Origin of the sequence: Xanthomonas sp. CFBP 8151 (genome assembly GCF_011761885.1) — a bacterium.
Lineage (GTDB): Bacteria > Pseudomonadota > Gammaproteobacteria > Xanthomonadales > Xanthomonadaceae > Xanthomonas > Xanthomonas arboricola_B.
Map to the genome: position 1 here is coordinate 515,777 of NZ_JAASQZ010000003.1, position 57,671 is coordinate 573,447.

General features: G+C 65.5%; 44 protein-coding genes, 4 tRNA genes and 2 pseudogenes. 32 read left to right on the plus strand and 18 right to left on the minus strand.

The window, feature by feature from the left end; translation table 11 throughout:
* Positions 1 to 23: 23 nt before the first annotated feature.
* From recX to FHT08_RS16510, 5 genes are all read left to right on the plus strand, one after another.
* Entirely contained in the window at positions 24 to 512 is a 489-nt protein-coding gene (gene recX, locus FHT08_RS16490; protein ID WP_016904266.1) for a recombination regulator RecX, read from the plus strand.
* 101 nt (positions 513 to 613) lie between these two features.
* On the plus strand, positions 614 to 3,262 hold the full coding sequence (alaS, locus tag FHT08_RS16495) for an alanine--tRNA ligase (protein ID WP_166775812.1): 2,649 nt from the start codon (positions 614 to 616) through the stop codon (positions 3,260 to 3,262).
* Between the two features lie 138 nt (positions 3,263 to 3,400).
* A complete protein-coding gene (gene csrA, locus FHT08_RS16500; protein WP_003481884.1) occupies positions 3,401 to 3,613 on the plus strand; it encodes a carbon storage regulator CsrA in 213 nt (70 codons plus the stop codon).
* An 84-nt stretch (positions 3,614 to 3,697) separates the two neighbouring features.
* Positions 3,698 to 3,790, plus strand: a tRNA-Ser gene (locus FHT08_RS16505).
* 235 nt (positions 3,791 to 4,025) lie between these two features.
* Positions 4,026 to 5,993 (plus strand): methyl-accepting chemotaxis protein, encoded by a 1,968-nt coding sequence (locus tag FHT08_RS16510; RefSeq protein ID WP_208409096.1) that lies wholly within the window; start codon positions 4,026 to 4,028, stop codon positions 5,991 to 5,993.
* 315 nt (positions 5,994 to 6,308) lie between these two features.
* Here FHT08_RS16510 and FHT08_RS16515 read toward each other — a convergent pair whose 3' ends face one another.
* Entirely contained in the window at positions 6,309 to 7,010 is a 702-nt protein-coding gene (locus FHT08_RS16515; RefSeq protein WP_166775817.1) for a pirin family protein, read from the minus strand.
* A 133-nt stretch (positions 7,011 to 7,143) separates the two neighbouring features.
* Between FHT08_RS16515 and FHT08_RS16520 the strand changes: the two genes are divergently transcribed.
* Together FHT08_RS16520 and FHT08_RS16525 are read left to right on the plus strand one after the other, a co-directional pair.
* The gene (locus tag FHT08_RS16520; protein ID WP_166775819.1) at positions 7,144 to 8,088 is read left to right on the plus strand and encodes a LysR family transcriptional regulator; all 945 of its coding nucleotides are present in this window, start codon (positions 7,144 to 7,146) and stop codon (positions 8,086 to 8,088) included.
* 44 nt (positions 8,089 to 8,132) lie between these two features.
* On the plus strand, positions 8,133 to 9,125 hold the full coding sequence (locus tag FHT08_RS16525) for a DedA family protein/thiosulfate sulfurtransferase GlpE (RefSeq protein WP_166775821.1): 993 nt from the start codon (positions 8,133 to 8,135) through the stop codon (positions 9,123 to 9,125).
* A 142-nt stretch (positions 9,126 to 9,267) separates the two neighbouring features.
* Here the strand turns inward: FHT08_RS16525 and FHT08_RS16530 are convergent.
* Positions 9,268 to 9,344: transfer RNA gene (locus FHT08_RS16530), tRNA-Arg, on the minus strand.
* Positions 9,345 to 9,454: 110 nt separating this feature from the next.
* Positions 9,455 to 9,531, minus strand: a tRNA-Arg gene (locus FHT08_RS16535).
* 24 nt (positions 9,532 to 9,555) lie between these two features.
* Between FHT08_RS16535 and FHT08_RS20090 the strand changes: the two genes are divergently transcribed.
* Positions 9,556 to 10,503 carry a hypothetical protein gene (locus tag FHT08_RS20090; protein WP_243849064.1) on the plus strand — a complete coding sequence of 316 codons (948 nt, stop codon included), beginning with the start codon at positions 9,556 to 9,558 and terminating at the stop codon, positions 10,501 to 10,503.
* On the opposite strand, the gene thiD is transcribed toward FHT08_RS20090, so the two are convergent.
* From thiD to FHT08_RS16575, 7 genes are all read right to left on the minus strand, one after another.
* Complete coding sequence (thiD, locus tag FHT08_RS16545) at positions 10,452 to 11,261, minus strand: bifunctional hydroxymethylpyrimidine kinase/phosphomethylpyrimidine kinase (protein WP_166775823.1); 810 nt, start codon at positions 11,259 to 11,261, stop codon at positions 10,452 to 10,454. The genes FHT08_RS20090 and thiD overlap by 52 nt on opposite strands.
* A gap of 37 nt (positions 11,262 to 11,298) precedes the next feature.
* On the minus strand, positions 11,299 to 11,970 hold the full coding sequence (locus FHT08_RS16550; RefSeq protein ID WP_104537802.1) for a YoaK family protein: 672 nt from the start codon (positions 11,968 to 11,970) through the stop codon (positions 11,299 to 11,301).
* Positions 11,971 to 11,976: 6 nt separating this feature from the next.
* On the minus strand, positions 11,977 to 12,459 hold the full coding sequence (locus FHT08_RS16555) for a hypothetical protein (RefSeq protein ID WP_104606734.1): 483 nt from the start codon (positions 12,457 to 12,459) through the stop codon (positions 11,977 to 11,979).
* Positions 12,459 to 13,856 (minus strand): PhoH family protein, encoded by a 1,398-nt coding sequence (locus tag FHT08_RS16560; RefSeq protein ID WP_104537800.1) that lies wholly within the window; start codon positions 13,854 to 13,856, stop codon positions 12,459 to 12,461. Before FHT08_RS16560 ends, FHT08_RS16555 begins: the two co-directional genes overlap by 1 nt.
* Positions 13,857 to 13,938: 82 nt before the next feature.
* Positions 13,939 to 14,421, minus strand: coding sequence for a peroxiredoxin (locus FHT08_RS16565; RefSeq protein WP_104537799.1), 483 nt, complete (start codon positions 14,419 to 14,421; stop codon positions 13,939 to 13,941).
* Between the two features lie 37 nt (positions 14,422 to 14,458).
* Positions 14,459 to 14,809 (minus strand): ribonuclease E inhibitor RraB, encoded by a 351-nt coding sequence (locus FHT08_RS16570; RefSeq protein WP_047130307.1) that lies wholly within the window; start codon positions 14,807 to 14,809, stop codon positions 14,459 to 14,461.
* 13 nt (positions 14,810 to 14,822) lie between these two features.
* Entirely contained in the window at positions 14,823 to 15,449 is a 627-nt protein-coding gene (locus FHT08_RS16575; protein WP_104606736.1) for a glycine cleavage system protein R, read from the minus strand.
* Between the two features lie 93 nt (positions 15,450 to 15,542).
* On the opposite strand from FHT08_RS16575, the gene dapA reads away from it, so the two are divergent.
* Both dapA and FHT08_RS16585 read left to right on the plus strand, forming a co-directional pair.
* Positions 15,543 to 16,451: a 4-hydroxy-tetrahydrodipicolinate synthase gene (gene dapA, locus FHT08_RS16580; protein ID WP_047130367.1), complete on the plus strand. Its 909-nt coding sequence runs from the start codon at positions 15,543 to 15,545 to the stop codon at positions 16,449 to 16,451.
* 16 nt (positions 16,452 to 16,467) lie between these two features.
* Positions 16,468 to 16,986 carry a hypothetical protein gene (locus tag FHT08_RS16585; protein ID WP_047130309.1) on the plus strand — a complete coding sequence of 173 codons (519 nt, stop codon included), beginning with the start codon at positions 16,468 to 16,470 and terminating at the stop codon, positions 16,984 to 16,986.
* A gap of 99 nt (positions 16,987 to 17,085) precedes the next feature.
* Here the strand turns inward: FHT08_RS16585 and fdxA are convergent, their stop codons facing one another.
* The 5 genes from fdxA to FHT08_RS16610 form a co-directional block, all read right to left on the minus strand.
* Positions 17,086 to 17,409 carry a ferredoxin FdxA gene (fdxA, locus tag FHT08_RS16590; RefSeq protein ID WP_006453280.1) on the minus strand — a complete coding sequence of 108 codons (324 nt, stop codon included), beginning with the start codon at positions 17,407 to 17,409 and terminating at the stop codon, positions 17,086 to 17,088.
* Between the two features lie 117 nt (positions 17,410 to 17,526).
* A complete protein-coding gene (locus FHT08_RS16595) occupies positions 17,527 to 18,405 on the minus strand; it encodes a 2-dehydro-3-deoxygalactonokinase (RefSeq protein ID WP_047130310.1) in 879 nt (292 codons plus the stop codon).
* On the minus strand, positions 18,402 to 19,313 hold the full coding sequence (locus tag FHT08_RS16600; RefSeq protein WP_047130311.1) for an SMP-30/gluconolactonase/LRE family protein: 912 nt from the start codon (positions 19,311 to 19,313) through the stop codon (positions 18,402 to 18,404). Before FHT08_RS16600 ends, FHT08_RS16595 begins: the two co-directional genes overlap by 4 nt.
* Positions 19,307 to 20,455, minus strand: coding sequence for a galactonate dehydratase (gene dgoD, locus FHT08_RS16605; protein WP_047130312.1), 1,149 nt, complete (start codon positions 20,453 to 20,455; stop codon positions 19,307 to 19,309). The genes FHT08_RS16600 and dgoD overlap by 7 nt, the downstream gene beginning before the upstream one ends.
* Positions 20,452 to 21,084 carry a 2-dehydro-3-deoxy-6-phosphogalactonate aldolase gene (locus FHT08_RS16610; protein WP_047130313.1) on the minus strand — a complete coding sequence of 211 codons (633 nt, stop codon included), beginning with the start codon at positions 21,082 to 21,084 and terminating at the stop codon, positions 20,452 to 20,454. The genes dgoD and FHT08_RS16610 overlap by 4 nt, the downstream gene beginning before the upstream one ends.
* A gap of 373 nt (positions 21,085 to 21,457) precedes the next feature.
* On the opposite strand from FHT08_RS16610, the gene FHT08_RS16615 reads away from it, so the two are divergent.
* The 12 genes from FHT08_RS16615 to FHT08_RS16670 all read left to right on the plus strand — a co-directional run bounded on the left by FHT08_RS16615 (position 21,458) and on the right by FHT08_RS16670 (position 46,656).
* Complete coding sequence (locus FHT08_RS16615) at positions 21,458 to 22,429, plus strand: LysR family transcriptional regulator (protein WP_047130314.1); 972 nt, start codon at positions 21,458 to 21,460, stop codon at positions 22,427 to 22,429.
* A gap of 262 nt (positions 22,430 to 22,691) precedes the next feature.
* Positions 22,692 to 25,622 (plus strand): TonB-dependent receptor, encoded by a 2,931-nt coding sequence (locus FHT08_RS16620; protein ID WP_047130315.1) that lies wholly within the window; start codon positions 22,692 to 22,694, stop codon positions 25,620 to 25,622.
* A gap of 340 nt (positions 25,623 to 25,962) precedes the next feature.
* A complete protein-coding gene (locus FHT08_RS16625) occupies positions 25,963 to 28,686 on the plus strand; it encodes a TonB-dependent receptor (RefSeq protein WP_047130316.1) in 2,724 nt (907 codons plus the stop codon).
* 110 nt (positions 28,687 to 28,796) lie between these two features.
* Positions 28,797 to 31,058: a sialidase family protein gene (locus tag FHT08_RS16630; RefSeq protein ID WP_166775825.1), complete on the plus strand. Its 2,262-nt coding sequence runs from the start codon at positions 28,797 to 28,799 to the stop codon at positions 31,056 to 31,058.
* 103 nt (positions 31,059 to 31,161) lie between these two features.
* Positions 31,162 to 33,078, plus strand: a complete 1,917-nt coding sequence (locus FHT08_RS16635) for a sialate O-acetylesterase (RefSeq protein ID WP_166775827.1) — start codon at positions 31,162 to 31,164, stop codon at positions 33,076 to 33,078.
* An 83-nt stretch (positions 33,079 to 33,161) separates the two neighbouring features.
* On the plus strand, positions 33,162 to 34,832 hold the full coding sequence (galD, locus tag FHT08_RS16640) for a GH35 family beta-galactosidase GalD (RefSeq protein WP_276568210.1): 1,671 nt from the start codon (positions 33,162 to 33,164) through the stop codon (positions 34,830 to 34,832).
* 123 nt (positions 34,833 to 34,955) lie between these two features.
* The gene (locus FHT08_RS16645) at positions 34,956 to 37,859 is read left to right on the plus strand and encodes a TIM-barrel domain-containing protein (protein ID WP_166775831.1); all 2,904 of its coding nucleotides are present in this window, start codon (positions 34,956 to 34,958) and stop codon (positions 37,857 to 37,859) included.
* Between the two features lie 91 nt (positions 37,860 to 37,950).
* Positions 37,951 to 40,332 (plus strand): glycoside hydrolase family 95 protein, encoded by a 2,382-nt coding sequence (locus FHT08_RS16650; RefSeq protein ID WP_166775833.1) that lies wholly within the window; start codon positions 37,951 to 37,953, stop codon positions 40,330 to 40,332.
* Positions 40,329 to 41,822, plus strand: a complete 1,494-nt coding sequence (xylB, locus tag FHT08_RS16655) for a xylulokinase (RefSeq protein ID WP_166775835.1) — start codon at positions 40,329 to 40,331, stop codon at positions 41,820 to 41,822. Before FHT08_RS16650 ends, xylB begins: the two co-directional genes overlap by 4 nt.
* A gap of 47 nt (positions 41,823 to 41,869) precedes the next feature.
* Entirely contained in the window at positions 41,870 to 43,207 is a 1,338-nt protein-coding gene (xylA, locus tag FHT08_RS16660; protein ID WP_166775837.1) for a xylose isomerase, read from the plus strand.
* A gap of 87 nt (positions 43,208 to 43,294) precedes the next feature.
* Positions 43,295 to 44,722, plus strand: coding sequence for a sugar porter family MFS transporter (locus tag FHT08_RS16665; RefSeq protein ID WP_166775839.1), 1,428 nt, complete (start codon positions 43,295 to 43,297; stop codon positions 44,720 to 44,722).
* A gap of 383 nt (positions 44,723 to 45,105) precedes the next feature.
* Positions 45,106 to 46,656: an MASE1 domain-containing protein gene (locus FHT08_RS16670; protein WP_166775841.1), complete on the plus strand. Its 1,551-nt coding sequence runs from the start codon at positions 45,106 to 45,108 to the stop codon at positions 46,654 to 46,656.
* On the opposite strand, the gene FHT08_RS20225 is transcribed toward FHT08_RS16670, so the two are convergent.
* Positions 46,595 to 47,011: a hypothetical protein gene (locus FHT08_RS20225; protein WP_308686689.1), complete on the minus strand. Its 417-nt coding sequence runs from the start codon at positions 47,009 to 47,011 to the stop codon at positions 46,595 to 46,597. The two genes, FHT08_RS16670 and FHT08_RS20225, sit on opposite strands and share 62 nt — an antisense overlap.
* A gap of 512 nt (positions 47,012 to 47,523) precedes the next feature.
* Between FHT08_RS20225 and FHT08_RS16675 the strand changes: the two are divergent.
* Both FHT08_RS16675 and FHT08_RS16680 read left to right on the plus strand, forming a co-directional pair.
* A pseudogene (locus FHT08_RS16675) lies at positions 47,524 to 47,885 on the plus strand (N-acetylmuramoyl-L-alanine amidase); the annotation flags it as partial.
* A gap of 36 nt (positions 47,886 to 47,921) precedes the next feature.
* Positions 47,922 to 48,017: pseudogene (locus FHT08_RS16680) on the plus strand (GTP cyclohydrolase I FolE2); the annotation flags it as partial.
* 359 nt (positions 48,018 to 48,376) lie between these two features.
* On the opposite strand, the gene FHT08_RS16685 reads toward FHT08_RS16680, so the two are convergent.
* Positions 48,377 to 48,451: transfer RNA gene (locus FHT08_RS16685), tRNA-Glu, on the minus strand.
* Between the two features lie 47 nt (positions 48,452 to 48,498).
* On the opposite strand from FHT08_RS16685, the gene pcnB reads away from it, so the two are divergent.
* From pcnB to FHT08_RS16725, 8 genes are all read left to right on the plus strand, one after another.
* Complete coding sequence (pcnB, locus tag FHT08_RS16690) at positions 48,499 to 49,866, plus strand: polynucleotide adenylyltransferase PcnB (RefSeq protein WP_166775843.1); 1,368 nt, start codon at positions 48,499 to 48,501, stop codon at positions 49,864 to 49,866.
* A gap of 2 nt (positions 49,867 to 49,868) precedes the next feature.
* Positions 49,869 to 50,354, plus strand: a complete 486-nt coding sequence (folK, locus tag FHT08_RS16695) for a 2-amino-4-hydroxy-6-hydroxymethyldihydropteridine diphosphokinase (RefSeq protein ID WP_166775845.1) — start codon at positions 49,869 to 49,871, stop codon at positions 50,352 to 50,354.
* 35 nt (positions 50,355 to 50,389) lie between these two features.
* Positions 50,390 to 51,205 carry a 3-methyl-2-oxobutanoate hydroxymethyltransferase gene (gene panB / locus FHT08_RS16700; protein ID WP_016904383.1) on the plus strand — a complete coding sequence of 272 codons (816 nt, stop codon included), beginning with the start codon at positions 50,390 to 50,392 and terminating at the stop codon, positions 51,203 to 51,205.
* Entirely contained in the window at positions 51,202 to 52,044 is an 843-nt protein-coding gene (gene panC, locus FHT08_RS16705; protein ID WP_047124974.1) for a pantoate--beta-alanine ligase, read from the plus strand. The genes panB and panC overlap by 4 nt, the downstream gene beginning before the upstream one ends.
* A 176-nt stretch (positions 52,045 to 52,220) precedes the next feature.
* Entirely contained in the window at positions 52,221 to 52,601 is a 381-nt protein-coding gene (gene panD / locus FHT08_RS16710; RefSeq protein WP_016905039.1) for an aspartate 1-decarboxylase, read from the plus strand.
* Positions 52,598 to 54,112: a glucose-6-phosphate isomerase gene (gene pgi, locus FHT08_RS16715; protein ID WP_166775847.1), complete on the plus strand. Its 1,515-nt coding sequence runs from the start codon at positions 52,598 to 52,600 to the stop codon at positions 54,110 to 54,112. The genes panD and pgi overlap by 4 nt, the downstream gene beginning before the upstream one ends.
* Positions 54,113 to 54,265: 153 nt before the next feature.
* On the plus strand, positions 54,266 to 54,610 hold the full coding sequence (locus tag FHT08_RS16720; RefSeq protein WP_104607265.1) for a type II toxin-antitoxin system prevent-host-death family antitoxin: 345 nt from the start codon (positions 54,266 to 54,268) through the stop codon (positions 54,608 to 54,610).
* A gap of 3 nt (positions 54,611 to 54,613) precedes the next feature.
* A complete protein-coding gene (locus tag FHT08_RS16725; RefSeq protein ID WP_166775849.1) occupies positions 54,614 to 55,237 on the plus strand; it encodes an AAA family ATPase in 624 nt (207 codons plus the stop codon).
* Positions 55,238 to 55,456: 219 nt separating this feature from the next.
* Here the strand turns inward: FHT08_RS16725 and FHT08_RS16730 are convergent, their stop codons facing one another.
* Complete coding sequence (locus FHT08_RS16730; protein ID WP_166775851.1) at positions 55,457 to 57,412, minus strand: alkaline phosphatase PhoX; 1,956 nt, start codon at positions 57,410 to 57,412, stop codon at positions 55,457 to 55,459.
* Positions 57,413 to 57,671 lie beyond the last annotated feature (259 nt).

Sequence of the window (57,671 nt, forward strand, 5' to 3'; positions counted from 1 at the left end):
TTTTGGTACTCGGGGCACCCACGATGGACGAGCAACAGCCCGCGCCAAAGCGGGGACGCCGGTTCAAGGAACAGACGCCGGTCCAACGTGCACTGGGATTACTGGTGCGGCGCGAGCATTCGCGCAAAGAATTGAATCGCAAGCTGCTGGCGCGCGGTATCGAGCCGGACGCTGCCCAGGCGGCCGTGGAGCGCCTGGCGGACGAGGGTTGGCAGGACGACACCCGTTTTGCGGCCTCGGTCGTACGCAATCGTGCAGGCTCGGGCTACGGCCCACTGCATATCCGCGCCGAACTCGGCACCCATGGCCTGGACAGCGATGCCATCAGCGCCGCAATGGCGACATTTGAAGGCGACTGGACCGAAAACGCACGTGATCTAATCCGCCGTCGCTTTGGCGACCAGGGTCCAACCGATCTGCCGCAACGGCGCAAGGCCGCCGATCTGCTGGCCCGGCGTGGTTTTGATGGCAACAGCATTCGGAGCGCCACGCGCTTCGACCTTGAGGACTGAGGGCGTCAGGCCTGCTACCCTTCGTGGTTTCAGGTTGTTCCGCTCATCTGCGCCCACATCTCATTGGGTGACCGGGACTACCGCCCGCCCAATGCCAGCACATGAACGCACCCGCCAAATTCAGCACTTCCCAGATCCGTAGTGACTTCCTCGCGTTTTTCGAGGGCAAAGGCCACACCATCGTGCCATCCGCACCGCTGGTGCCGGGCAACGACCCGACCTTGCTGTTCACCAATTCCGGCATGGTCCAGTTCAAGGACGTCTTCCTCGGTGCGGAGAAGCGCAGCTACGTGCGCGCGGCCGACGTGCAGCGCTGCCTGCGTGCCGGCGGCAAGCACAACGATCTGGACTCGGTCGGCTACACCGCGCGCCATCACACCTTCTTCGAGATGCTGGGCAACTGGTCGTTCGGCGACTATTTCAAGAAGCACGCCATCAGCTGGGCCTGGGAGTTGCTGACCCATGTCTGGAAGTTGCCGGCCGAGCGGCTGCTGGTCACGGTCTACCACACCGACGAAGAAGCCTTCGCGTTGTGGCGCGACATGATCGGCATTCCGGAAAGCCGCATCGTGCGTATCGGCGACAACAAGGGCGCGCCATACGCGTCGGATAACTTCTGGCAGATGGCAGATACCGGCCCGTGCGGCCCGTGCACCGAGATCTTCTTCGACCATGGCGACCATATCGCCGGTGGTCCACCCGGTTCGCCGGACGAGGATGGCGATCGCTTCATCGAGATCTGGAACCTGGTCTTCATGCAGTTCGACCGCCAGCCCGACGGCACCCTGGTGCCGTTGCCGGCGCCGTGCGTGGACACCGGCATGGGCCTGGAGCGTCTGGCTGCGATCCTGCAGCAGGTGCATACCAACTACGAGATCGATCTGTTCCAGGCCTTGATCGGCAAGGCCAGTGCGCTGACCGGCGTCGCCGATCTGGAGAACAAGTCGCTGCGGGTGATCGCCGATCACATCCGCGCCTGTTCGTTCCTGATCGTCGATGGTGTGCTGCCGTCCAATGAAGGCCGCGGTTATGTGCTGCGCCGGATCATCCGGCGTGCGCTGCGCCACGGCTGGATGTTGGGAGTACGCCAGCCGTTCTTCAGCAAGATGGTGCCGACCCTGGTCGAGCTGATGGGCGAGGCCTATCCGGAACTGGTGGTCGCGCGGGAGACCGTTGCGCGCGCGTTGCTGGCCGAAGAAGAGCGTTTTGCCGAGACGCTGGACGCCGGCATGAAGATCTTCGACGACGTCGCCGCACGCGCGCAGGAAGTGATCCCCGGTGCCGATGCGTTTCGCCTCTTCGACACCTACGGATTTCCGGTCGATCTGACCTCCGATATCGCACGCGAGCGCGGCTTGCGCGTGGACATGGAGGGCTTCGAGTTCGCCATGGAGCGTCAGCGCGAGACCGCGCGTGCCGCCGGCAAGTTCGGTGGCGGCGTCGCATTGCCGGCCGATCTGGTCGCCACCATGTCGCCGACGGTGTTTCTGGGCTACGAGGCCTACGACGCCGATGCGCTCAAGGTCGTTGCGTTGCTCAAGCAGGGCCGCCCGGTCGAGCGGGCGGAAGCAGGCGACGAGGTCATCGTGTTCACCGATCGCACGCCGTTCTACGCCGAGTCCGGTGGTCAGGTCGGCGATAGCGGCCAGTTGAGCGGCAGCGATGTCTCCATCGAGATCGCCGACACCCAGAAGTTTGCCGGTCAGTTTCATGGCCATGTGGGGCGCATCGCCGAAGGTGCGCTCGCATTGGGCGATGTGCTGGCGGGCGGGATCGACGTGCAGCGTCGCGGCAAGACCATCCTCAACCACTCGGCCACGCATCTGCTGCATGCGGCCTTGCGCGAGGTGCTGGGCACCCACGTGCAGCAGAAGGGTTCGTTGGTCGCGCCGGACCGGTTGCGGTTCGACTTCTCGCACTTCCAGCCGATCACGTCAGAAGAGCTCGCTGTGATCGAACGCAAGGTCAATGCCGAGGTGCGCACCAACCACAGCGTCGAAGTGCACAACATGGCTATGCAGGAGGCGCTGGATTTCGGCGCGATGGCTCTGTTCGGCGAAAAGTACGGCGAGAACGTGCGCGTGCTGAAGATGGGCGGCTATTCCACCGAGCTCTGTGGGGGCACCCATGTCACCCGCACCGGCGACATCGGCTTGTTCAAGATCACCTCCGAAGGCGGTGTGTCCTCGGGCGTGCGTCGTATCGAGGCGGTGACCGGGCAGGGTGCGCTGGACCATGTTGCCGATGAAGAGCGACGTCTGCACGAGGCGGCCAGCCTGCTCGGCGGCAATGCCACCGAGGTAGTCGACAAGGTTCGCGCGCTCACCGAGCGTCAGAAGCGGCTTGAGCGTGAGCTGGAGTCGCTCAAGGCCAAGTTGGCCTCCGGCGCGACTGCAGACCTGGGTTCCAACGCTGTCGATGTGGCGGGAGTCAAGGTGATCGCCGTGCGTCTAGAGGGCTTCGACGCCAAGGCCTTGCGCGATGCAATGGATCGTCTCAAGCAGCAGTTGGGCGATTCGGTCGTCGTGTTGGCAGGCGCTGCTGCCGGCAAGGTTGCGCTCGTAGCCGGCGTGAACGGAAGCCCAACCGGCAAGGTCAAGGCGGGGGAACTCCTCGCCCATATCGCCAGTCAGATCGGTGGCAAGGGCGGTGGTCGTCCGGATCTCGCCCAGGGTGGTGGCGAGGATGGTCCCGCCCTTACGACCGCGCTGGAAGGCGTGCCCTCCTGGGTCAAGCAACACTTGGGCTGAACACCTGTCCTGGTATGCCTTGCTGGTTGGCAGGGTGTCCCGCTACCATTTCCGGTCTATTCCCTTTACCTAGGGCGCGCCTTGTCCGCAGGCCGCCGATGCTGGTGGGAAACCCACCGGTTCCAGGAGATTTGCACAATGTTGATCCTCACTCGCCGGGTAGGCGAAACCTTGATGATCGGCGACTCGGTCACTGTGACCGTGCTCGGCGTCAAGGGTAATCAGGTGCGTATCGGCATCACCGCACCGAAAGATGTTGCCGTACACCGCGAAGAAATCTATCAGCGGATCCAGCGTGGAGATGAGCCGGTCGCGTCCGGTGCGCATCACGGCGACGATTCTTCGAATTGATCGTCATAAAGGGTTTACGTTAGCCCCTCTTACCCGGTATTCTTCGCGGCCTGCAACGGACAACGCGGCAGGACGCAAAAAACTGGAGCGATGCCCGAGCGGCTGAAGGGGCTCCCCTGCTAAGGGAGTATAGGGTCAAAAACTCTATCGAGGGTTCGAATCCCTCTCGCTCCGCCAGTGTTCTAAACGCCCGCAAATCGCTGATTTGCGGGCGTTTTCATTTGTGTCGACGGATAGGTGAGGGGTGTGCTGACGGCAACCGTGCACGACCGGCAGCAACACCGGCGGCACCGTCTGAATTGCCACAAACGCGCGGCAGGCAGCGATTCAAGTAACCCTGGCGTGGGTCGCTAAGGCTGTGACACCTCTCTCGGATCTCAACCCAATGCGCCTACCGCCGCTGCTTGGACGCCTGTTTTCTTTCCGGAGCCGTGGGCTGCAGCACAAGGCCGATGCGGTGGACCGGGTGATGGCGGTGATCGAGTTCGATCTTGATGGCCGCATCCTGCATGCGAACCAGAACTTCCTGTCCCTAATGGGTTATCAGCTGGACGAGGTCGTCGGTCAGCATCACCGCATGTTCGTGACCTCCGGGGATCGAGACAGCGAAAGCTATCGACAGTTCTGGCAGGCGCTGCGCCACGGCGACTTCAATGCCGGGCGATTCTGCCGCCTGGACAAGAACGGGCGCGAAGTATGGATCAACGCCTCGTACAACCCGTTGCTGGATCGCGCGGGCAAGGCCTATCGGGTGATCAAATACGCCACCGACATCACCGCGCAGGTGCGTCAGACCGCCGATTTCGAAGGCCGCATCGAGGCGATCGACAAGGTCATGGCGGTCATCGAGTTCTCGCTGGATGGCACGGTGCTCGATGCCAACGAGAATTTCCTTGCCGTCATGGGCTACCGGCTCGACGAGATCCGCGGCAAGCATCACGGCATGTTCGTGGACACGCAAACGCGTCAGTCCGCGGCCTATCGTGCGTTCTGGGAGTCGCTCGGGCGTGGCGCGTTCGATGCCGGCCGCTACAAGCGCATTGGCAAGGACGGCAGCGAGGTGTGGATCCAGGCGTCCTACAACCCGGTACTCGACGAGCACGGGCGGCCGTACAAGGTGGTCAAGTACGCGACCGACGTGACCCGTCAGGTGATCGATTCGGCCGATGCCGATGGACGCATCCAGGCCATCGACAAGGTGATGGGCGTGATCGAGTTCGATCTGGAGGGGCGTGTACTCAGTGCCAACGAGAACTTCCTGGCCATTTTGGGGTACTCCGCCGAGGAGGCGATCGGCCAGCATCACCGCGTCTTCGTGGACGCAAGCTACGGCGCCTCCGAAGACTATCGGAATTTCTGGGCGAAGCTGGCGCGCGGGCAGTTCGACGCGGGCCGCTACCGGCGGCTGCGCAAGGACGGGAGTTCGGTATGGATCCAGGCGTCCTACAACCCGATCCTGGATGTATCCGGGCGCGCGTACAAAGTGGTCAAGTACGCCACCGATGTCACCGGTCAGGTGCGCTCGGCCGAGCGCATGCGTCGGTTGATGCAGCAGACCATGAGCGTCGCGCAGAACGTACAACGCGAGTCGCACCATATTTCGGTCAGCAATCAGGAGCTGGTGAGCCGGTCGTCCACGCAGTCGGCGGCCGTGGCGCAGACCTCGTTCACCATCGATCAACTGGCAGAAACCGTACGCACCAATTCCGACAGCGCAGGTTCGGCGCAGCGCATGGCCGAGGCATCGGCCGATGTTGCGCGACGCGGCGCCACCGTCATCGCCGACATGGTCAAGACCACTGCCGGCATTCGCTTGGCCACCGATCGCATCGGCCAGATCATCGAGGTGATCGACGGCATTGCGTTCCAGACCAATATCCTGGCCCTGAATGCAGCCGTGGAAGCGGCGCGCGCTGGCGAGCAGGGGCGTGGATTTGCCGTGGTAGCGACCGAAGTGCGTAGCCTGGCGCAGCGCTGTAGCGTCTCGGCGAAGGAAATCCGTGGCTTGATCGACAACGCGACCGACCAGGCGGGCGATGGTTCGCGCCTGGCCGAGCAGGCCGGGATGGTGATGCAGGACATGGTCAGCTCGGTGCTGCGGGTCACTGAGACCGTGGAGCAGATTGCCGCTGCCAGTCAGGAGCAGGCGCGGGATATTTCCACCGCCAACACCGCGCTGCAATCGATCGGTGTGCAGGCGCGCGATCAGGCGCAGATGGTCGACAATCTGGCACGCTCGGCGCGTGTACTGGAAGCAGATGCCGATGCGCTGTTTGCCTTGGTCAATGGCGATGGCGATGACGGCACAGAGGCCGCTGCCGTACAGAGTGAGTCCCCGGTCCAACCGCTTGCCAGGCCTGCCCGGCCACAGGCTGCGTGATCCCCGCGCAGTGATGCAGTGCTGTGCGGCGGTGTGGACGCGACTGCGTCATGCGTAGCATGCGTCATCGCCCGCGCCTTGCTTGCAACTTTGATCGAGCACAAAGAGCCCGCCGGAAGCGGGCTTCTTGATGTGGGCAAAGTCCCAGCCCGCAGCGTGTGGGCTTGTCTGCAGCACGCTGCACGTTGGGCGGGGGACGCTTGGAGCGGTTAGCAAAACGTAGCGAGCAGTCGTCAGGCGGTGCGGACGGCGCGCAGCAATCCGAGTACCGGCCGCGCCCGCCTGGTGGCTGCGCAGTCGTTCTGTCAGTCGCTCTTACTTCGGCAGATCGAACACCACTACTTCTGCATCGCGTGCATCGGCCAGCACGATCTCCGGCTCGTCGGTGATCTGCAGCGCATCACCGGCCGACAACGCCTGGCCGTTGACGCGCAAACTGCCGCGCGCCACCTGCACGTAGCCGATGCGGCCTTCGGCCAGTGGCTGCTGCAGACGCACCTGACCATCGAGGATCGAGGCATACAGGCGCGCATCCTGGTGCAGGCGCAGCGAGCCGTCCTCGCCACCGGGTGAGGCGATCAGGCGCAGCTGGTTACGCTTGCTGTCGGTATCGAAATGCTTTTCCTCGTAGCTGGGCTCGATGCCGTTGCGTTCGGGCATCACCCAGATCTGCAGGAAGTGCACCGGTTCGCTGGCGGAGTGATTGAACTCGCTGTGGGTGACGCCGCTGCCGGCGCTCATGCGCTGCACATCGCCGTAGTGCAGGACCGAGCCGGTGCCCATGCTGTCCTTGTGCTCCAGTGCGCCGCCCAGGACGTAGGAGATGATCTCCATGTCGCGGTGGGCGTGGGTGCCGAAGCCTTCGCCTGGAGACACCTTGTCTTCGTTGATCACCCGCAGCGGGCCGACGCCCATGTGGCGCGGGTCGTGGTAACTGGCGAAGGAGAAGGTGTGACGCGAGGACAGCCAGCCATGTTCGGCGCGGCCACGGGTTTCGCTCTTGCGGACATTCAGCATGCTGCTTCTCCTTGAAAGGGTCGGTGTTGCCGGGAGTGAGTCGGTGTTTCGGCCACTTGATGGGTAGTCTCTACTTCCGCATCGGCGTCAAAAAGCGAGTAGATTTGGTCGTTATCATCGAAAAAATCGAATAATGAAGATCAGCCTGGAAGCGTTGCAGATCCTGGATGCGATCGACCGCCGCGGCTCGTTCACGGCCGCGGCCAAGGTGTTGTTCAAGGTGCCGTCGACGATTTCCTACACGGTCTCCAAGCTGGAGGACGATCTGGGCGTGCAGCTGTTCGCACGGGTCGGTCCGAAGGCGACACCGACCCAGGCCGGGCGTGAGCTGCTGCGTGAAGGGCGGCAGCTGCTGCGGGCCGCGCAGGAGCTGGAGGTGCGGGTACGGCGGGTGGCCTCGGGTTGGGAGTCGGACTTTGCGATCGGGCTGGATGCGATCCTGCCGGTGGCCTTGCTGCAGGCGCAGATCCTGGACTTCTACACGGTGGCCGATAGCACACGTCTGCGCGCGTTGAGCGAATCGTTGTCCGGCAGCTGGGAGGCGCTGCTGGATCGGCGCGTGGATCTGATCGTCGCGGCAGGCGAGGGGCCGAGCGGTGGCGGCTATGTCGCCGAGGCGATCGGCACGCTGCGATTCGTGTTCGCGGTGGCCTCCACGCATCCGCTGGCGGGCGCCGGCACCCTGGGCGCGGCCGAGCTGGCCGAACACCGTGCGATCGCGGTGGCGGATTCGGCGCGGCGTCTGCTGCCACGCACGGTGGGCCTGCTCTCCGCGCGCGATGTGCTCACCGTGCCGGACATGCAGGCCAAGCTGCAACTGCAGCTGGCCGGTGCCGGCTACGGCTTTCTGCCCGAGCCGTATGCGCGCGGCGCGCTGCAGGACGGCAGGCTGTGCGAGCTGCAGGTGGAAACCCGCAAACCCGACGAAACCTTCTACCTGGCATGGCGGCCGGGCGAGGAGGGCGAGGCACTGGGCTGGTGGCGGCGCGCACTACGTCGGGAGGGACTGTTCGATGGCTGGCTGCAGTCGCTTGCCGAAACGTATCGTTCCGCCGCCGCCGGGCAGTCGCGCGCGTGAGGAAGGGCGGATAATGGGCCCTCGCCGTCGCGCAGGGTCGCCGCATGCAAGGCTTGATCGAACAGTACGGATTGGCGCTGGTGTTTGCCAACGTGCTGGCGTTGTCACTGGGCCTGCCGGTGCCGGCGCTGCCGACCCTGGTGCTGGTCGGTGCTAGCTACGCGCTGCAGGGCGGGAGCGATGCATGGCTGGCCGGATTGACGGCATTGGCAGTATCGGTGCTGGCGAGTCTGCTCGGCGACCTGGCCTGGTATCTGGCCGGCCGCCGTTTCGGCAATCGCACCTTGCAGTCGCTGTGCCGGCTGTCGCTGTCACGCGATACCTGCATGAAAAAGACCGAGCGGTTCTTCTCGCGCTGGGGTGTGCGGGTATTGACGGTGGCCAAGTTCGTGCCCGGTTTGTCGATGGTCTCGGTGCCGATGGCCGGTGCGATGCGGGTGCGCCCGGCGGCGTTCCTGCGCTACGACGCCCTGGGTGCGTCGCTGTGGGCGTTGGTCGGGCTGAGCCTGGGCGCGCTGTTTGCGCACCAGGTGCAGGGCGTGCTCGCAGTGCTGTCCGATCTGGGGTCCGGGGCGGTTGTCGTGCTGGCCATGTCGCTGGCTTGCTATGTCGGCTGGCGTTGGTGGCGGCGGCATGTCTTGCTGCGCTCGCTGGAGCATGCGCGTATCGCGGTGGAGGAACTGGTGCCGCTGCTCGATGGCGACCAAGCGCTACGGCCGACGGTGCTGGATATCCGGGCGCCGGGCCATCGCGATCTGCAGCCGTACACGATTCCCGGCGCGGTGTTCGCCGACGAGCGTCAGCTCGCGCAGATCCTGGCCAGCGTGCCGCGCGATCGCAGCGTGGTGATCTACTGCGCGTGTCCGGACGAGGTGTCGGCGGCGTGGTTGGCCGGTCGGATGCGCGAGCGCGGATATCGCGACGTGCGGCCGTTGCTGGGTGGGCTGGATGCGTGGCGCGACGCCGGGCATCCGGTGACCTCGCTGCTGCCGGTGGCGGTGGTTGCCCGGACCGATGCGCTGGGTGCGATGGCCTGACCGCAGTGACGCGGTGTTTGCGGCGCACATGCTGGTCTTTGACAGTTGCTGCGTCATGTTCGCTGCGTACCAGCGCAGCCACGCCGTGCACTCGAACGACAGGCAAAAAAAAGACCAGCAAGCTGGTCGTTTTCTTAAAGATTGGTGCGCCCGGAGAGATTCGAACTCCCGACCGCCTGGTTCGTAGCCAGGTACTCTATCCAACTGAGCTACGGGCGCATTATCTTGTTTTGACTTGCATTCCTAACTTGCAGATCCTTCGCGGTGCGATCGGACCTTTGTAACTAAAAAGACAGCGGTTGAAGGCTGTCTCTTATTGTTTCTGAAGATGGTGCGCCCGGAGAGATTCGAACTCCCGACCGCCTGGTTCGTAGCCAGGTACTCTATCCAACTGAGCTACGGGCGCGTCGTCAGGAGCGGAATTATGCGGATGCCCGGAGTCCTCGTCAATCCCTTTGTGACATTCGATTGTCGCTACCCCCTCATCGCCAAGACGCCGGCGCAGCGCAGCGGCCACGGCGGCAGGCGTCTTCATCCAGGCGAAGTGATCGCTGCGCGCGCCCAGTTGCGCATCGTCCAAGGCGACGAGTTCGACGCGTGCCTGCGGCATTTTCTGCAGCAAGGCTTGCAAGGCGCCGGGCGGGCCGAAGCAATCGCGTGCGAAGGTCACTGCACTGATCGGCATCTCGAGCTGGCCCAGCGCCTGCTCGAGATCCCACGAGGTGCCGGCCGCACGATAACGATTGCTGCGACCGACCTGCGCCCAATCGGCGATCAGGCTGCGCGCCTCGGTGCCGCCGAAACCGAGCGTTCGTCCATGCAGCACGCCTTGCGTGCGTGCCAGCCATGGCAGCAGCCGGAAGATCAGTGGCAGGCCGTAGCGCATCGGTACCGGAAAATTGCGCCAGTACGGCGAGCCGCTGGCGACCAGCCACAGCTGCGCAATCCGTGTGGGCTGCAACGCGGCATGGCAGCAAGCCAGTTGGCCGCCCAGGCTGTGACCGCCCAGCATGCACGGCAGCCGCGGGTCATGCAGGTCGAGCAGCGCCCGGCTGGCGGGGATATCGTCGGCAAGCAGCGTGCGATAGCCCCAGTCGTGCTGGCGCGAGGGGCGCAGCGTGCTGCTGCCATGGCCGCGCCACTCGTGCAGATACACCGCGATGCCGGCGCAAGCCAGGGCGTGCGCGAACGGCTGGTAGTGTCGCGCAGCAACGCCCAGTGCCGGCAGCCACAGCAGGCTGGCGATCGGCCGCGCCGGTGCGTGGCGCAGCACCTGCCAGGCGTGTCCATCCGCGGCGGCGACGGCAAGCGTGCTGGCCTGCACGCTCATGGGCTGGGCGCGGCGCCGAAATGGTCCAGCACCAGCACCTCGCCGTGACCGGGGCTATGGCCGAGGCCGATGGCGCGCGCGACGTAGTCGATCGCCGCTTCGCAGGCATTGCGCAGGGACAGGCCCTGGCACAGCTGCGCGGCAATGGCCGCCGACAGGCTGCAGCCGGTGCCGTGCGCATCGACCTGCAGACGCGGATGCATGAACACGTCCTGGATGACGCCGTCATCGAAGCGGTCGATCACCCGCGTGCCCTCGTGCAGGTGGCCGCCCTTGAGCAGCACCGCGTTGGCACCGAGTTCGAGCAGGGCGGCGGTGGCGTGCTCGGCGGCGTCGCTACCGTCGATGCGGCGGCCGGTCAGCAGTTCGGCTTCGGGCGTATTCGGTGTGATCAGCGTGGCCAGCGGCAGCAGGCGCGCGCGCAGGGCCTCCAGCGCGGCATCTTCGAGCAGGCGGGCGCCACTGGTGGACACCATCACCGGGTCGAGCACCACGAATGGTGGGCGATGGGTTTCAAGCAGATCGGCCACGCAATGGATGACCTCGGCATTGGCGAGCATGCCAAGCTTGACCGCCTGAATCTGGAAATCGGCAAAGCAGGCATCGACCTGCGCCTGCAAAAACGCGATCGGCGGGAGATGCACCGCGGTGACGGCGCGCGTGTTCTGCGCGGTCAGTGCGGCGATCGCCGACAGGCCGTGCACACGGTGCGCGGCGAAGGTCTTGAGGTCGGCCTGGATGCCGGCACCACCGCCGGAATCGGAGCCGGCGATGGTCAGGGCGCACAGCGTGCTGGACGTGGTCATGCGTGGAGTCTGCCCTGCTGCCTGGTGGTTGTGCGGATCATCGCGTACGCCAGCGACGCCATTGCAGGTAGCCAACATAGCCTGCACCGGTCAATCCGGTGAGGCCGGCCGGCAGGTAGAGCGCGTCATAGTGCCAGCGTTGGAACAGCCAGGTGCCGAGCATGCTGCCGCCGAGAAAGCCGCCGATGATCAGTCCGCTCAGCGTGAGCCGGCGCACCTGCAGCGGGCGCCCGCGCAGCAGGTGCCCCAGGCCGATGCCCAGGTCGGTGAACATGCCGCTCAGATGGGTGGTGCGGACCGCCGCGCCACTGAGGGTGGTGGCCATGGCGTTCTGCAGGCCGCAGGCGCCTGCGGCGACCAGCGCGCCGCCGACATGGTGCAGCTTGAACAGCGGGATCGCAGCCAGCAACAGCAACGCTTCGAGCAGCAGCGCCGCACCGTAGCGCTGCCCCAGCCGCAGGACATCGTCCTGGATGATCAGGCCGCTGAGCATGGCGCCTGCGCAGAAGGCGATCAGGATGCCCCAGAGAAAACCGATCTCCGGCGCGCTGTTCTGCACCAGGGCCACGCCGAGCAGGCTGGTGGTACCGGTGAGGTGGCTGACCACCTGGTGCTCTGAGCCCAGGTAGCCGACCACGTTGACCATGCCGGCCACGCCCGACAATGCCACCGCGCCCATCCAGACCCAGCGCGGCAGCAGGATTCCCATCGCCGGTCAGGGTGTGCCGTTGACGGCGACCTGCGAAAACGCGCCGGTTTGCGGGTCGTACAGCGCGCCCCAGAAGGCACTGCCGCCGTCGCACACCCGGATCGCTTCCTTGGCCGGCTTCACTGGCGGATCGTTGGGCAGCCTGAAGGCATTGATGTAGATCAGCTGCTGGCCCTGGATCACCACACCCACGTACTGGCGGTCGAAATCGCGCGGCTCGGGGATGGTCGGGGTCAAGGCATCCTGCCTGGATTCGAGCTGTTCGATCTGCTGCTGGCTCGGTGTCCAGTAGCCGGTGACCTGGCCCGGATGACGCGCCGGGCTGTCGCGCGAGCAGGTGTCCAGCACCTGCTCGGCAATGCCCTGGCGGGTGATGACCCAGGACTGCCCGTTCTTGAGGTTGGTCGGCACGCTTGCTGGCGGCGGCGCGGTCGCGCAACCGGCCAGTGCCATGACGGCAAGCGCCGCAGCGCCGCGCAGCATGTGCATCACAGCACCTCCGAGGCAAAGTCGGCCAGGCGCGAACGCTCGCCGCGACGCAGCGTGATATGCGCGCTGTGCGGCCAGGCCTTGAAGCGGTCCACCGCGTAGGTCAGGCCGGAAGTTGTCTCGGTGAGGTAGGGTGTGTCGATCTGTTCGACGTTGCCCAGGCACACGATCTTGGTGCCGGGGCCGGCACGGGTGATCAGCGTCTTCATCTGCTTGGGGGTGAGGTTCTGCGCCTCGTCCAGGATCAGGTAGCGCGACAGGAAGGTGCGCCCGCGCATGAAGTTCATCGAACGGATCTTGATGCGGCTGGCGAGCAGGTCGTTGGTGGCCGCACGCCCCCAGGAGCCGCCGTCCTGGTTGTGGGTGAGCACTTCCAGGTTGTCGGTCAGCGCGCCCATCCACGGCGTCATCTTTTCCTCTTCGGTACCGGGCAGGAAGCCGATGTCTTCGCCGACGCTGACGGTAGCGCGGGTCATGATGATTTCGCGGTAACGCTGCTGATCCATCGTCTGCGCCAGGCCGGCGGCCAGCGCGAGCAGGGTCTTGCCGGTACCGGCGGTGCCGAGCAGGGTGACGAAGTCGATCTCCGGGTCCATCAAGGCGTTGAGCGCGAAGTTCTGCTCGCGGTTGCGCGCCACGATGCCCCAGACCGCGTGTTGGCCGCTGCGGAAATCATCGACCAGGCACAGCGTGGCCTTGCCGCCGCCGACCTTGGCAACGCGCAGTTCCACTTCATCCTCGCCCGGCAGATACAGGTACTGGTTCGGATACCAGTCTTCGTCGTCGGCCAGCACGATCTCGTAATGGGTGCGGCCACGCTCGTTCCAGCTGCGCAGGTCCTGATTGTGCTTTTCCCAGAAGTTGTCCGGCAGCTCGATGGCGCCGGTGAACAGCAGGCTGAAGTCGTCCAGCGCGCGATCGTTCTGGTAGTCCTCCGCGTTCAGGCCGCTGATGTAGGCCTTGATGCGCAGGTTGATGTCCTTGGACACCAGAATGACCGGCACATCCGGATGCTCTTCGCACAGCGCCAGCACCGAGGCCAGGATCTTGTTGTCCGGGACCATTGCGCCGAAGGTGCGGCCCGGGTCGATCGGGTGGATCTGGAAGTACAGCCGGCCGATCGCCGCCTGGCCCTTGAGCTGGATACCCTGCGGATGGCTGAGCAGGATGCCGGCCTGGATCTGCTCGGCGTTGGTGTTCTCCAGCAGTTCGTCCAGGAAGCGGCTGACCTGGCGCGCATTGCGGCTGACTTCGGACGTGCCCTTCTTGGCGTTGTCGAGTTCCTCGATCACCTGCATCGGCAGGAACACATCGTGTTCCTCGAATTTGAACAGCGCTGTGGGATCGTGCATCAGCACGTTGGTGTCCAGCACGTAGATGCGCTTGCCTTGGGTCATTGGGTCTTCCAAGTGATGGAGCAGGGGCGAGCCATCACGCCTGCGGGGCAGGGTGATGGAGGACACGGGAAACCAGGGGGCATCACTGTCCGGCGTGCGCCTTCAACGCGGCCAGCACGGCGTCGGCATGGCCGGCGACCTTGACCTTGCGCCAGGCCTGCACCACGGCCCCCTCGGGTGACAGCAGGAAGGTGCTGCGTTCGATCCCCAGCACCTGCTTGCCGTACATGTTCTTTTCCTTGATCACATCGAAGGCGCGGCACAGGGCCTGCTCGCCATCGCTGATCAGCGGGAAGGCGAACCCCTGCTTGGCGCAGAAGTTGTCGTGCGACTTCACCGAGTCGCGCGAGACACCCAGCACGACCGCGCCGGCCTGTGTGAACTGCGGCAGCAGTGCGTTGAAGTCCAGGCCTTCGGTGGTGCAGCCGGGCGTGCTGTCCTTCGGATAGAAATACAGCACCACCCATTTGCCGGCGTAGCCGCGCAGCGTGGTCTGGGTGCCGCCGGACAGCGACAGTGGCAGGTCCAAGCTTGCAGCGGGTAGTTCGAATACAGCGTCGGTCATCGTTGCTCAGCCCTAAGTGGAGGGGCGTACGGCGCGGTCATGCCGGACCGACGTCCATCCCATCATAAGCAGCTACATGGAAACGTTTGGCAAGCGCATCGAACTGCGCATTGCGCTGATTCAGCGACTCGATGGTGTGCTGTTCCAGCTTGTCCACGTGGAGGAAGTACGATTCCTCGTCGTCGCCATCGTCTTCGTCGCGTTCGCCCAGGAAGATGTCGATGACCCGATAGCCGTCCTGGGTCAGTTGCTCGGCGAGGTGTTGCAGCGGTTGCTGCGCCGGGTCGGCGAAGAAATACTCCCAGCGCAACGGCCCGTCGAGATTCCAGTCGGTCTCGGAGCGGATGTGCGCGAACATCTGTTTCAGCGCGGAAAGGGCAATGGCCATCGGAACGTCTGCCTCAGAACTTCATCGGGTCCATGATCGCGTCGAGATTGAGGTGATCACAGAATTCCAGGAAATCATCGCGCAGCGCGGCGATGTGCATGTTGGCCGGCACGCCGATCGTCACCTGCGCAGAGAACATCTCCGCGCCGGTCTGCATGGCGCGGTAACGCGTGCTCTGCAGGTTCTCGATGGTGATGCCCTGGCGGTCGAAGAAGTCGGCCAGCTGGAACAGGATGCCCGGCTTGTCGGCGGCGATGACTTCGACGATGTAGGGCAGCAGGTTGGACTGGGTCTGCTTGGGGCCGGTGCGGTACCACACCAGCTTCAGGCCTTCCTCGCGCTCGAGCCGGGTCAGCATCGCTTCGAGCTTAGCGACCGCATCCCAGGAGCCGGTGGCCAGGGCGGTGACCGAGACATCGCGCCCCACCGTAGCCAGGCGGGCGTCCACGAGATTGCAGCCGCTGTCGGCGATGCGGCGGGTGACGGGCAACAGGGGGGACTCCGGATGCGTCGTGTAGGCGTTGATCAGGAGGTGGTTTTCGGTCGGCGAAGGCCGGGGAGTCGAGTCGGTCAAAGGGGCTTCCGGCATTGCATCAGGCTGAATGGCCGCCCGGGCAGGCGCCCTGGCGGTGACCAGCATACTTGCCCGTGGTTTCGCGCCGCAAGTAACATGCAGGTGCCCCGCAACCCGCGTGCGCGCGGGCCTTTCCTGTCACGTAAGAGCAGCAGAATCTTGTCCCTTTCCGGCATCATCACCGCGCTGGCGACCCCTTTCGGTCCGGACGGCGCACTCGACCTGGATGCCTGGCGGCGGTTGCTGGAACAGCAACTGCACGGCGGCGTGCAGGGAATCGTCGTCGCCGGTTCCACCGGCGAGGCCGCGGCATTGAGCGACGAGGAGTACGACACCTTGTTGCGTGCCGCCGTTGCGCAGGTGGCAGGCCGCGTGCCGGTGCTGGCCGGTACCGGCCTGTCGGGCACCGCCAAGACCATCGCGCAGACGCAGCGTGCCGCGGCGCTGGGTGCGCGGTACGCGCTGGTGGTGACGCCGCCGTACGTGCGTCCGACCCAGGCCGGCCTGCAGGCGCATTTTTTGGCGGTTGCCGACAACGGCGGGCTGCCGGTAGTGCTGTACAACGTGCCCGGGCGCACCGGATGCGACCTGTTGCCGGAGACGGTTGCCGCGCTGGTCGGCCATCCGAACATCGTCGGCATCAAGGAAGCGCGCAGCGAACCGGAGCGCGTCGCCGCGCTGGTGGCGCTGCGCAGCGAGTCCTTCGTGGTGCTCAGCGGTGACGACGGCAGCGCCGCGCAGGCGATGCTGTCCGGCGCCGACGGGTTGATTTCGGTGGCGTCCAACGCGTTGCCGTCGGCGTACCGGCGGCTGTGCGATCTGGCCCGCGACGGCCAGCGCGAAGGCGCCACCATGTGGGACGCACGCCTGAGCGAGTACCACAGTTTCTGCGGGATCGAATCCAATCCCATCCCGGTCAAGGCGCTGCTGCAGCGCGCCGGGATCGGGCACGGCCTGCGTCTGCCGTTACTGCCCCTCTCTGCGGCGCACCAGCCTGCCGCCGACCGCCTTGCCGCCGACGCTGTTGCGTTGGAAGCGCTTTCCAGCCGCGAAATGCTCGCGGCCTGACCCAGGAGATCTATCGATGCGTCATTCCGTTTCCCCCGTCCGCGTGCTCTCGCTCGCGTTGCTGGCGACCGCCACCGTCGCCGCCACGAGCGGTTGCAGCTGGTTCCACAAGGGCGCACGCGGTGACTACGCGCTGGCCCCGGAAGCCCGTCCGCTGGAAGTGCCGCCGGATCTGAACCTGCCCGACACCTCCGGTGCGATGAAGGTGCCGACGCTGGCATCGACCGCACAGCAGAATGCCTCGGCGCCGCCGTCTGCCAGCGCCAACAGCGGCTTCACCGTGCCGGGCGAGCGCGACGCGGTGTTCGCCAAGGTCGGCGCGGCGCTGGCCGACATCCCCGGCCTGACCATCGCCAGCAAGGCGCAGATGCTCGGTTCCTACGACGTGAGCTACGAGGGGTCCAGCTTCCTGGTGCGCGTGGTGAAGGTCGACGCCGGCAGCTATGTGTCGGCGGTGGATCCGCGCGGCATGCCGGCCACGGCGGCAGCGCCGGTGGCGGTCATCACGGCGTTGAAGGGCAAGCTGGGCGGCTGAGGCCGCTGCAGCCATCGCAGACGGCAGAACGGGCGCTTCGGGCGCCCGTTCTGCGTTTTTGCTGCATGGGTGCCCGGCTGGATGCTGCCGGGCGCTGATTCAGCGTTGCAGCAGTGGCAGCTTGTTGGGTTTGCCGTCCCACTCGGCGGCATCGGGCAGCGGCTCCTGGCGCACGGTCAGCACCGGCCAGGCCTTGGCCAGCTCGGCGTTGAGCGCCACGAAGCCTTCCTGGCCTGCCGGGACGTCGTCTTCCGGGTAGATCGCATTGGCCGGGCATTCCGGCTCGCACAGCGTGCAGTCGATGCACTCATCCGGGTCGATGACCAGAAAATTCGGGCCGACGTGGAAGCAATCCACCGGACAGACCTCGACGCAGTCGGTGTATTTGCACTTGATGCAGTTTTCGGTGACAACAAAAGGCATGGCGGAATCCGGCGTTTAGCCTATCAATTCTAAAGCAGTCCGGTGGCCGGTGTGGGGTTGGCCGGGATGTGTCGGCCTCCAGCCCTGGGCGCTCGGCGCGGGCCTGACCGTCTCCGGTCAGGCCAGCCCGCGTTGCCTGGCCAGCGCGAACAATCCCGTCGCAGCCAGATCTTCCGGATGCAGCTGCGTCTGCACGCCCAACTGCGCCAGCGCCAGCGCGTAGCGTTGCGCCAGCCCGGGGCTGCCGACCAGGTGCACGCTGGCGTGAGTGCCGCACTGGTCGCGCAGTTCGTGGCCGATCAGCAGGCCTGAAAGGTAGGACGGCAGCGCGGTGGCGGCGAGGCGGTCGAACAGGCCCAGCGTGCGGGCGCCGAACAGGTGGTGGCTGAGGCCGCCAGGGTCGGCGCTGCGGTCGACGCCTTGCGCGAAGGCGTCGGTGTCCAGGTCTGCAGGGTCGTCCTGCATCAGCTTGCCCAGGATGCTGTGCTGGCGCAGCACCGCATACAGCTCGCCGGTCATGACGGTGGCAAAACCGGTCAGTTGCCCGTTGGCGATCTGCGCCCACTTGCTGTGGGTGCCGGGCAGGCAGGCGACGTGCTCGCCGTCGCCGAGTGCGGCGATCAGGCCGACCAGCTGGGTTTCCTCGCCACGCATGACATCGGGCACACCGCGCTGCCCGCCGGTGCTCACTCCGGGGACGAACCACAGCGTGCGGCCGGGCAGCAGGTCGGTGTAGCTGCGCATCGCCTGCGCCAGGGCGGCGGTATCGGCCGGGCAGGGCAGATAGGCCTGCTCGACCCAGCCATTGCGGCTGCCGATCATGCCCGACAGCAGCAGCGGGCCGTCCCAGCCGTCGACCAGCGTGCTCAGCGCTTCGGCGAAGCGGCCCTGGCAGGCCAGGATGCCGCCGCTGCCGCGGCGTTGCTCCACTACCGTGCCGTCGGCAGCGAGCAGATAGCCGCGCAGGCTGCTGGTGCCCCAGTCGATGGCGATCATGCGCTGGCCACCCGACTCTCGGGCAGGCCGCTGATCGGCACGTCGCAGACGTACAGGCCGCCGGCTTCCGGGGTGCGGGCCAGTTCGTCGGCGCTGTGGTCCAGGCGCGAGCTGATCACGTGCAGCCGGTCCAGCGCGGCACCGCCGAGGGCGCTGCAGGTGGGGTGCTTGACCGGCAACTGCACGATGCGCTCGATGCTGCCGTCCGGGCGGTAACGCACCACGCGCCAGGCGCGCCACTGCGCATTCCACAGATGACCCTCGCTGTCGATGATGGAGCCGTCCGGCTCGGCATCGTCGCGGTCCAGCGTGGTGAACACGCGCACGTTGCTGGTCTGCGCAGTGGCGGCGTCGTAATCGCAGCACAGGATCTGCGGGCGCAGCGAGTCGCAGTAATACAGCGTGCGGCCGTCGGGGCTGAAGCAGATCGAGTTGGGGATCGACACGCCCGGCAGCGGCAACGCACGCAGGCCGTGGCGCAGCGAGAACTGGTACATCGCGCCGCGCGCAGCCTTGTGGTCGTGCTCGTCCATGGTGCCGAACACGAGGTTGCCGTTGCGGTCGGCGCGGCCGTCGTTGCTGCGCGTGTGCGGGTTGTCGGCTTCGATGTCGGCCAGGTGCTCGAGCGGCAGCGTGTCGGCGTCGGCGTTGTCCGGGTCGGCGATGCAGATCGACTTGGCCAGCGCGATCAGCACGCGGCCGTCGTCCATCAGGCCGAGGCAACCGGGGCGGTCCGGCAGCGTCCAGTACTGCGTGCGCGCGCTGTGCGGATGATGCCGCCACAGCCGCTTCTCGCTGATGTCCACCCAGTACAGCGCTTCACGTTGCTCGCACCACAGCACACCTTCGCCATGCGTGCAGCGGCTGTCGACCGCCAGCACGGCGGTGTGTTCGGGCGTGCTCACCATTCGGCGATGCTGCCATCGCTGTGACGCCAGACCGGGTTGCGCCAGTCCGGCGGATTTTCGTTTGCGCGCTTGAGCATGTCTTCGTCGATCTCCACACCGAGCCCGGGCTTGGGCAGTGCGGCGATACTGCCATCGATACACTGAAAATCGTCTTTATTGACGACGTAATCGAGCAGGTCGGCGCCTTCGTTGTAGTGGATGCCGATGCTCTGTTCCTGCAGCACCGCGTTGTGCGAAACGAAGTCCACGTGCAGGCAGGCGGCCAGCGCGATCGGGCCGAGCGGGCAGTGCGGGGCGAAGCCGACGTCGTAGGCCTCGGCCATCGCGGCGATCTTGACGCATTCGGTGATGCCGCCGGCATGCGACAGATCCGGCTGCACCATGCCGATACCGCCGGCGCACAGCACGTTCTTGAATTCGAAGCGCGAGAACATGCGCTCGCCGGCCGCCAGCGGAATCGAGGTGCTTGCGGCCAGGCGCGGGTAGTACTCGGCCTGCTCGGCCAGCACCGGTTCCTCGACGAACAGCGGCTTGAACGGTTCCAGCTCGCGCAGCAGCGCCTTGGCCATCGGCGCGCCGACGCGGCCGTGGAAGTCGATGCCGAAGTCGATGCTGTTGCCGAAGGTCTCGCGGATCTCGGCGACCTTGACCACCGCCGCATCGACCGCGCGCGCGCTGTCGATCAGCTTCATCTCCTCGGTGCCGTTGAACTTGAAGGTGTCAAAGCCCAGCGCGCGGTAGTCGGTGATCTGCTGGATGATCGCGCCCGGGCGGTCGCCGCCGACCCAGCGGTAGGTCTTCATGCGATCGCGCACCAGCCCGCCCAGCAGCTCGTACACCGGCACGCCCAGCGCCTTGCCCTTGATGTCCCACAAGGCCTGGTCGATACCGGCGATGGCGCTCATCAGGATGGCGCCGCCGCGGTAGAAACCGGCGCGGTACATGGTCTGCCACAGGTCGTTGATGCGCGCCGGATCCTTGCCGACGACGTAGCCGGCCAGTTCGTGCACGGCGGCTTCCACCGAGCGCGCGCGCCCTTCGATGACCGGCTCTCCCCAGCCGGTGATGCCCTCGTCGGTCTCGACCTTGAGGAACAGCCAGCGCGGTGCGGCGTGGTAGGTGGTGAGGCGGGTGATCTTCATCCTTGCAGTTCCTGGTAGGCCTGCACGAAGGCGCGTGCATGCGTCTGGGTCGTTTCGAGCGATTGCGCGGGTTTGTACAGTTCGCCACCGATGCCGGCCCCGGCGGCGCCCTGCGCAAGGAAGCCGGCCAGGGTCTGCGGGCTGACGCCGCCGACCACATAGACCGGTATGTGCTTGGGCAGCACCGAGCGCAGCGCGCGCACATGCGCGGCGCCATAGGTGGCGGCGGGGAACAGCTTCAGGATCGTTGCGCCTGCATCGATGGCGTCGAACGCCTCGCTGGCGGTGGCGAAACCGGCGACCACGGTGAGCCCGCGCGACACCGCATGGCGGATCAGCGACGGGCGCGTATTCGGAGTGACGATGAAGCGCGCACCGATCTCGGCCAGGGTGTCGACATCGTCGTTGCGCAGCACGGTGCCGGCGCCGATCCAGGCGCGCTCGCCGTAGGCCTGCTGGGCCAGCGCGATGCTCTCGGCCCAACGCGGCGAATTGAGCGGGATCTCGATCGCGTCGAAACCGACGTCGATCAATGCGCCGACATGGTCGAGCGTTTCTTCCGGCGTGATGCCGCGCAGGATGGCGATCAGCGGCAGGGCGAACAGGCTGGCGGTAGAGTCTGAAGTCATCGTGTTACTCGCGATAGAGCGGAAAACGGCCGTCGGCACCCGGATGGGCGCCAACGTCGGGGGAGGTTGCTGCGCTGCATGGCGGCGCGCGGAGAGCGGCAGGCAGCCGCGACGAAGTGGCTGCCGCACTTGCGTGCGCACTCCCACGGCCTGCAATTGGCCGGCAAGTTGCCGTCATCGTCGTCCACCTCCGCAATCATGGCGTGCGTGTTGCCACCTCGGGAAAGATGGGTCACGTCTGTTCTGGCCGCGCCCGGGAGGTAGGGGCTCCTGCTGCGGCGCTCGATAGCCTCGCGCGGGGAGATATGTGCTGCAAATGAAATTTTCGGCATATTCTATTCCTCCTACGAATACAGCTGCGTGGCGACCTCCCATGGCAAATTCCGGCACTCCCTGGTTCAACGCTGCCCGCCTCAAGACCCGCCAGCTGCTGCTGCTATTACATCTGCACGAACAACGCTCGGTGCTGCGTGCGGCCGAGGCTGCCAGCATGACCCAGCCGGCCGCCTCCAAGCTGCTGGCGGAAATGGAAGACATGCTAGGTGTGAAACTGTTCGAGCGGCATGCCCGCGGGGTGGAGCCGACCTGGTACGGCCATGTGCTGATCCGGCGTGCGCGCGCGGCGATGTCGGAAATCGGCCGGGCGCAGGAAGAAATCGCCGCATTGCGTGCCGGGCGCATGGGGCAGGCCTCGATCGGCACCGTGGTCAATCCGGGCACCAACCTGGTGCCGCAGGCGATCGCCGAGGTCAAGCGCGAATTCCCCGACATCCTGGTACGGGTGGAAATGGACTACAGCCGCCCGCTGGTGGCCAAGTTGCTGGACGGCCAGCTGGACATCGTGATCGGCCGCATCCTGGGGCCGGAGGGCGTGGGCGAGCTGGAATTCGAGCCGCTGGCCGACGAGCCGCATTCGGTGATCGCGCGTGCCGGCCATCCGCTGGCCAGCCGGGCCGGCCTGCAGCATGCGGATCTGGTACGGCATGGCTGGATCCTGCCGCCAGCCGACAGCGTGCTGCGCGCGCGGCTGGACTCGATGTTCATGGAGCACGGCGTGCAGACGCCGACCAATGCGATCGAGACCTCGTCGCTGCCGGTGACCTCCACGCTGCTGCGTGGCACCGACATGCTGACCGCCTTGCCGGTGGAATCGGTGGCGCCGCTGATCCAGGCCAAGCTGCTGACCGTGCTGCCGATCGAGCTGGGTGTGCGCATGGAGTCGTTCGGCATCATCCGCCGGCGCGATTACATCCTGCCGCCGGGGGCCGAGCGCATCCTGCAGGCGCTGCGCACCACTGCACGGCGTTTGTATCCGGCCTTGCGCGGGCCGGAATCCACTGGATAAGCGGGCTCTTCCATTCGTATTCCAGAAGGGCATACCAGGCTGTGAATTTTTCATTGGCTGGCGCTAGACCACGCGCCTATATCTGTGAGCCAGATCGCACGCTGAAGCGCACGTGAAGTCGGGCAGGTGATCGGCGGCCAAGCCGCCATGCAGTGGGAGGTGGAGCCGGGCGGCAACGTCCGTGTCCTGCACGATCACGCGGCCCGTTGACGGTGCCGCGCTAACCAGTCTTCCGTCGTCTTGCGTCCTGGGAGGGATTCAGATGTACAAGTTTTCAAGCCATGCCTCGGCAGGGACGGGCGTGCACGCACGTCGTACCCCGCGTTTGCGTCATTCCGCCATGGCCGTCAGCATCGGGCTGTTGCTCGCCGCACCGGTGTACGCCCAACAGACGCAGTCGCCCCCGACTGCCCCCGCCGGCAATACTGCCGGCAACGCGGTGGATCTGGATGCGGTGGAAGTGCGCGGTGTGCGCGCCAGCCTGATCAAGTCGCAGGTGATCAAGCGCGATGCCAGCCAGATCGTGGATTCGGTCAGTGCCGAGGACATCGGCGCCTTGCCCGACCGCAGCGTCACCGAGACCCTGCAGCGCGTCAGCGGCGTGACCATCGATCACTTTGCCGCGCGCAGTGACCCGGACCATTTCTCCGCCGAAGGCAGTGGCGTGATGATCCGCGGCCTGACCCAGGTGCGCGGCGAACTCAATGGCCGCGACATCTTCAGCGCCGCCAGCGGCCGCGGGCTGAGCTTCGAAGACGTGCCGGCCGAGTTGATGGCCGGGGTGGACGTGTACAAGAACCCCTCGGCGGAAATCATCGAAGGGGGGCTGGGCGGCACGGTCAATCTGCGCACGCGCATGCCGTTCGACAACCCGGGCCGGATCGTCGGTGGCAATGTCGATTACAACTACGGCGACATGAGCAAGAAGTACAAGCCGTCGGCCTCGTTCCTGTTCAGCGACCGCTGGAACACCGGCATCGGCGAAATGGGCTTCATGATCGACGTCGCGCACTCGGAGCTGGCCACGCGCTCGGACGGCATCCAGGTGGAGCCGTACGTGCGGCGCACCGACGAGGCCGTGCTGGCCGGCAGCGGACGCAGCGAGGTGTTCGTGCCGGGCGGGGTGAACTGGCGTCAGCTGGATTTCGAGCGCAAGCGCGACGGCATCGCGGCGGCGTTCCAGTGGAAGCCCAGCGATGCCACCGAGATCTACGCGCAGTTCCTGCGCTCGCGCTACGAAATGAACTGGCAGGAGCGCGCCGCGTTCTTCAACGACAGCAACAACAGCATCACGCCGGCGCCAGGCACGACCTTCGACTACGACGATCGCGGCGGCTTCCTGCGCGGCTCGCCGGTGTCCAGCTCGTGGCGCGGGGTGCTCACCGGCGACGGCGTGCGCTTCAACACCGACAACCGCTATTCCGAACAGCGCACCACCACCACCGACATGTCGGTGGGCTTCAGCCATTTCTTCAACGACAACCTGCAGATCAAGGGCGATATGCAGCTGGTGGAGTCGGAGAACGAACAGCTGGATTTCACCGTGTTCAGTGCGACCTATCTGCCGGGCCTGTCGTATGACGTGTCGGGCAGGTATCCCAGCGTGCAGATCGCCAACCCGGCCTTCACCCAGGACCCGTCCAACTACTTCTGGGCGGCGGCGATGGACCACCTGGGCAAGAACCGCGGGCGTCAGCTGTCCACGCGCGTGGATCTGGAATACACCTTCGATGACAGCAGCTGGCTGCGCTTTGCGCGCTTCGGCATGCGCGCCACCGACCGCAACCAGATCAACAAGAATTCCGGCTACAACTGGGGCGTGATCTCCGACAACTGGGCCGCCATTCCGGGCACCAGCAACGGCCTGGCCAACATGTCCGAGTTCATGACCGACCAGTCGTCGTTGTTCACCTTCTCCGACTTCTTCCGTGGCGGCGTGAACGTGCCGACCACGCTGGTGGTGCCCAACAGCGGCCTGGTCAACAACTACGCCTCGGCCTCGCAGATGATCCAGCAGATCGTGGCGCTACGCGGCTACGGCTGGGCGCCGGACACCTATCAGCCGCAGGACACCAACCGGCAGCACGAACGCACCCAGGCCGCCTACGCGGCGCTGTACTTCGGCAACGACGAGGCCTGGGGCGTGCCGGTGGATGGCAACATCGGCATCCGCGTGGTGCAGACCAAGACCCAGGCCGAAGGTTTCGGCCAGTTCCAGAACCTGGCCGGGCTCAATGTCTCGCCGGAACTGCAGGCGCGCTACACCGGGCAGTACTTCGAGAACAACTCGCAGGGCAGCTACACCAACGTACTGCCCAGCCTGAACCTGCGCCTGCGCTTCACCGACAGCCTGCAGTGGCGCTTTGCCGCCTCCAAGGCGATGGCGCGCCCGGACTACACCCAGTTGCAGCCGTATGTATTGCTCAACGTGGAAACCAACGACGCCGGCCAGGCGACCGATTTTGTCGGCACCGCCGGCAACCCGAACCTCAAGCCGATGGTGGCCAACCAGTTCGACACTGCGCTGGAGTGGTACTTCGACACCAGCGACATGCTGTACGCCACGCTGTTCTACAAGAAGGTCAAGGACTACTTCTCCACCCAGACCCGCAGCGAGATCTACGACAACCGCCCCTGGCTGGTGACACGCCCGTACAACATGGACGAGGGCACCATCCGCGGCGCGGAGCTGGGCTATACCCAGTTCTTCGACCAGCTGCCGGGCTGGCTGAGCGGGTTCGGCGTCAATGCCAACTTCACCTTCGTCGACAGCCAGGGCGGTGCCAACACCGCCACCGACCCGTACACCAATACCACCGTCACCGGGGTCGAGCTGCCGCTGGAAGGCCTGTCGCGGCGCAGCTACAACCTGGCCGGCATCTACGAGAAGGGGCCGTTGTCGCTGCGCCTGGCCTACAACTGGCGCTCGCGCTACCTGCTGACCACCAGCGATGCGTCCACCCGTCTGCCCACCTGGGCCGACGACTACGGCCAGCTCGACGGCTCGTTCTTCTACCGCTTCAACGCGCACCTGCAACTGGGCGTGCAGGCCAACAACCTGACCAACACGGTGACCAAGGTGCTGATGGGGCCGACCTCCTACGAAGGCGGTGAAGTGGATCGGCGTCTGTATACGCGCTCTTCCTTCGTCAACGACCGGCGCTACTCGCTGGTGCTGCGCATGAACTGGTAAGCGCAGGCCGTCACGGAACTGCTGTGTCCGGGCTCGCGGAGTTGAGCCCGCTTTTGCCGATCCGGCCCGCCGGGTCGGCAATGCCAGACCCGGCGGGTTTGTCGGGGTTGCTATAGTTTTTACGAATAGCTTTCCAGGAATATTTCATTGGTGTGGCACGACGGCGCCGCCCTATGCTCCGGCCGCAGCCGCTAGGTACGCCTTGTCAGGATTACCACGCATTGCAACCGCCCGGCCTTCCGGTCGTGGGCGGATGCGGGCCAGCACCAACGACGGGCAGGGCGTTCGCGCACCGACCCGCTAAAAAATTAGAAGTACATGCGTCCTGGGAGGGAGCACCATGTCAGTGCAACATCGCCACATTCCGGCAGGCCGGACTGTGGGTCAGCGTTCGATCCGTGATTTCCGCCGCTCCGTGATGGCCCTCAGTGTGGCCACGCTGCTGAGCGCGCAGGCCTATGCGCAGGACGCGACCACCACTGCCGCTCCGGCTCAGGACTCCACCACCCAGCAACTCGACACCGTGCAGGTCACCGGCACGCGCAGCAGCGTCACCAAGGCGCAGCTGGTCAAGCAGAACGCCGAGCAGATCGTCGATTCGATCGTTGCCGAAGACATCGGCAAGCTGCCCGACAACAACGTCGCCGAAGCGCTGCAGCGTATTTCCGGTATCCAGATCTCACGCAACTATGGCGAAGGCAGCTCGATCGCCATCCGCGGCCTGACCCAGGTGCGCACCGAGCTCAATGGCCGTGACATCTTCACCGCCAACGATGGCCGCGGCCTGAGCTTCGAGGACGTGTCGGCCGAATTGCTCGGCGGCGTCAATGTCTACAAGAATCCCTCGGCCGACATGATCGAAGGTGGCCTGGGCGGCACCGTCGACCTGCGCACGCGCCTGCCGTTCGACTACGACGGCCGCAAGATCGCCGGCAGCGTGCAGTACAACTATTACGACCTGGCCGACGACGGCAAGCCGGCGTTCTCGGGCCTGTTCAGCGATCGCTGGCAGACCGGCATCGGCGAGATCGGCCTGCTCGTGAATTATTCGCAGCAGAAGAGTCCGTTCCGCCAGGACACCATCTCGATCGAGCCGTGGTACACGCAGACCGATCTGCCGGGCTATGAAGGCCAGGAAGTTTCTGTGCCGCACGGCGCCGGCATCAACACCACCGTTGGCGAGCGCGAGCGCAAGACCGGTGCGTTTGCGATGCAGTGGCGTCCGAACGACTCGGTCGAGGTCTACACGCAGGTGCTGCGTTCGGATTACGACTTCAGCTGGCACGATTATTCGTTCTTCGCCCTGACCGGCGGCAACCCGATGCAGGGCTTGCCGGGCATCCAGGTCAACGACCGCAACGAGTTCGTCAATGGCTCGTTCCAGAACGTGCCGACCGAGTCCAACACCAGCCTGACAGAGCGGCATTCGGTGACCACCGATTACTCGCTGGGCGCCAAGTGGACGGTCAACGAGAAGCTGACCCTGAGCACCGACTTCCAGTATGTCGATGCCACCACCAAGGGCACGCGCTACATCATCGCCACCGGGCAGGACACCAGCCCGCAGTTCAATGTCGACTTCCGTGGCGATCTGCCGCGCCTGTCGGTGACCGATGCCAGCGGCGCGGAAGGCTATCTGGCCGATGCCAACAACTACGACGGCTGGCGTTGGCACCTGGACAACAAGGACGACAACAAGGGCACCGAGTTCGCCTGGCGCGCCGACATGGATCTGGCCTTCGACAGCGACTTCGCGCGCAGCTTCAAGGCTGGCGTGCGTTACACCGACCGCGATGCCGAGACCAAGGGCAACGTCTGGCGCTTCATGTGCATCAACGATTGCTCGGGCACGCCGTTCTCGCAGTACCCGAGCATCGGTCTGGTGTCCAACCCGATCACCGACTTCTTCCGTGGTGAGAGCAGCACCTTCGGCCGTACGCTGACGGCTGCCGATTCGGCGGTCGCCAACTACGAACAGACCCTGGCCACCTTCGGTGCCAGCCCGCTGGAGTTTGCGCCCAACAACATCAATACGCAGAACGAGAAGACCTACGCGGCCTATGGCGTGCTGCGCTTCGGCGTGGACAGCGACTGGATTCCGTTCGACGGCAACATCGGCGTGCGCGTGGTGCGGACCGAGGTGGGCTCGCAGGGCGTGCGTACCGGGACCGACAGCGAAGGCGGCGGACTGATCCCGGTGGATGCGCAGCAGACCTATACCGACGTGCTGCCGAGCTTGAACCTGCGCTGGATGCTGAGCGATCAGCTGCAGTGGCGTTTTGCGGCTTCGCGCGGTATCTCTCGCCCGACCTTCGACCGGCTCAACCCGAACCTGAGCCTGAGCACCGGTACCTCCAATGGTGCCTCGACCTTCACCGGTACCGCGGGCAACCCGAGTCTGGAAGCGGTCAAGGCCGACCAGTTCGATACCGCGCTGGAGTGGTACTTCGGCCAGGGCTCGATGATGTACGGCACCTTGTTCTACAAGAAGGTCGAAGGCTTCATCGCCAACGCCGTCTTCAACGAAGTCTACGACGGCCAGGTCTGGCAGATCACCCGTCCGGTCAATGGCGATGCCGGCAAGATCCGCGGTGCGGAACTGGGCTACACGCAGTTCTTCGACTTCCTGCCGGGCTGGCTGAGCGGCTTCGGCCTGCAGACCAACTACACCTATGTCGACAGCGAGGCACCGAGCCCCACCGCCACCGACACCAACGGCCAGGCGCTGACCGTGCCGCTGGAAGGCCTGTCCAAGAACAGCTACAACGCGATCCTCAGCTACGAAACCTCGCGCTTCCAGGGCCGTGTGGCCTACAACTGGCGCAGCGACTGGCTGGTGACCACCGCGGGCAACGGCACCGGCAACCTGCCGGTCTATAACAAGGGCTTCGGCCAGCTGGATGCCTCGTTGCGCTTCAACATCAATGATGTGTGGTCGATTTCGCTCGATGGCGTGAATCTGCTCGATACCCGTCGCGAAAGCTATCTGGGCACCGAGTCGCGCTACCGCGACTTCGTGATCAACGATCGTCGGTATGGCCTGACATTGCGGGCCAGCCTGTAGAACGCGCCGTAGGAAGTGCGTCTCCGGTCCGGCGAGCTGTGCAGGCAGCCCGTCGGGCCGGTGTTTTTCCTATCGACGGCATGCCGTCGATCGCAAGGGGAGCCGGAGGAATGATCGTCGTGATCGATCCGCCTACTGTGCGCCGCGTTACCGCAGCGATGTGGCCGGTCCGTATGTGTCTGGCACTGCTGCTGCTGTTGTCGCTTTCGATCCTGCCGCTGCAGGCTGCCGACCCGGCGGTGCAGGGGCCCTACCAATGGCGCAGCGTCGCCATCGGCGGTGGCGGATTCGTCACCGGTGTGCTGTTTCATCCCGCCGAGCGCGATCTTGCGTATGCACGTACCGATGTCGGTGGTGCGTACCGCTGGGATGCGCGCGCGCAGCAGTGGGTGGCGTTGACCGACTGGCTGGGCGCCGACGACTGGAATCTGATGGGGATCGACGCGTTTGCGGTCGATCCTGCCGACCCGCAGGCGCTGTACCTAGCCGCGGGCACCTACATGCACGAGCGCGCCGGCAATGCCGCGGTGCTGCGCTCGTTCGACCGCGGCCGCAGCTTCGAGCGTGCCGAGTTGCCGTTCAAACTCGGCGGCAACCAACTGGGTCGTTCCAACGGCGAACGGCTGGCGGTGGACCCGCACGATGGTCGTGTGCTGTTGCTGGGCTCACGCGATGCAGGGCTGTGGCGCAGCGACGATCGCGGCGCGCACTGGGCGCGGGTGGACGCATTTCCCGCCGAGGCATTGGCGGGCGCGACGGCGCGCAATCATGTCGGACGCGAGCAGGCGGTGGGCATCGCCTTTGTCGTCTTCGATGCCGCCAGCGGCCGCGCCGGCCGGCCGACGCCGCGTATCTATGTCGGCGTGTCCACCGCGCAGACCAGTGTGTATGTTTCCGACGACGCCGGTCGCAGCTGGTCGGCGGTGGCCGGGCAGCCCAAGGGCCTGCGTCCCAGTCACATGGCCGGCGGCAGCGATGGGCAGTGGTACCTGAGCTACGGCGACCAGCCCGGGCCGGACCTGATGGCCGGCGGCGCGCTGTGGAAATACACCCCGGCGCAGGCGCGCTGGAGCGAGATCAGCCCGATCGCGCAGCCGGCCGGCGGCGATGGCTTCGGCTGGGGCGCGGTGGCGGTGGATCCGCAACAGCCGCAGGTGCTGCTGGCCAGCACCTTCCGCCGTCGTAGCCCGCGCGATGAGCTGTTCCGCAGCGTCGACGGCGGCCGCAGCTGGACGCCGTTGCTGGCGGGCGCGCAGTTCGATCACAGCGCAGCGCCGTGGACCGCGCAGGCCACGCCACACTGGATGGGCGCGCTGGCGATCGATCCGTTCGACAGCAACCACGCGCTGTTCGTTACCGGCTACGGCATCTGGGCCTCGCGCAATCTGCAGGATTTCGCCAGGCAGCAGCGGCCGTTGCAGTGGTGGTTCCAGGACCGCGGGCTGGAAGAGACCGTGCCGCTGGATCTGCTCAGCCCGATGCAAGGCGCGCACCTGCTCAGTGCGCTGGGCGATATCGACGGCTTCCGGCACGACGATCTGGAGCGTGCGCAGCTGCAGTACGCCGGCCCGCGCCTGACCAATGGCGAGAGCATCGATGCCGCCGGGCAGGCCGCGCAGTGGGTGGTGCGCAGCGGTACCGTGCGCGACCGCCGCAACAACGAGATCCGTGCGCTCTTTTCGCGCGATGGCGGCGCGCAGTGGACGGTGTTCGCCAGCGAGCCGCCCGCCGGGCAGGGCGCCGGCAACATCGCTATCGCCGCCGATGCCTCGCAGGTGGTGTGGGCGCCGGACAAGGGCGGCAGCTGGCGCACCGGCGATTTCGGCAAGCACTGGCAGCGTTTGCAGGGGCTGCCAGAGACTGCGGTGGCGGTGGCCGATCGCGTCGATGCGCGGCGCTGGTACGCAGTGGATACCGCCAGCGGGCGCTTGTACGAGAGCCGCGATGGCGCAGAGACCTTTCGCGACACCGGCGCGCAGGTCGGCAGCCCGGCGCGCGATGAACGTGCGCGTCCGCAGCTGCGTCCGGATCCGTGGCGGGCGGGGGTGGTGTATCTGGCCAGCCCCGCGCTGGGCGTGATGCGCTGGCAGGATGGGCGTTTGCAGACCTTGTCCAAGCCGGACGAGGCGCGTTCGCTGGGCATCGGCAAGGCACTGCGCGAGGACGCACCGCCGGTGCTGTATCTGGCCGGCCGCGTCGAGGGAGTGGATGGGGTGTTCCGCTCCGACGACGACGGCGCGCAGTGGTTGCGCATCAACGACGACGCGCACCGGTTGGGCAAGCCCTACAGCGTCACCGGCGATCCGCGCATCCCGGGGCGCGTGTACTTCGCCACCGGTGGGCGTGGCATCTTCTACGGCGACCCACGATGAGCGCTGCGTGCCTGTGCGCGTCAGCGCGCTGTCTTACCGAGCATGGCGGCAGGCGCCGTCGCATCGCCGCGCGAGTGGCCGCGCCGCTTCTGGAGATCACTGCATGACCGCTTCCCTTATCCGCCGTGGCTGCCTGTTGGGCCTTGTCCTGGCCAGCCCCGCCGCACTGGCGCAACCGAGTTTGCCGATGTTGTTCAGCGATGGCGCGGTGCTGCAGCGCGACCAGGCGATGCCGGTGTGGGGCTGGGCCGCGCCCAATGCCGCCATCACGGTCAGCTTTGACGGCAAGCATGCCACCGCCAAGGCCGATGCCAGGGGCCAGTGGAAGGTCAGCCTGCCCGCGCACACCGCCGGTGGCCCCTATGTGCTGAGCGTGCAGGGCGACGGCGGCCAGTTGCAGGTGCGCGATGTGCTGGTCGGCGATGTGTGGCTGGCCAGCGGTCAATCGAACATGGAGTGGCCGCTGGCGCAGGCCAGCGATGGCCCGCAGGCGGTGGCCGCCGCCAACGACCCGCAGTTGCGGCACTTCAAGGTGCCCAAGTCGTGGTCGTTGCAGCCGGAAGCGCGCCTGACCGGCGGCGACTGGAAGGCCGCCACGCCGGACAACGCCGGCGAGTTCACTGCGGTCGGCTATTTCTTCGCCAAGGAGCTGCGCACCAGTGCCGGCGTGCCGATCGGCATCGTCAACAGCACCTGGGGCGGCAGCGCGATCGAGGCGTGGATGGATGCCTCCTCGTTGGGCCTGGATGCCGGGCAGAACCAAGGCGCGATCGAGGCGATCAAGCAGCGCGATGCCGCCGCGCGGGCCGCCACCGGCAAGCGCATCGCGCGCTGGCCCAAGGTGGATGGCGAGATGCCGCAGTGGCGCGAAGCGACGTTCGACGACAGCGACTGGGACAGCATCCCGACCACCCAGCAATGGGAGTCCAGCGGCTATGACGGCATGGACGGAATCGCCTGGTATCGCACTACCGTCACCTTGAGCGCTGCCGACGCCAAGGCCGGTATCACGCTGGGCGTGGGGCAGATCGACGATTCGGACATCACCTACGTCAATGGCCAGCAGGTGGGCACGACCGAAAAGCAATGGAACCTGCCGCGCGTTTACACCGTGCCGGCTTCGGCCTTGCATACAGGGGTCAACCACATCGCCGTGCGGGTGGAAGATCTCAGCGGCGGTGGCGGCATGCATGGCCCGGACGAGCAGCGCTTCGTGCAGACCAGCGCCGGTGCCAAACGCGCGTTGGGCGGCTGGAAGTTCCGCCCCGCCGCCGTGCGTGTATCGCTGGTCGACAACAAGAATCAGCTGCCCACGCTGCTGTACAACCAGATGATTCACCCGTTGCAGCCGTTCCCGGTCAAGGGCGTGATCTGGTATCAGGGCGAAACCGATGCCACCGAGACCGGCGCGGTGAAGTATCGCGAGCAGTTCGCCGCGATGATCCGGCAATGGCGCGCAGAACGCGGCGCGAAAACGCTGCCGTTCCTGTGGGTGCAGCTGGCCAACTTCAAGGCCGGTGGCGACAAGGGCGAGCTGAGCCCGTGGGCACTGTTGCGCGAGTCGCAGTCCAAGACGCTGGCGCTGCCGGCGACCGGGCAGGCGGTGATCATCGATATCGGCAACCCCACCGATATCCATCCCACCAACAAGCACGATGTCGGCCATCGCCTTGCGCTTGCTGCACGTCATGTTGCGTACGGCGAAACGCTGGTGTACAGCGCGCCAGCGTTCAAGCAGGCGCGCTTTGCCCAGGGCCAGGCGGTGTTGAGCTTCGATCTGCAGGGCAGTGCGTTGCAGGTGCGTCATGGTGGCGAAGTGCAAGGCTTCCGCATCGCCGGTGCCGACCAGCACTTTCATCCGGCAACCGCACGCATCGAGGGCGACCGCGTGATCGTGCGCAGCGACGCGGTGGCTGCACCGGTCGCGGTGCGCTACGGCTGGAGCGAAAACCCGGATGACGCCAACCTGGTCAATCGCGAACAGCTTCCCGTTTCCCCCTTCCGCACCGATATCTGGTGACACGGAGTCCTATGTCCATGCATTCCCCCGTTGCACGTGTGATCGCTTCTTCCCCTGCACGCCGTTACCTGCGTCCGCTGCTGCTGTCCGCGCTGACGCTGGCCCTGGCGTCGTGCCAATCCGGCGAGCAGGACGACAAAGCCAAACCGGCCGCAGTCGCACCGACTGCCGGTAGCGCAGCGACCGCGCCTGCCACGGCAGCGGCGCCGGCTGCGCAGACGCCGATGCCGCAGTTCGTCAGCAAGGACGGCAAGCACGCATTGATGGTCGATGGTGCGCCGTTCCTGATCCTGGGCGCGCAGGTCAACAACTCCAGCAACTATCCTGGCGTGATGAACAAGGTGTGGCCGGCGATGCAGGTGCTGGGCCCAAACACTGTGCAGGTGCCGATTGCCTGGGAGCAGGTCGAGCCGGAAGAAGGCAAGTTCGATTTCTCCTTCGTCGATACGCTGCTCACGCAGGCACGCGAGCACAAGGTGCGGCTGGTGCTGCTGTGGTTTGCAACCTGGAAGAACAACGGCCCGGCGTACGCGCCGCATTGGGTCAAGACCGACAACCAGCGCTTTCCGCGCGTGGTGACGCGCGAGGGCAAGGCGATCGGGTCGCTGTCGCCGCATGCGCAGGCCACCCTGGATGCCGACCGCAAGGCCTTCGTCGCCTTCATGCAGCACCTCAAGCAGGTCGATCCGCAGCACACCGTGATCATGATCCAGCCCGAAAACGAGCCGGGCACCTACGGCAGCGTGCGCGACTTCTCGCCGATGGCGCAGAAGCTGTTCGACGGCCCGGTGCCGGACGCACTGCTCAAGCGCTTGAACAAGCAGCCGGGCAGCTGGGCACAGGTGTTCGGTGCCGATGCGGACGAGATCTTCCATGCCTGGTCGATCGGTCGCTACATCGACCAGGTGGCCGAAGCCGGCAAGGCCGAATACCCGCTGCCGATGTACGTCAACGCCGCACTACGTGGCCCGTTCAATCCCGGCCAGCCCGGCCAGTACGCCAGCGGCGGCCCCACCGACAACGTGCTGGATGTGTGGAAGGCCGCCGGCCCGCATATCGACCTGCTGGCGCCGGACATCTACATGCCCGAGTACCGCACCTACACCACGGTGCTGGAGCGTTACGCCCGCCCGGACAATGCGCTGTTCGTCGCCGAAACCGGCAACCGCCCGGAGTACGCGCGCTATCTGTTCCCCGCGCTGGGCCACGACGGCATCGGCTGGTCTGCGTTCGGCATGGACTACACGCGTTACTCCAACTATCCGCTGGGCGCCAAGCACGTCAACGCAGAAACCCTGGCCCCGTTTGCGCTGGGTTTCGAGCTGGTCAAGCGCGGCATGCGTCCGTTCGCCAAGGCCGCGTCCGAAGGCAAGCTGCACGGCACTGCCGAAGAACCCGGCCAGGCGGTGCAGGAACTGCAGCTCAATGAGCGTTGGGGCGCCACCATCACCTACGGCGTGCCGCAGTTCTGGTTCAAGGGCGAGCCGCCGGGCAACCCCGAGCCGATCGGCGCGGCCTTGATCGCCGAGCTCGGCCCTGACGAGTTCCTGGTCACCGGCTACCACGTGCGCGTGACCCTGCACCCGGCCAGCGAGGCGACTGCCAACATGCTCTACGACCGCGTCGAGGAAGGCGTCTACGACGGCAGCGACTGGAAGTTCGAGCGCAACTGGAACGGCGACCAGACCGATTACGGCGTCAATTTTTCCAGCGCACCGCAGCTGCTCAGGATCAAACTGGCCACCTACAAGTAAGCCTGCTCGGCCGCCTGCTGCGCAGCCCGATCGTTGCGCAGCAGGCTGTCTTCCAGGTCGAACGCAATGAACCCATGCGTTGCCGCCCCCGCGGCACCGTTTCGTAATTCCAAGGGAGTGAACATGCAAACCATCAACCGTTCCGCCGGCCATGCGCCTGCCATCCGACGTACACCGCTTGCGCAGTGCCTGGCGTTGTCGCTGGCCTTGCTGGCCAATGCCGCGCACGCGCAGGACGTGCGCAAGGCCGCCGATGGCGTCACCGTGGTGCCGAGCGCCAAGGGCGCCGCACCGGTGCGTCTGCAGGTGGTCGATGCCGGCATCATCCGCGTCAGTGCCGACCCGGACGGCGACTTCGCGCGCAGCCCCAGCCTGATGCGCGTGCCGGTGCAGGGCGATGGCAACTTCCAGCTCGCCGAGCAGGGCGACAGCGTGCAGCTGAAGACCGGCAAGGTCACCGCCACCGTATCCACTGTCGATGGCCATGTCAGCTTCGCCGATGCCAGTGGCAAGCCGGTGTTGTCGGAGGTTGCCGACGGGCGCAGCTTTGCGCCGCTGAAAGTGGAGGGCAAGCAGTACCTGAGCGTGCGTCAGCGCTTCCAGTCGCCCGATGACGAAGCCCTGTACGGCTTCGGCCAGCATCAGCAAGGCTGGATGAATCAGAAGGGCCGCAATGTCGAGCTGCAGCAGAACAACATCGACATGGCGGTGCCGTACCTGGTGTCCAGCCGCAACTACGGCCTGCTGTGGGACAACAACTCGATCAGCCGCCTGGGCGACCCGCGCGGCCTGCAGCCGCTGCCCAAGACGTTGAAGTTGTACGACGCCAAGGGCAAGGCCGGTGCGCTGACCGCGCGTTACGCGATCAACGGCAAGCAGATCGTCGAACGTCGCGAGAGCGAGGTGAACTACCAGTACCTCAGCGACCTGACCAAGTATCCGAAGAAGGCGATCACCAAGGACAAGGACAGCCGCATGCAGGTCACCTGGGAGGGCGAGATCGAAGCGCTCACCGGGGGCGAGCACACCTTCTCGCTGTATTCGAGCGAATACGCCAAGCTGTACGTGGACGGCAAGCTGGTCGTCGATCGCTGGCGCCAGAACTGGAACCCGTGGAATCACGAGTTCAAGCTGGATCTGGAGCCGGGCACGCGCCACACCGTCAAGGTCGAGTGGGACCTGATCGACCCCAGCTACATCGCGCTGCTGCACCGCGACCCGCTGCCGGCCGCCGAAGCGAAGGACCTGTCGCTGTGGTCCGAAGCCGGCCAGATGATCGACTACTACTTCGTCTCCGCCGATTCCTACGATCAGGCCGTGGCCGGCTACCGCGAACTCACCGGCAAGTCGGTGATGCTGCCCAAGTGGGCCTACGGCTTCTGGCAGAGCCGCGAGCGTTACAAGAGTCAGGACGAGTTGGTCGGCGCGGTGGCCGAATACCGCAAGCGCAAGCTGTCGCTGGACAACATCGTGCTCGACTGGTCGTACTGGCCCGAGAATGCCTGGGGCTCGCACGATTTCGACCCGCAGCACTTCCCCGATCCGGACGGCATGGTCAAGGCCGTGCACGACATGCATGCGCAGATCATGATTTCGATCTGGCCCAAGTTCTATCCCACCACCGCCAACTACAAGGAGCTGGACGCGGCCGGTTTCATGTACAAGCGCAACGTGGAAGTGGGTGAGCTGGACTGGATCGGCAAGGGCTACAAGAACTCGTTCTACGATCCGTATTCGGACAAGGCGCAGGCGATCTACTGGCGCCAGGTCAACGAAGAGCTCAACAGCAAGGGCTTCGATGCCTGGTGGATGGACGCCGACGAGCCGGACGTGCATTCCAACCTGGACATCGGCGAGCGCAAGGCGCGCACCACGCCCAACGCGCTGGGCTCGTCCACCGAATACTTCAACTCCTACCCGCTGCCGCACACCCATGGCGTGTACGTGGGCGACCGTGCGGCCGACGACAAGCGCGTGTTCATCCTCTCGCGCAAGGGCTATGCCGGCACCCAGCGCAACGCGGTGGCGGTATGGAGCGGCGATATCGTCTCGCGCTGGGACGACATGCGCGACCAGATCTCCGGTGGCGTCAACATGGCGCTGTCGGGCCTGCCCAACTGGACCTTCGACATCGGCGGCTTTGCGGTGGAGAAGCGCTACGAAAACCAGGACCCGGCACACCTGCCGGAATGGCGCGAACTCAATACGCGCTGGTTCCAATTCGGCGCGTTCGTGCCGATCTTCCGCTCGCACGGCCAGTTCCCGTACCGCGAAATCTGGAACATCGCCCCGGAAGGCACGCCCTTCTACGACAGCATGGCGTACTACAACCGCCTGCGTTATGCGCTGCTGCCGTACATCTACAGCCTGGCCGGCGATACCTATCAGCGCGATGGCGTGATCATGCGCGGCATGATGATGGACTTCCCGAACGACCCCAAGGTTCGCGACATCAACGACCAGTACCTGTTCGGACAGGCGTTCCTGGTCGCACCGGTGACCCGCTTCGGCGCCACCTCGCGTCAGGTCTATCTGCCGGCCGGCAGCAGCTGGCTGGATTTCGCCACCGGCAGGCGTTACGAAGGTGGCCAGAGCATCGAAGCGGCCGCCCCGATCGAGCGCATGCCGTTGTTCGTCCGTGCCGGTTCCATCGTGCCGACCGGCCCGGTGCAGGAATACGTGGATCAAACGCCGGATGCGCCGCTCACCGTGGTGGTCTACACCGGCGCCGACGGCCAGTTCTCGCTGTATGAGGACGACGGCAAGGGCTACGGCTACGAGAAGGGCGAGTTCAGCCGCATTCCGATGAGCTGGAACCAGGCCAAGGGCGAGCTGAGCATCGGCAAGCGCGAAGGCAGCTGGACCGGCATGCAGGCCAAGCGCACCGTCAACGTGCGCTTCGTCGACGGCCCGCGTGAGGACGCCGGTGCGCTGGAACCCAAGACCGATGCCAGCATCCAGTACGACGGCCATCCGGTCAGCGTGTTGCAGCGCAAGATTGCGTCCGGCAAAGCGCGTCGTCGATGATCGCAACTGGTTGTCAGTCAGTGAGTGCGCAGATGCCGGATCGCCGCAAGGCTCGGGCGTGCAGGTCCGGTCATGCAGCACGGCGGTGCACGTGCTGACCCGCAGGGAAGTCTGCAAGGCAACCGGTGCCGCACTCGCGGCGCTGGGCGCTGCGCCGGCTGCGTCCGCCATTGCTGCGCCGGCCAAGGCTGCCGGCGAGCGATCGCTGCCTGCCGTCGCTGCGGCCGATGCCTTGCAGCTGTGGTACCGCGAACCGGCCAACGAATGGGTGCAGGCGTTGCCGGTCGGCAATGGCCGGCTGGGCGCGATGGTGTGGGGCGGCATTGCCCACGAACGCCTGCAACTCAACGAGGACACGCTGTACGCAGGCGGACCGTACGACGCCACCAGCCCCGAAGCGCTGGCGGCCTTGCCACAGGTGCGTGCGCTCGTGTTTGCCGGGCGCTACGCCGAGGCCGAAACCCTGGCCGACGCCAAGCTGCTCTCGCGTCCGCTCAAGCAGATGCCGTATCAACCGCTGGGCGATCTGCTGCTGGATTTCGACCGTGCCGACGGCATCAGCGCGTATCGCCGCCAGCTCGATCTGGATACCGGCGTGGCCACCACCACGTTCCGCTCCGGCGGTGCGCTGCATCGGCGCGAGGTGTTCGTGTCGGCGCAGTCGCAATGCATCGTGGTGCGCCTGTCCTGCGATCGGCCACGCGCGATTTCCCTGCGCGTGGGCATCGACAGCCCGCAGACCGGCGAAGTCACGGTGGAGCAGGGCGGGCTGCTGTTCAGCGGCCGCAACGGCAGCTTTGCCGGCATCGACGGCAAGTTGCGTTTTGCCTTGCGCGTGCTGCCGCAGGTCAAGGGCGGCACGCTCAGCGGTCTGCGTGACCGCCTGCGCATCGAAGCCGCCGATGAAGTGGTGCTGCTGCTCACCGCTGCCACCAGCTACCAACGCTTTGATGCAGTCAACGGCGATCCGCTCGCATTGACCGCAGCAGGCATGCACACGGCCGGCAAGCTGGACTATGCCGCATTGCTGCGTGCGCATCTGGCCGATCACCAGCGGCTGTTCCGGCGCGTGGCGATCGACCTGGGCAGCAGCGAGGCGGCAGCGCTGCCCACCGACGAGCGCGTGCAGCGTTTTGCGCAGGGCAACGACCCGGCGCTGGCTGCGCTGTATCACCAGTTCGGCCGCTACCTGCTGATCTGCAGCTCGCGGCCCGGCACCCAGCCGGCCAATCTGCAGGGCATCTGGAACGACCTGATGCAGCCGCCGTGGGAAAGCAAGTACACCATCAACATCAACACCGAGATGAACTACTGGCCCAGCGAGGCCAACGCGCTGCACGAGTGCGTCGAACCGCTGGAATCCATGGTGTTCGACCTGGCCAAGACCGGCGCGCGCACCGCACGCGCGATGTACGACGCACCGGGTTGGGTGGTGCACAACAACACCGATCTGTGGCGCCAGGCCGGGCCGATCGATGGCGCCAAGTGGAGCCTGTGGCCGATGGGTGGCGTCTGGCTGCTGCAGCAGCTGTGGGACCGCTGGGATTACGGCCGCGACCGTGCCTATCTGGGCAGGATCTACCCCTTGTTCAAGGGCGCGGCGGAGTTCTTCGTCGCCACCCTGGTGCGCGACCCGCAGACCGGCGCGATGGTGACAAACCCGTCGATGTCGCCGGAAAACCAGCATCCGTTTAACGCCGCGCTGTGTGCCGGCCCCACCATGGATGCGCAGCTGCTGCGCGATCTGTTCGCCCAATGCATCGCCATGAGCAAGCTGCTCAAGGTCGACGACGCCTTCGCGCAACACTTGAGCGCGCTGCGCGAGCAATTGCCGCCCAACCGCATCGGCAAGGCGGGGCAATTGCAGGAGTGGCAGCAGGATTGGGACATGCAGGCGCCGGAGATCCATCACCGCCACGTCTCGCATCTGTACGCCTTGCATCCTTCGAGCCAGATCAATCTGCGTGATACGCCCGAGCTTGCCGCCGCGGCCAAACGCACGCTGGAAACGCGGGGCGACAACACCACCGGCTGGGGCATCGGCTGGCGCCTGAACCTGTGGGCGCGGCTGGCCGATGGCGAGCATGCCTACCGCATCTTGCAACTGCTGATCTCGCCCGAGCGCACCTACCCGAATCTGTTCGACGCGCATCCGCCGTTCCAGATCGATGGCAACTTCGGCGGCACCGCCGGCATCACCGAAATGCTGCTGCAAAGCTGGGGCGGCAGCGTATTCCTGCTGCCCGCCTTGCCCAAGGCATGGCCGCGCGGCAGTGTGCGTGGCTTGCGCGTGCGCGGCGGCGCCAGCGTGGACCTGCAATGGGATGGCGGTCGCCTGCAGCAGGTACGCGTGCACAGCGAGCGTGGCGGGCGCTATCAACTGGCTTACGCGGGACAGACACTGGATGTGGAACTGGCTGCCGGTCGCACCCGGCAGGTGGGCCTCAACAACAACCGATTGGTGATGCAATGAGCTTGTACGTAGGACTGGATGTGGGCACGCAGAGTGTCAAGTTGGTGGCCTACGATCCGCAGGAGCGTGCCGTGGTCGCCACGATCGCCGCGCCCATGGAACTGATCAGCCGCGACGACGGCACCCGCGAGCAACAGGCGCAGTGGTGGATCGATGGCATCGTGCATTGCTTCGCGCAGCTCGACGGCGAGCAGCGTGCCCAGGTGCGTGGCATCTCGGTCTCCGGCCAGCAACACGGCTTTGTGCCGGTGGCCGCCGATGGCAGCGTCACCGCACCGGTGAAGCTGTGGTGCGATACCAGCACCGCACTGGAGTGCAACGAAATCATGAATGCGGTGGGTGGTGCCGCGGGCAGCGTGGCCACCGCCGGCAACCCGATCATGGCCGGCTACACCGCCTCCAAGTTGCCGTGGACGCGCAAGCATCGCCCCGAGGCGTATGCGGCGATGACCACGGTGATGCTGCCGCACGACTACGTGAACTTCTGGCTCACCGGCGAGCGCTTTGCCGAAGTCGGCGATGCCTCCGGCACCGGCTGGCTGGACGTGCGCACGCGGCAGTGGTCCGAGCGCATGCTCGGCGCGGTGGATGCGCAGCGCGACCTGCGCGAGGCACTGCCGCCGCTGGTGGACACCGGCGCGGTCTATGCCTTGTCCGACGCAGCCGCCGATGCCTTGAATCTGCCGGCCGGCGTGCGTGTCACCACCGGCGGCGGCGACAACATGATGGCCGCCATCGGCACCGGCAACGTGGTGCCGGGGCGCCTGACCATGAGCCTGGGCACCTCGGGCACCTTGTTCGCCTACGCCGATCACCCGGTGGTGGACGACGATGCACGCTGGGCCGCGTTCTGCTCGTCCAGCGGCGGCTGGCTGCCGCTGATCTGCACCATGAACTGCACCGTCGCCACCGAGGCGGTGATGCGCATGTTCTCGATCACCCGCGAGCAGACCGACGCCTTGATCGCCAGCACCACGCCGGGCGCCGATGGCCTGGTGCTGCTGCCGTTCTTCAACGGCGAGCGCACCCCGGACTTGCCGGCCGCCCGCGGCTGCCTGTTCGGGATGGACCTGCACAACACCACCCCGGCGCATTTCTATCGCGCCGCGATGGAAGGGGCGACCTACAGCCTGCGCAACGGCTTCGATGCCTTCGTCGCGGCGGGTCTGCAGTTCGACACCATCCTGCTCACCGGCGGCGGCAGCAAGAGCGCGCAGTGGCGGCAGATGGTGGCCGATATCTTCAACCTGCAGGTCGTGGTGCCGACCCAGCCCGAGGGCGCTGCCTTCGGTGCCGCGCTGCAGGCCTTGTGGGCCTGCGATCGCGATGACGGCGGTGCGGACGCATTGTCGGATGTGGTGCTGGAGCATCTGCAGATCGACGAAGACCTGTCGGCGCGCCCGGATCCGCAACGCGTGGCCCAGTATCAGCAGCACTACCAGAACTTCCTCAAGCACCTGCATGTGGTCAGCCCGCTCTACGCCGGCTGATCGACACGCTTTCTACAACTCCCCCAGCAGCAAGGACATTCCACCCCATGAGCAACACCGTCTACATCGGCGCCAAGGAATATTTCCCCGGTATCGGCAAGATCGGCTTCGAAGGCCGCGACTCGGACAACCCGCTGGCGTTCAAGGTCTACGACGCCAACAAGCAGGTCGGCGACAAGACCATGGCCGAGCATCTGCGCTTTGCCGTGGCCTACTGGCACAGCTTCTGCGGCAACGGCGCCGATCCGTTCGGCCCGGGCACGCGCGCCTACCCGTGGGATATCGGCAACACCGCGTTGAACCGCGCCGAAGCCAAGGCCGATGCCGCGTTCGAATTCTTCACCAAGCTCGGCGTGCCGTATTACTGTTTCCACGACGTGGATCTGTCGCCCGATGCCGACGACATCGGCGAGTACCAGAGCAACCTCAAGCACATGGTCGGCATCGCCAAGCAGCGCCAGGCCGACACCGGCGTCAAGCTGCTGTGGGGCACCGCCAACCTGTTCTCGCACCCGCGTTACATGAATGGCGCATCCACCAACCCGGACTTCAACGTGGTGGCGCGTGCGGCGGTGCAGGTCAAGGCCGCGATCGATGCCACGGTGGAACTGGGCGGCGAGAACTACGTGTTCTGGGGCGGCCGCGAAGGCTACGCCTGCCTGCACAACACCCAGATGAAGCGCGAGCAGGACAACATGGCGCGCTTTTTGACCCTGGCACGCGATTACGGCCGTGCGATCGGCTTCACCGGCAACTTCCTGATCGAGCCAAAACCAATGGAGCCGATGAAGCACCAGTACGACTTCGACAGCGCCACGGTGATCGGCTTCCTGCGCCAGCACGGCCTGGACCAGGACTTCAAGCTCAACATCGAAGCCAACCACGCCACGCTGTCGGGCCACAGCTTCGAGCATGACCTGCAGGTGGCATCCGATGCCGGCCTGCTGGGCAGCATCGATGCCAACCGCGGCAACCCGCAGAACGGCTGGGATACCGACCAGTTCCCGACCGATCTGTACGACACCGTCGGCGCGATGCTGGTGGTGCTGCGTCAGGGCGGGCTGGCACCGGGCGGTCTGAACTTCGATGCCAAGGTGCGCCGCGAGTCGTCCGACCCGCAGGATCTGTTCCTGGCGCATATCGGCGGCATGGACGCGTTCGCACGCGGGCTGGAAGTGGCCGACGCGCTGCTGACCTCCTCGCCGCTGGAGCAGTGGCGCGCCGAGCGCTACGCCAGCTTCGACAGCGGTGCAGGCGCGGATTTCGCCAACGGCAACAGCACGCTGGTGGATGTGGCCAAGTACGCCGCCGGTAACGCACCCAAGCAGCTCAGCGGCCGTCAGGAAGCCTACGAGAACCTGATCAACCAGTATCTGACGCGTTGATGTCCCGTGGCCGGCGGCGCACTGCGCGTCGCCGGCCGATGTCGGCCGCCCCGGTGGCCGCTCCCTTGCATGCTTCCAGGTGAATCCATGTCCAGTGTCTCCGTAAACGGCGCCCCCGATGCCGGTGAGAACACCCGTTTTATCGTCCTGATCAGTTGCGTAGCCACGATCGGCGGTTTTTTGTTCGGTTTCGATAGCGGCGTGATCAACGGCACTGTCGACGGCCTGAAGCAGACCTTCAATTCCAGCGCCGCCGAGACCGGGTTCGAAGTCGCCTCGATGCTGCTGGGTTGCGCCATCGGCGCCTTCTTTGCCGGCCGGCTGGCCGACCGCTGGGGCCGCCGCGCGGTCCTGATCATTTCTGCGGCGCTGTTCCTGCTTTCGGCCATTGGCGCCGGTGCCTCGCACAGTTCCGGCTTCTTCATCTTCGCTCGCGTGATGGGCGGCTTTGCGGTGGGCGCCGCCAGCGTCATCTCGCCGGCCTACATCGCCGAGGTCGCCTCCGCGCGCTATCGCGGTCGGCTCGCCACGATGCAGCAGATCGCCATCATCAGCGGGCTGTTCTGCGCATTCTTGAGCAACTACCTGCTGGCCAACGCCGCCGGCGCCTCCACCGAGCCGCTATGGGCCGGGCAGGCCGCCTGGCGCTGGATGTTCTGGATGCAGGCGGTTCCCTCGCTGCTGTTCCTGTTGCTGTTGCTGGTCATCCCGGAAAGCCCGCGCTACCTGGTGGTCAAGGGCCGCCGCGAGCAGGCGCTGGTGGTGTTGAAGCGCCTGTACGGCAACGCCGCCGCGCAGACCAAGCTGGCCGAGATCTCCGCCTCGATGTCGGCCGACCAGCACAAGCCCAAGTTCTCCGACCTCATCAACAAGGCCACCGGCAAGATCCGCCCGATCGTCTGGATCGGCGTGGGTCTGGCGGTGTTCCAGCAACTGGTCGGCATCAACGTGGTGTTCTATTACGGCGCCGTGCTGTGGCAGGCGGTGGGCTTCTCCGAGCAGGACGCACTGCTGATCAACGTGCTCTCCGGCGGCCTCAGCATCGGCGCCTGCCTGGTCACGGTGATGCTGGTCGACAAGATCGGCCGCAAGCCGCTGCTGTGGATCGGCTCGGCTGGCATGGCGGTCTCGCTGGCCCTGGTGACCTATGCCTTCGCCACTGCCTCGCTGGACCCCAACGGCAAGCTCGCCATGTCCGAAGCCATGGGCATGCTCGCGCTGGTGGCGGCCAACGTCTACGTGGTGTTCTTCAATGCCTCGTGGGGGCCGGTGATGTGGGTGATGCTGGGCGAGATGTTCCCCAACCAGATCCGCGGCTCGGGCCTGGCCATTGCCGGTGCCGCGCAGTGGACCTCCAACTTCGCCATCACCGTCAGCTTCCCGATCCTGCTCGGCAGCATCGGCCTGGCCGGCGCCTACGGCATCTACACCGTCGCCGCCTTCATCTCTGTGTTCTTCGTGCTCAAGTACGTCTACGAGACCAAGGGCAAAGAACTCGAGCAGATGGAGGGCTGATCTTTTCTATTATGCTGATATCGGCATGGAAGACGACCAAGGCCGCGCAATGCGCGGCCTTGGTCGTTGATGATCTTGCCGGGATCTTGCCGATGCCTCGCATGCCTGCATCGCTGCAATCGCCTCAATCGAGCTGGCCATCATATTAGAGGTGGATTGGTGCGTACGCCGCCTCGCGACTGCCCGCTGCTCTGGCCTATGCTGTGTGAGGCTGCACGATTCCCGCGTGGCCCAACGCACCAGCAAAGTGCAATACGCGTCTTCAACGGCGATAACCGCCTGGGAGCGCACCGGCTCTTTTTGCAAATTGTGCGCCACCGCTATACTCCACCAGGCAGTTTCCCTCCAGACTAGGGCGAATCGTGGAACCAAGGAGCGGTGGTATGGCGGTAGTAAAGGAAATCTTTAGGGGCGCGCTGGTTAGCGCTTGCTATTGCCTAGCATTCCTGTCGCTCTGGTACTGCTCCATCGACCAATGGTACCTACCTGTCGGCCTGCGTGTTGTAACCCTGCTATTCAGACCTTATCGCGAGTGGCCATTCCTGTTGGCAGGAGATGCGGCTGCTATGCTCTGGCTGCGTGTTCCGCTTTCGCAGCGTCAGGGATACGACCTGACATGGGCATACATAAGTCCGCTTGTTCATGCCCCCATGATTGCCTTTGTCATTTGGTTGGCACGCCATCATGCCCGTAAGCTGCTTCAGCAGACTCCTTTCTTAATTCCATTGGCGATTGCGATTGGGTTTTTTAATTCATTGTGGAGCATTGTCCTCAATGCCAGCCTTGGTGGGCCGAGCACGGACAAAGTTTTAGAATTCCTTATTCGCTACTGGTTGGGAAGCTATCTGGGGATATTGATTTTCTTGCTTCCGGCCATGTTGTGGTCTCCTCGAAAACGAGAGCCGGCGCGCATAGACCTGCCCCGAGATCTTGGAGTCTCGGTTGTCGTCATTCTTGTGCTTTTCTATGTGCTCGGCTACACGCAGGAGCCATTACTTCGAAAGATGTTGATGGCTGCGCTGATAGGGCCGGCGATTGCCTTGACGCGTCGTCACGGGTGGACAGGGACCGCTCTCGGGACGTTGCTTGCAAACTTCGCTTTGGCAATAACCTTGCCAAAGACGTATGAAATTGGATATTACAATCAAAGCCTTTTTGAAGTTCAAATTTTTCATGTAATCGTCAGCACCTTCTTATTCGTCTTTGGCATACGGTTCGTCAAGCCGTTGAAGCGATTTGACACCATCGGGCGAATTAAAGCGGATGCTCAAAAGGCTATTCAAGCTAGTTACCTCGCGGCCGAGCGAACACTGCGGGATCGAGTTGTAGAATACTCCGACATCAATGTCCAAATGAACAGGATGCGTAAATCGGTCGTGGCAGATCTTCGGGAGCGTGGTCACCATGCAGCAGCAATGGAGATAACACGCGTGGCCGTTCTGGAGTCGCAACTTCTGCATGAATATGTTGCGGCTCTATATCCATTGGAGATTGAAACGCATGGCCTGTTTCGAACGTTGCGCTCGGCTGCGTTTGAGAGGTTGAATTCGACCAAGCTCGACTGTCTATTGCAGGGGGACTGCCTGCAACTCTCGCTTGGACTGCAGCTTGCGGCTTATCGCTGCACACTCAACGCGTTGGAGCTTCTGCCTGCGTCCAACAAGCATTTCATCCATGCGCGTGTCTGGCGCGGTAGAGGGGGGCAGGGGATCGTCATGAGGATTTTTGCCGATACTTCTTTGGTGGATTCCGTGCGGCGTGAATCCCCTGAAGACGAACATGAATTTCGGGCTCGGCTTAAGTCGCATGGCGGCTTGTTCCGTCGCCGCCATGCGTTGGTACTTACCTTCCTCGTGGCCGAGACATCTGCTGTTACCGCGTCGGAGAGACCTTCCAGCGTTCCACGTTGGCTTTCCGCTCGACATGCACGGTAAAGTGTGCGGTCTGGTATACCATTTGCGCGTTAGGTCCTAGCTCAGTCGCAGACGTTGCCGACGAATTCGCCCAAATTGTATTAGTTGCCGGGATTGTGACGCGATCAGCATCCTTGCCCATTGGCAGTACCCAAAGCGCATTGTCAACGCGTGCGACCACTGCTCTAACTCCCCCGGCGGCGTCATTGATTTGCAGATATGTCACGCCGTCACGTTGGAACTCGTAGATCGACCAAGCGGGATCTAGGGTGAGGTTGGCAGCTGCAGGGCTACGCTCCCCCAATCCCGTTGTTGCTTGGGCGCCTACACCGCCTGCGCAGCATCCGCCAGTTTGAGCCCAGACTTGGCCTGTCATCAAAGCGCAGGCCAGGACACACATAACCTTCAACGTATTTGCTTTAACTTCCATGGGTTTCGCCTTCCCCTGCTCGGGGCGATTTTGCCTGCAATTCAGGCTCGCCTACGTTACGTCCATAAAGCGGATAGGTGTTGGCGTTCGCGCAGAAATCGCTGGGAACCATTGTGTCTGGCGCGCGTTCGATATGCAGACTAGGCTGCTTCAGCCTTTAACGTACCTCTCAATTCGTGTTGGCTGCAGTGTGCCCTTGAGAATATGCAATGTCAGTTATTTGACAGTCCTGCCTATTGCATAGGGCTTGGTCTTACCGAAAAAGCCTTATGGATCTCCACGCAGGCGATGGTGTTTCGCTGAATGTTGTAAGTCCGGCCATGTTTGCCTGGTCACCATGCCGAACCTTCCATGCTCCAAGCGACACGGCGGCCGCATCGATCTCCGGGATGGGCCTGATGCGGCGGCGACAAGTGCTGCGCACCTGCGAGGTCGCCATCGACGCCCGCCACGGCGGCAAGAACGCCGCCGACGAGATGGGCGGCAGCGCGCGCCGTTTGCGGGTGCCAAGCAATCCGGTGTGGTCGCAGGTGCTGGCCGAGCTGTCGCTGAGCGGCGCCATCGCCGGCAGCGTGCGTTCGGCGAGTTGATGCGCGGGCGGCTGCAGCAGGTGACGCGGCTGCATCGGGACCAGGTCGGGCAGGCAGGGTTTGCGGTGTTGACGTCGCCGGACATTTCGCCGCTACTGGTCGAAACTGCCTTGATGAGCAATCGCGACGATTGACGGCGGCTATGCGGCGATACGCATCAGGACGAACTGGCGCAAACGCTGCATGCCGGTATCGACGTGTACTTCCAGATGTTTCCCGGTCGCGCCTGAGGCCCGGTTGCCTTCCTGTCCCTCAGCGACCTTTCGATGTCTGCCACGCTTACCGATGTTGCGGTTACCGAACGGTCTACGCTGAGCGCGCCGTCGCGCTGGGTCGGCATGCAGGACATCGCCGTGCCGGTGACGCACGCTGCGCCGATGCGGACGCGCTGGCGCGCAGGTCTACGTCTTGATCGGGCCGTCCATGATGGTTGTAGTGGGGTGATCGACAAGAGCCGAGCCCATGCGACGTCGCCAGGTTGCACGACGCGCAGCTGCAGGGCCGAAGTGCGCGATCGACGGCAAGGCCAACCCGCAGCGCACGGTGCCGTAACCGGCCCCAGCCAATCGGCGCATCGGCTCGACGGCGCTGCCATGGGAGAAGTGTTTGTCCAGTCCGGGAACAGGACCATTGCGCGTCACCCGGTCGCCGGCAACTGCCCATGCCAATAACGCAAAAACCCCGCAATGCGGGGTCTTGGCGTTCTGCGGTCAGACGACAGTGGTGCTCCCTAGGGGACTCGAACCCCTGTTTTAGCCTTGAGAGGGCCACGTCCTAACCATTAGACGAAGGGAGCGTTTGGTGCGTCTTGTGCAGCGCGCTAGTATAGTGCGCTAAAACCCGTTGGGCAATCCTGCAACACAAGACGGAAGCGCCATCATCGAACCCTCAGTTACATCTCCGTTCACGCTGCGCGTCATCCCACGCGATCAGCACACCATCTCGCGCAAGGACATCAGCCCCAACGCATTGCGCGTGTTGTATCGCCTGCGCGAATCGGGCTTTGGTGCCTACCTGGTCGGTGGCGCGGTGCGCGATTTGCTGGTCGGCGGCCATCCCAAGGATTTCGACGTGGCCACCAGCGCCACGCCGGAAGAAGTCAAAGCGCTGTTTCGCAACTGTCGCCTGATCGGCCGCCGCTTTCGCCTGGCGCATGTGGTGTTCGGCCGCGAGATCATCGAGGTGGCTACGTTCCGCGCCAACATCGACGATGGCAGCGGCGACCGCGAACTGGATAACGGCCGGTTGGTGCGCGACAACGTCTACGGCACCATCGAAGACGATGCGATCCGTCGCGACTTCACCTGCAACGCGCTGTACTACGCGATCGAGGATTTCTCGGTGCGCGATTACTGCGGCGGCTTCGAAGACGTGCAGGCGCGCCTGATGAAGTTGATCGGCGACCCGGAGCTGCGCTACCAGGAAGACCCGGTGCGCATGCTGCGCGCGGTGCGTCTGGCGGCCAAGTTGAACTTCGATATCGAAGCCGGCACCGCAGACCCCATCCCGCGTCTGGCCGGGCTGTTGTCCGAAGCCGCGCCGGCGCGTTTGTTCGAGGAGATTCTCAAGCTGTTCCTGTCCGGGCATGGCGTGGCCAGTTTCGAGGGCCTGGAGCGTTACGGCCTGCTCGGCGCGCTGTTCCCGGAGAGTGCGGCCGCATTGCGCTCCAACCGCAGCGGCGCATTGCGCGCCATGGTGCTGGAAGGCCTGCGCAACACCGATATGCGCGTGGCCAACGACGAGCCGGTCTCGCCGGCGTTCCTGTTCGCCCTGCTGCTCTGGCCGGCGTTCTGCCGCACCTTGATGGGCCTGCAGGCGCAGGGCGTGCAGCCGGAAGATGCGCAGCGTCGCGCCGCCGACCGGGTCACCCTGCACCAGCTCGAACGGGTGGCGTTGCCGCGCCGTTTCTCGCTGCCGATGCAGGAAATCTGGCTGCTGCAGACGCGCTTCTCCTCGCGTCAGCGCAAGCGCGTGTTCCGCACCTTGTCGCATCCGCGTTTCCGCGCCGCGTTCGATTTCCTGGTGCTGCGCCAGTTCGCCTCGGCCGATCACGCAGCCGATGTGGAGTTCTGGCGCGAGGCACAGAAGTCCTCCGGCCAGGAACTGGTCGATGCGATCGAAACCGCGCAGGCCGATCACGAAGGCGAGGAGGGGGCACCGCGCAAGCGGCGCCGCCGCCGTCGGCGCACCGGCGCACCGGCAGGCGAGTAGGCGTGCAGACTGTCTTTGTCGGCCTGGGCGCCAACCTGGGCCCGGCCGAGGCCAGCGTGCGCGCGGCCATCGCCGCGCTGGGCGAGCTGCCGCAGACCGCCTTGATCGCGGCCTCGCGCCTGTACCGCACGCCGGCCTGGGGCCGCGAAGACCAGCCCGATTTCATCAATGCGGTGGCGCAGTTGCGTACCGCGTTGGCGCCGCTGCAACTGCTGGAGGCCCTGCTCGGCATCGAGCAGGCCTTCGGCCGGCAGCGTCAGGACGGCGAGCGCTGGGGCCCGCGCACGCTGGACCTGGATCTGCTGCTGTACGCCGATCAGGTGATCGACCTGCCGCGCCTGCAGGTCCCACACCCGCATCTGCAGGCGCGCGCCTTTGCGCTGTTGCCGCTGTCCGAACTCGCCCCGGAGGCGGTCATTCCGGGCCATGGAACAGTGCGGCACGCCCTGCAGGCCATCGAGGTCTGCGGGCTGGAGCCGATTGGGTAGATAATGGCCGGCTCATCACCCCACGTAATGACTTCATGAGCAGCCATACCGACAGCAAGCCCTGGACCGTGCCCGCCTTGGCGCAGGCCAAGCGCGAGGGTCGAAAACTGGTCATGTTGACCGCCTACGACGCCGGATTCGCACGGACCTTCGATGCCAACGGCGTCGACCTGATCCTGGTCGGCGATTCGCTGGGCATGGTGGTGCAGGGGCACGATTCCACCTTGCCGGTGACCACCGCCGACATGGTCTACCACACCGCCGCGGTGGCGCGGGTGCTGGAGCGGGCGTTGCTGGTGGCCGATCTGTCGTTCCAGGCCGATGCCACGCCGGAGCGCGCACTGGACGCTGCCACCCGACTGCTGCAGGCCGGCGCGGAGATGGTCAAGCTCGAAGGCGCCGGGCACAAGCTCGAGGTGATCCGCTATCTGGTCGAGCGCGAGATCCCGGTCTGCTCGCACCTGGGGCTGACCCCGCAATCGGTGCTGCGTTTTGGCGGTTACACGGTGCAGGGGCGCGGCGAAGCCGGCGAGCAGTTGCGCCGCGATGCGCAGGCCGTTGTCGATGCCGGCGCCAGCCTGATCGTGCTGGAATGCGTGCCCACGCCGATCGCCGCACAGGTCAGCGCCGAGCTCGGCGTGCCCACCATCGGCATTGGCGCCGGTCCCGGCTGCGATGGCCAGGTGCTGGTGATGCACGACATGCTGGGCCTGGACAGCGGCCATCGCCGTCCCAAGTTCGTCAAGGATTTCCTCGCCGAAGGCGGCTCGGTGGCGGGCGCGGTGCGCGCTTACGCCCGGGCCGTGCGCGACGGCAGTTTCCCCGATGCAGCGCACGCGTACGCCGCATGATCCAGACCCTGACCGATCTTTCCACCCTGCGCGCGCTGGTCACCGGCTGGAAGCGTGAGGGCTTGCGCGTGGCGCTGGTGCCGACCATGGGCAACCTGCATGCCGGCCACTATTCGCTGGTGATGCTGGCGCGCCAGTACGCCGATCGGGTGGTGTCGAGCGTGTTCGTCAATCCGACCCAGTTCGGCCCCAACGAAGACTTTGCGCGTTACCCGCGCACGCCGGAGGCCGACCTGCGCGGCCTGGAAGACGCCGGCTGCGATGCGCTATGGCTGCCGGATGTGGACACCATGTATCCGCTCGGTACCGCACTGGCCACGCCGATCCATGCGCCGGGCGTCAGCGACGTGCTGGAAGGGGTGTGCCGGCCGGGGCATTTCGACGGCGTGTGCACGGTGGTGGCGCGGCTGTTCAATCAGGTGCAGCCGGACGTGGCCGCCTTCGGCAAGAAGGACTATCAGCAGCTGGCGGTGATCCGCCAGATGGTGGCCGACCTGGCATTCCCGATCGAGATCCTGGGCGGCAGCATCGTGCGCGAGGCCGACGGCCTGGCGATGAGTTCGCGCAACCAGTATCTGACCGCCGACGAGCGCCCGCGTTCGACCCGGATCCGCAAGGTGCTGCTGCAGATGCGCGACGGCTACGCCGCCGGCACGCCGCGTGCGCAGGTCGAAGATACCGCCACCCAGGCGCTGGAACAGGCCGGTTTCCGCGTCGATTACGCGGTGGTGCGGCTGCCCGACCTGAGCGAGCCGGGCGACAGCCATGGTGGCGCGCGCGTGGCCTTGGTCGCCGCCCGTCTGGGCAGCACGCGGCTGATCGACAACCTGGAATTCTGAACGGTCCGAACTCTGCTGCAGGCGCGGCATCAGGCGTGACCGACGCTGCCGGCGCACAGGCGCACAGGCGCGTTTGTCCAGCGCCGGCCTGAAGCCCTCACGACCGGTTGTGGGGCAGGCCGGTGAACACCGGCGCTTTCCGCTAAAATGCCGGCTTTCCTTTGCCGTTGCCTGTCATGCACCTGTCCCTGTTGAAAGCCAAGATCCACCGCGCCACCGTCACCCATTCCGAGCTCAATTACGAAGGCTCGATCGCCATCGACGGCCTGCTGCTGGAAGCCACCGGTATCCGTGAGTTCGAACAGGTGCATATCTGGGACGTCACCAACGGTGCGCGTTTCAGCACCTATGCCATCCGTGCCGATGAAGGCAGCGGCATCATCTCGCTCAACGGCGGCGCCGCGCGTCACGTGCAGGTGGGCGATCTGATCATTGTGGCCGCTTTCGCCAGCATGAGCGAAGCCGAAGCCGAGACCTTCAAGCCCAATCTGGTATATGTGGATGGGAGCAACAAGATCACCCACACCAACCACAGCATCCCCACGCAGGCCGCATGACACATACCAACGGATTCGACGCGCTTCACGCCCACGCTCAGCGCCTGCGTGGCGCTGCCATCCCCGCATTGCTTGTCGCCGAGCCGCAACGGCCGACGCAGTACGCCAGGCAGGTCGGTCCGTTGTATTTCAACTTCGCGCGGCAGAAGTACGACCGCGCCGCGCTCGATGCCTTGTTCGCCAGCGCGCGCGAGCGTGATCTGGCCGGCGCGTTCCAACGCCTTTTCCGCGGCGAGCAGGTCAATGTCACCGAACAACGCGCTGCGCTGCATACCGCGTTGCGCGGCGATCTGACCGATGCGCCGGTGGCCTCCGAAGCGTATGCAACCGCTGCGGAAGTACGCCAACGCATGGGCGCGCTGATCGGCCAGCTGGAAGCCACCGATGTCACCGATATCGTCAGCGTCGGCATCGGCGGCTCGGACCTGGGTCCGCGGCTGGTGGCCGATGCCTTGCGTGCGCCGTCGGGTGCGCGTTTGCGCGTGCATTTCGTCTCCAATGTCGACGGCGCGGCGATGCAGCGCACGCTGGCGACGCTGGACCCGGCGCGCACTGCCGGCATCCTGATCTCCAAGACCTTCGGCACGCAGGAGACGCTGCTCAACGGCGGCATCCTGCACGCCTGGCTGGGCGGCAGCGAACGCCTGTACGCAGTGAGCGCAAATCCCGAGCGCGCCGCCAAGGCCTTCGACATCGCGCCGAGTCGCGTGCTGCCGATGTGGGACTGGGTCGGCGGGCGTTATTCGCTGTGGTCGGCGGTGGGTTTTCCGATCGCCTTGGCGATCGGCTTCGAACGTTTCGAACAACTGCTAGAGGGCGCCGCGCAGTTCGACGCGCATGCGCTCAACACGCCGCTGGAAGAAAACGTCGCCGTGCTGCACGGCCTGACTGCGGTGTGGAACCGCAACCTGCTGGGCAGCGCCACGCATGCGGTGATGACCTACGACCAGCGCCTGGCGCTGCTGCCGGCCTACCTGCAGCAGCTGGTGATGGAAAGCCTGGGCAAGCGGGTCAAGCTCGACGGTTCTGCAGTGGACAGCGATACCGTGTCGGTGTGGTGGGGCGGTGCGGGCACCGATGTGCAGCACAGCTTTTTCCAGGCGCTGCATCAGGGCACCAGCGTGGTGCCGGCCGATTTCATCGGCACCGTGCACAACGACGATCCGTATGCGGAAAACCATGTCGCACTGATGGCCAACGTGTTGGCGCAGACCGAAGCGCTGGCCAACGGCCAGGACAGCAGCGATCCGCACCGCAGCTATCCGGGCGGCCGGCCGAGCACGGTGATCCTGCTCGATGCGCTGACCCCGCAGGCGCTGGGTGCGCTGATCTCGATGTACGAGCACAGCGTCTACGTGCAGTCGGTGATGTGGGGCATCAATGCGTTCGACCAGTTCGGTGTGGAACTGGGCAAGCAGCTGGCCAGCCAGTTGCTGCCGGCGTTGAAGGGCGAGTCGGCCGACGTGGCCGACCCGGTGACACGCGAACTGCTGGCAAAGCTGCGCGGCTGAGCCTGTTGCGCAGCGGTGACATGACAACAACGGGGCCTGCGGGCCCCGTTGCGTTTCTGGAAGCCTGGTATGATGTGGGGTCAAAATGGCCAAATTTCCCAAAATGGGGAATCGCGAGTAGGCTGGTGTCACCACAGCGCGCAGGACCGTCCCATGTCTCGCCTCCAGGATCTGCCCGAGCTCGAAAAATCTCCCGCCGCCGATATCAAGGTGAAGGGCTGGCCCAGCCTGATGCGCAAGGTGCGCTCGCATGGAGCGGTGGTCATCACCAACCACAACCATCCCGAGGCGGTGGTGGTGGACGCGGAGGAATATCGCCGGCTGGTCAGTCAGGCGAGCGCAGCGACGGCTGCCTCGACGCGCATGCAGTCGCTGCAGGCATTGCAGACCAGGTTCGATGCGCATCTTGCGGCGGTGACCGATGGCGCAGGTCTGGCCCAGGTGATCGGCAAGCCGGCACGCCGGGGCAGGAAGATCACCCTGGGGCCATCGCTCTAAACCGTGGGAAACATTCTGGTGCTGGCCGGCGTCAACGGCGCTGGAAAAAGTTCGCTGCTGGGCAGTCTGCTGCGGGAAGACGGCGCCACCTGGTTCAACCCGGATGCGTTCACCCGGGACCTGGTGGAGCAGGGCTGGTCACCCGAAGACGCCAATGCGCAGGCCTGGCAAGAAGGTGTGCGGCGGCTGCGTCAGGCCGTGGACGCCGGTCACGACTATGCATTCGAAACCACCCTGGGCGCCACGACCATCCCGCGCCTGCTGCGGCAGGCCTGCGCGACGCACACGGTGGCGATCTGGTTTTGCGGTTTGTCGAGCGTCGAGCTGCATATCGCACGTGTCGCGGCGCGCGTGTCCGCCGGCGGACACGACATCCCCGAGCACAAGATCCGTGAGCGATACGATGCCTCGCGCGCCAACCTGATCGCGCTGTTGCCGCACCTGGCGGTGCTGCATGTCTACGACAACAGCGCGCCCGCCGACGCGACGGGGCAGGTCGCGCCGCAGCTGGTGCTGGAACTGGACCGCAACGGCCTGCAGTACCCGCAAACGCCCGAAGAACTGGCGCAGGTGCCCGATTGGGCCAAGCCCATCGTGATGGCGGCGCTGGAGTTGCGGCAGTCTTGAACCGCGCGCTCAGGCACTTGCGGTCTGATCTGCTTCTCACCGACGCGGCCAGACATCCATCGACCTCACCCGTAGGAGCGCACCCGGGCGCGACAGGCCATACCGGCAAAGCTCCTCGCGCCCAGGTGCGCTCCTACCGGCATTGCGACAGCAGCGAGAACGCCACGCTGCACGTGGCAGTTGTAGCGTCACGCAGCGCTGCAACTGCAACGGCGGCGCTTACGCCTTGCCCAACTTCACCGCCACCGGGTCGCCGGTGAGGTAGCCCACCGCCGCGCCGAAACGGTTCTTGTAGTTGGCGCGGATCAGCGGATCCAGCGTGGCCTTGACGGTGTCGTGCAGCGGGCTTTCCCAATCGCCGGGGTGCTGGAAGTTGCTCATCACGTAGGTCCAGCCGTGGATCTGGTCGACCGCGTGCAGGCCGGTGGATTCGGCGCCGGCCGGTACCGACAGCACCCGCGTCAGCGAGCCGCTGTCCACGTTGTAGGCCCACAGGAAATTGTTGACGTGCAGGCTGCTGTCTTCGCCGATGAACAAGGTACGCAGCGTTTCGGAGAACTTGAGGTTGTCCGGGTTGGCCAGCCGTTCCGGGTCGGCCAGGTTGCCCAGCGCGTCGGCCTTGGCCAGATCGCGGCCGGTGAGCGCGGCCGGTGCGGCCATGTCGATCGGCACCCAGTCGCTGTGGATCGGCGCGCCGTGGCTGTCGCGCTGGCCGCCGCGCAGGTTCAAGGCGTACACCGCGCCCGCATCCGGTCCTTCCACCTTCACATCGCCCGAGCCGTCGCGCATGCTGGTGACGATGTAGGACATCGCCATGTAGGCGATCTTGTCGCGGGCATTGACGGTGGTGCCTTCGAGCTTGGTGAAGCCCAGGCTGCCGCCGGCCAGCGCTGCGTAACGGTGGGTTTCCAGATACGTCGCCGCCTTGTCCATGCCCGGCTTGATGCGGATCCAGTTGAAGCTGCCGTTGAACGGGATCCTGGTAAACGACGCATCGCCCGGGTCGCTCAGATGCACGTCGAGAATATCGGCGGCGGTGAGGCGGTCGGCCATGGCCTGGATCTGGGCACTGGTGGCGTGGCCGAGCTTGATCCAGCGCAACGTGGCCGCGCCCGGGCCCACGCCCGAGGTCTGCTGCCACTTGCCCACGTACAAGGTGCCGGCCGACAGGTCCGCCTTGCGGTCGGCGATGAACATGAAAAGGCCGCCATTGGTGGCGTCGTCGCCCATCAGCACGGTGCGCTGGTCTGGCATCACCTGCACCAGCTCGTGCGAGATGCGGCCCAGGCAGTAGTGCTTGCGCACGCTCCCGGTGCCGTCCGGGTGCACGGTGATTTCGGGCAGGTGGCCGTAGTGATACGGGTTGGCTTTTTCCGGGTCGCCGTACAGATGCGTGCTGTAGCTGCGGAACTGGGTGTTGCCGGCCAGCGCGGTGGCGTCGGGTTCGTACTCCTCGCTGGACAGGTGGGTATTCCACGGCGACAGGCTGGCGCCGCAGGTGGTCCATAGCCCGTGCACCGGCGCGGTGTCGACGTTGTGGTACTTCACCAGCGACAGCTTGCCGGTGGCCGGGTCCTGATCCAGTGTCAGCACCGCGATCGGCGCGGGCAGGTGGCGGTTGGTGTCGTTGCCGGCCTGGTCGCGGGTGGTGTATTCGAACTGCACCACCGCAAACACGTGATTGCCCTTGACTCCGGGCACCTTGGCATCGGGCAGGGTCAGCAGCGAGGAGCCGTCCGGGCAATCGGAAAAGAACGGGCGTTCGGCACCGGATTTGGAGCGGTCGATTATCGGCCGATGCTGGATGTCGTAATAGCCACCGGCCAGCACGGTGCCACCCTTGCCGTCGGGCACCTGGTCGCCGGTGACGAAGAACCGGTGGTAGGCCAGGGCATAACGCTGGGTGCTGCCATCGCTACGCGCCACCGTCAGCGCCGACCCCACCGTGGTGGTGGCCATCGCGGCCGGGTTGGCCAGGCTGGGCGCCGGCATGGCATGGAAGGTGGCCGACACCAGCCGGGCCGGGTTGTCCGATGGCTGCAGCGGACGTGCGGCCAGTGCCGCGCCGCCGAGGTGTTGCAGGGCTGCGGCGCTGACGCTGCCCAGTGGCAACAGCGGGACGGACGCCAGCAACTGCATCAGGCGGCGGCGGGCAGGATCGGGGGAGGCAGACATCGAAACTCCAGGCAAAGACGACGATCAGCGATGGCCGGTGGCGGATCGGCAAGCCGGTCACGCTAGGCCCGAGGTATGACAGGTGTTTGACGGCGAGCTCACCTGTTGGCGCGCATTCGAACATGGCGCCGCAGGCGAACCCGGCACTGCCCGCATTGGCGACAGCGGCTGCGCAGTGCAGAGCGCACGCAGTGGTGCATTGCAGCAAAGTGCGCCGCTACGCAGGTCCAGGCGCCGCACCGGATTCAGCGGTTTGCCG

Excerpts from the sequence above, each read along its gene's own strand:
- FHT08_RS16630 (WP_166775825.1), top strand. The coding sequence starts at position 28,797 with ATGATCGTCGTGATCGATCCGCCTACTGTGCGCCGCGTTACCGCAGCG.
- FHT08_RS16625 (WP_047130316.1), top strand. The coding sequence starts at position 25,963 with ATGTCAGTGCAACATCGCCACATTCCGGCAGGCCGGACTGTGGGTCAG.
- FHT08_RS20090 (WP_243849064.1), top strand. The coding sequence starts at position 9,556 with ATGCCCGGAGTCCTCGTCAATCCCTTTGTGACATTCGATTGTCGCTAC.
- FHT08_RS16575 (WP_104606736.1), bottom strand. The coding sequence starts at position 15,449 with ATGCTGGTCACCGCCAGGGCGCCTGCCCGGGCGGCCATTCAGCCTGAT.
- panD (WP_016905039.1), top strand. The coding sequence starts at position 52,221 with ATGCACCTGTCCCTGTTGAAAGCCAAGATCCACCGCGCCACCGTCACC.
- FHT08_RS16585 (WP_047130309.1), top strand. The coding sequence starts at position 16,468 with ATGCGTCATTCCGTTTCCCCCGTCCGCGTGCTCTCGCTCGCGTTGCTG.
- pgi (WP_166775847.1), top strand. The coding sequence starts at position 52,598 with ATGACACATACCAACGGATTCGACGCGCTTCACGCCCACGCTCAGCGC.
- FHT08_RS16565 (WP_104537799.1), bottom strand. The coding sequence starts at position 14,421 with ATGACCGACGCTGTATTCGAACTACCCGCTGCAAGCTTGGACCTGCCA.
- FHT08_RS16560 (WP_104537800.1), bottom strand. The coding sequence starts at position 13,856 with ATGACCCAAGGCAAGCGCATCTACGTGCTGGACACCAACGTGCTGATG.
- FHT08_RS16570 (WP_047130307.1), bottom strand. The coding sequence starts at position 14,809 with ATGGCCATTGCCCTTTCCGCGCTGAAACAGATGTTCGCGCACATCCGC.
- alaS (WP_166775812.1), top strand. The coding sequence starts at position 614 with ATGAACGCACCCGCCAAATTCAGCACTTCCCAGATCCGTAGTGACTTC.
- FHT08_RS20225 (WP_308686689.1), bottom strand. The coding sequence starts at position 47,011 with ATGACAGGCCAAGTCTGGGCTCAAACTGGCGGATGCTGCGCAGGCGGT.
- FHT08_RS16520 (WP_166775819.1), top strand. The coding sequence starts at position 7,144 with ATGAAGATCAGCCTGGAAGCGTTGCAGATCCTGGATGCGATCGACCGC.
- thiD (WP_166775823.1), bottom strand. The coding sequence starts at position 11,261 with ATGACCACGTCCAGCACGCTGTGCGCCCTGACCATCGCCGGCTCCGAT.
- FHT08_RS16635 (WP_166775827.1), top strand. The coding sequence starts at position 31,162 with ATGACCGCTTCCCTTATCCGCCGTGGCTGCCTGTTGGGCCTTGTCCTG.
- FHT08_RS16550 (WP_104537802.1), bottom strand. The coding sequence starts at position 11,970 with ATGGGAATCCTGCTGCCGCGCTGGGTCTGGATGGGCGCGGTGGCATTG.
- fdxA (WP_006453280.1), bottom strand. The coding sequence starts at position 17,409 with ATGCCTTTTGTTGTCACCGAAAACTGCATCAAGTGCAAATACACCGAC.
- dgoD (WP_047130312.1), bottom strand. The coding sequence starts at position 20,455 with ATGAAGATCACCCGCCTCACCACCTACCACGCCGCACCGCGCTGGCTG.
- FHT08_RS16595 (WP_047130310.1), bottom strand. The coding sequence starts at position 18,405 with ATGATCGCCATCGACTGGGGCACCAGCAGCCTGCGCGGCTATCTGCTC.
- FHT08_RS16620 (WP_047130315.1), top strand. The coding sequence starts at position 22,692 with ATGTACAAGTTTTCAAGCCATGCCTCGGCAGGGACGGGCGTGCACGCA.
- panB (WP_016904383.1), top strand. The coding sequence starts at position 50,390 with ATGAGCAGCCATACCGACAGCAAGCCCTGGACCGTGCCCGCCTTGGCG.
- FHT08_RS16615 (WP_047130314.1), top strand. The coding sequence starts at position 21,458 with ATGGCAAATTCCGGCACTCCCTGGTTCAACGCTGCCCGCCTCAAGACC.
- FHT08_RS16645 (WP_166775831.1), top strand. The coding sequence starts at position 34,956 with ATGCAAACCATCAACCGTTCCGCCGGCCATGCGCCTGCCATCCGACGT.
- panC (WP_047124974.1), top strand. The coding sequence starts at position 51,202 with ATGATCCAGACCCTGACCGATCTTTCCACCCTGCGCGCGCTGGTCACC.
- FHT08_RS16600 (WP_047130311.1), bottom strand. The coding sequence starts at position 19,313 with ATGGTGAGCACGCCCGAACACACCGCCGTGCTGGCGGTCGACAGCCGC.
- recX (WP_016904266.1), top strand. The coding sequence starts at position 24 with ATGGACGAGCAACAGCCCGCGCCAAAGCGGGGACGCCGGTTCAAGGAA.
- FHT08_RS16720 (WP_104607265.1), top strand. The coding sequence starts at position 54,266 with ATGTCTCGCCTCCAGGATCTGCCCGAGCTCGAAAAATCTCCCGCCGCC.
- FHT08_RS16525 (WP_166775821.1), top strand. The coding sequence starts at position 8,133 with ATGCAAGGCTTGATCGAACAGTACGGATTGGCGCTGGTGTTTGCCAAC.
- FHT08_RS16665 (WP_166775839.1), top strand. The coding sequence starts at position 43,295 with ATGTCCAGTGTCTCCGTAAACGGCGCCCCCGATGCCGGTGAGAACACC.
- FHT08_RS16555 (WP_104606734.1), bottom strand. The coding sequence starts at position 12,459 with ATGCACATGCTGCGCGGCGCTGCGGCGCTTGCCGTCATGGCACTGGCC.
- xylB (WP_166775835.1), top strand. The coding sequence starts at position 40,329 with ATGAGCTTGTACGTAGGACTGGATGTGGGCACGCAGAGTGTCAAGTTG.
- FHT08_RS16610 (WP_047130313.1), bottom strand. The coding sequence starts at position 21,084 with ATGACTTCAGACTCTACCGCCAGCCTGTTCGCCCTGCCGCTGATCGCC.
- FHT08_RS16515 (WP_166775817.1), bottom strand. The coding sequence starts at position 7,010 with ATGCTGAATGTCCGCAAGAGCGAAACCCGTGGCCGCGCCGAACATGGC.
- csrA (WP_003481884.1), top strand. The coding sequence starts at position 3,401 with ATGTTGATCCTCACTCGCCGGGTAGGCGAAACCTTGATGATCGGCGAC.
- FHT08_RS16730 (WP_166775851.1), bottom strand. The coding sequence starts at position 57,412 with ATGTCTGCCTCCCCCGATCCTGCCCGCCGCCGCCTGATGCAGTTGCTG.
- FHT08_RS16670 (WP_166775841.1), top strand. The coding sequence starts at position 45,106 with ATGGCGGTAGTAAAGGAAATCTTTAGGGGCGCGCTGGTTAGCGCTTGC.
- xylA (WP_166775837.1), top strand. The coding sequence starts at position 41,870 with ATGAGCAACACCGTCTACATCGGCGCCAAGGAATATTTCCCCGGTATC.